Source organism: Streptomyces spinosus, from assembly GCF_020400655.1.
GTDB lineage: Bacteria > Actinomycetota > Actinomycetes > Streptomycetales > Streptomycetaceae > Streptomyces > Streptomyces argyrophylli.
This window is the reverse complement of record NZ_JAINRC010000024.1, coordinates 1-56013: the sequence shown is the minus strand read 5'-3', so window position 1 is coordinate 56013 and position 56013 is coordinate 1. Positions and strand designations below refer to the sequence as shown.

General features: G+C 73.1%; 56 protein-coding genes, 2 tRNA genes and 1 pseudogene (1 of these 59 only partly in view). 18 read left to right on the top strand and 41 right to left on the bottom strand.

All coding sequences use genetic code 11. From position 1 onward, the window contains the following. Positions 1-39 (bottom strand) — tRNA-Pro (locus LG395_RS35500) (it extends 35 nt beyond the left edge of the window). Between the two features lie 104 nt (positions 40-143). Here LG395_RS35500 and LG395_RS35495 point away from each other — a divergent pair. Next, positions 144-650 carry a DUF309 domain-containing protein gene (locus tag LG395_RS35495; RefSeq protein WP_171150764.1) on the top strand — a complete coding sequence of 169 codons (507 nt, stop codon included), beginning with the start codon at positions 144-146 and terminating at the stop codon, positions 648-650. 153 nt (positions 651-803) lie between these two features. After that, positions 804-1586: a precorrin-6A synthase (deacetylating) gene (gene cobF, locus LG395_RS35490; RefSeq protein ID WP_171150765.1), complete on the top strand. Its 783-nt coding sequence runs from the start codon at positions 804-806 to the stop codon at positions 1584-1586. A 180-nt stretch (positions 1587-1766) separates the two neighbouring features. Here the strand turns inward: cobF and LG395_RS35485 are convergent, their stop codons facing one another. Continuing rightward, positions 1767-2513, bottom strand: coding sequence for a cobalt-precorrin-6A reductase (locus LG395_RS35485; RefSeq protein ID WP_225812966.1), 747 nt, complete (start codon positions 2511-2513; stop codon positions 1767-1769). Positions 2514-2582: 69 nt separating this feature from the next. On the opposite strand from LG395_RS35485, the gene LG395_RS35480 reads away from it, so the two are divergent. Continuing rightward, positions 2583-3362 (top strand): HAD-IIA family hydrolase, encoded by a 780-nt coding sequence (locus LG395_RS35480; protein WP_225813070.1) that lies wholly within the window; start codon positions 2583-2585, stop codon positions 3360-3362. Between the two features lie 94 nt (positions 3363-3456). On the opposite strand, the gene LG395_RS35475 is transcribed toward LG395_RS35480, so the two are convergent. The 3 genes from LG395_RS35475 to LG395_RS35465 all read right to left on the bottom strand — a co-directional run bounded on the left by LG395_RS35475 (position 3457) and on the right by LG395_RS35465 (position 7126). Next, positions 3457-4230 (bottom strand): sulfite exporter TauE/SafE family protein, encoded by a 774-nt coding sequence (locus LG395_RS35475; protein ID WP_225812964.1) that lies wholly within the window; start codon positions 4228-4230, stop codon positions 3457-3459. 115 nt (positions 4231-4345) lie between these two features. Further along, entirely contained in the window at positions 4346-5857 is a 1512-nt protein-coding gene (locus LG395_RS35470) for a long-chain-fatty-acid--CoA ligase (RefSeq protein WP_225812962.1), read from the bottom strand. A gap of 81 nt (positions 5858-5938) precedes the next feature. After that, positions 5939-7126, bottom strand: coding sequence for a thiolase family protein (locus LG395_RS35465; protein ID WP_225812960.1), 1188 nt, complete (start codon positions 7124-7126; stop codon positions 5939-5941). A gap of 169 nt (positions 7127-7295) precedes the next feature. On the opposite strand from LG395_RS35465, the gene LG395_RS35460 reads away from it, so the two are divergent. The 5 genes from LG395_RS35460 to LG395_RS35440 all read left to right on the top strand — a co-directional run bounded on the left by LG395_RS35460 (position 7296) and on the right by LG395_RS35440 (position 10034). Then, the gene (locus LG395_RS35460; protein WP_171150775.1) at positions 7296-8105 is read left to right on the top strand and encodes an alpha/beta hydrolase; all 810 of its coding nucleotides are present in this window, start codon (positions 7296-7298) and stop codon (positions 8103-8105) included. A gap of 84 nt (positions 8106-8189) precedes the next feature. Next, positions 8190-8684, top strand: a complete 495-nt coding sequence (locus tag LG395_RS35455; protein ID WP_171150777.1) for a Dps family protein — start codon at positions 8190-8192, stop codon at positions 8682-8684. 29 nt (positions 8685-8713) lie between these two features. Continuing rightward, entirely contained in the window at positions 8714-9058 is a 345-nt protein-coding gene (locus tag LG395_RS35450; protein ID WP_171150778.1) for a DUF3140 domain-containing protein, read from the top strand. Positions 9059-9071: 13 nt separating this feature from the next. Further along, a complete protein-coding gene (locus tag LG395_RS35445; RefSeq protein WP_225812958.1) occupies positions 9072-9719 on the top strand; it encodes an endonuclease in 648 nt (215 codons plus the stop codon). Between the two features lie 51 nt (positions 9720-9770). Then, positions 9771-10034 (top strand): SAM-dependent methyltransferase, encoded by a 264-nt coding sequence (locus LG395_RS35440; RefSeq protein ID WP_225812956.1) that lies wholly within the window; start codon positions 9771-9773, stop codon positions 10032-10034. Here the strand turns inward: LG395_RS35440 and LG395_RS35435 are convergent. After that, on the bottom strand, positions 10024-10899 hold the full coding sequence (locus LG395_RS35435; RefSeq protein ID WP_171150782.1) for a Cof-type HAD-IIB family hydrolase: 876 nt from the start codon (positions 10897-10899) through the stop codon (positions 10024-10026). The genes LG395_RS35440 and LG395_RS35435 overlap by 11 nt on opposite strands. Positions 10900-11105: 206 nt before the next feature. On the opposite strand from LG395_RS35435, the gene LG395_RS35430 reads away from it, so the two are divergent. From LG395_RS35430 to LG395_RS35410, 5 genes are all read left to right on the top strand, one after another. Beyond that, positions 11106-11918: an SAM-dependent methyltransferase gene (locus LG395_RS35430; RefSeq protein WP_225812954.1), complete on the top strand. Its 813-nt coding sequence runs from the start codon at positions 11106-11108 to the stop codon at positions 11916-11918. A 40-nt stretch (positions 11919-11958) separates the two neighbouring features. Next, the gene (locus tag LG395_RS35425) at positions 11959-13362 is read left to right on the top strand and encodes a type I glutamate--ammonia ligase (RefSeq protein ID WP_225812951.1); all 1404 of its coding nucleotides are present in this window, start codon (positions 11959-11961) and stop codon (positions 13360-13362) included. A 2-nt stretch (positions 13363-13364) separates the two neighbouring features. Then, on the top strand, positions 13365-14540 hold the full coding sequence (locus LG395_RS35420; protein ID WP_225812949.1) for an amidohydrolase family protein: 1176 nt from the start codon (positions 13365-13367) through the stop codon (positions 14538-14540). Between the two features lie 16 nt (positions 14541-14556). Then, on the top strand, positions 14557-15084 hold the full coding sequence (locus LG395_RS35415; protein WP_171159531.1) for an NUDIX hydrolase family protein: 528 nt from the start codon (positions 14557-14559) through the stop codon (positions 15082-15084). 154 nt (positions 15085-15238) lie between these two features. Further along, a complete protein-coding gene (locus tag LG395_RS35410; RefSeq protein WP_225812947.1) occupies positions 15239-15967 on the top strand; it encodes a hypothetical protein in 729 nt (242 codons plus the stop codon). Between the two features lie 81 nt (positions 15968-16048). Here LG395_RS35410 and LG395_RS35405 read toward each other — a convergent pair. Continuing rightward, positions 16049-16122: transfer RNA gene (locus LG395_RS35405), tRNA-Pro, on the bottom strand. Positions 16123-16247: 125 nt separating this feature from the next. On the opposite strand from LG395_RS35405, the gene LG395_RS35400 reads away from it, so the two are divergent. Together LG395_RS35400 and LG395_RS35395 are read left to right on the top strand one after the other, a co-directional pair. After that, complete coding sequence (locus tag LG395_RS35400) at positions 16248-16955, top strand: thiamine pyrophosphate-binding protein (RefSeq protein ID WP_171150793.1); 708 nt, start codon at positions 16248-16250, stop codon at positions 16953-16955. 21 nt (positions 16956-16976) lie between these two features. Next, positions 16977-17900, top strand: coding sequence for a transketolase family protein (locus tag LG395_RS35395; protein WP_171150795.1), 924 nt, complete (start codon positions 16977-16979; stop codon positions 17898-17900). 112 nt (positions 17901-18012) lie between these two features. Here the strand turns inward: LG395_RS35395 and LG395_RS35390 are convergent, their stop codons facing one another. From LG395_RS35390 to LG395_RS35330, 13 genes are all read right to left on the bottom strand, one after another. After that, a complete protein-coding gene (locus LG395_RS35390; RefSeq protein ID WP_225812945.1) occupies positions 18013-19305 on the bottom strand; it encodes an MFS transporter in 1293 nt (430 codons plus the stop codon). A gap of 157 nt (positions 19306-19462) precedes the next feature. Next, a complete protein-coding gene (locus LG395_RS35385) occupies positions 19463-19822 on the bottom strand; it encodes an MmcQ/YjbR family DNA-binding protein (RefSeq protein WP_171150799.1) in 360 nt (119 codons plus the stop codon). A gap of 134 nt (positions 19823-19956) precedes the next feature. Then, a complete protein-coding gene (locus LG395_RS35380; protein ID WP_225812943.1) occupies positions 19957-20502 on the bottom strand; it encodes a GNAT family N-acetyltransferase in 546 nt (181 codons plus the stop codon). After that, on the bottom strand, positions 20499-21065 hold the full coding sequence (locus LG395_RS35375) for a helix-turn-helix domain-containing protein (protein WP_171150801.1): 567 nt from the start codon (positions 21063-21065) through the stop codon (positions 20499-20501). Before LG395_RS35375 ends, LG395_RS35380 begins: the two co-directional genes overlap by 4 nt. Before the next feature lie 46 nt (positions 21066-21111). Next, positions 21112-22014, bottom strand: a complete 903-nt coding sequence (locus tag LG395_RS35370) for a LysR family transcriptional regulator (protein WP_171150803.1) — start codon at positions 22012-22014, stop codon at positions 21112-21114. A gap of 30 nt (positions 22015-22044) precedes the next feature. Then, complete coding sequence (locus LG395_RS35365) at positions 22045-23238, bottom strand: glycine C-acetyltransferase (RefSeq protein ID WP_171150804.1); 1194 nt, start codon at positions 23236-23238, stop codon at positions 22045-22047. A gap of 44 nt (positions 23239-23282) precedes the next feature. Beyond that, positions 23283-24311, bottom strand: coding sequence for an L-threonine 3-dehydrogenase (gene tdh, locus LG395_RS35360; RefSeq protein ID WP_225812941.1), 1029 nt, complete (start codon positions 24309-24311; stop codon positions 23283-23285). Positions 24312-24509: 198 nt separating this feature from the next. Further along, on the bottom strand, positions 24510-25085 hold the full coding sequence (locus LG395_RS35355) for a GAF domain-containing protein (RefSeq protein ID WP_171150808.1): 576 nt from the start codon (positions 25083-25085) through the stop codon (positions 24510-24512). A 61-nt stretch (positions 25086-25146) separates the two neighbouring features. Further along, positions 25147-25746 (bottom strand): GTP-binding protein, encoded by a 600-nt coding sequence (locus LG395_RS35350; protein WP_171150810.1) that lies wholly within the window; start codon positions 25744-25746, stop codon positions 25147-25149. After that, positions 25724-26095, bottom strand: a complete 372-nt coding sequence (locus LG395_RS35345; RefSeq protein ID WP_030646844.1) for a DUF742 domain-containing protein — start codon at positions 26093-26095, stop codon at positions 25724-25726. Before LG395_RS35345 ends, LG395_RS35350 begins: the two co-directional genes overlap by 23 nt. A gap of 2 nt (positions 26096-26097) precedes the next feature. After that, positions 26098-26532, bottom strand: coding sequence for a roadblock/LC7 domain-containing protein (locus tag LG395_RS35340; protein ID WP_171150811.1), 435 nt, complete (start codon positions 26530-26532; stop codon positions 26098-26100). Positions 26533-26639: 107 nt separating this feature from the next. Further along, positions 26640-28961: an ATP-binding protein gene (locus LG395_RS35335; RefSeq protein WP_225812939.1), complete on the bottom strand. Its 2322-nt coding sequence runs from the start codon at positions 28959-28961 to the stop codon at positions 26640-26642. 566 nt (positions 28962-29527) lie between these two features. Further along, a complete protein-coding gene (locus LG395_RS35330; RefSeq protein ID WP_225812938.1) occupies positions 29528-30703 on the bottom strand; it encodes an MBL fold metallo-hydrolase in 1176 nt (391 codons plus the stop codon). A gap of 182 nt (positions 30704-30885) precedes the next feature. On the opposite strand from LG395_RS35330, the gene LG395_RS35325 reads away from it, so the two are divergent. Then, complete coding sequence (locus tag LG395_RS35325; protein WP_225812931.1) at positions 30886-32076, top strand: Glu/Leu/Phe/Val dehydrogenase dimerization domain-containing protein; 1191 nt, start codon at positions 30886-30888, stop codon at positions 32074-32076. A 56-nt stretch (positions 32077-32132) separates the two neighbouring features. Further along, positions 32133-32753, top strand: a complete 621-nt coding sequence (locus LG395_RS35320; RefSeq protein WP_225812930.1) for a TetR/AcrR family transcriptional regulator — start codon at positions 32133-32135, stop codon at positions 32751-32753. A gap of 522 nt (positions 32754-33275) precedes the next feature. Here the strand turns inward: LG395_RS35320 and LG395_RS35310 are convergent. From LG395_RS35310 to LG395_RS35300, 3 genes and pseudogenes are all read right to left on the bottom strand, one after another. After that, complete coding sequence (locus LG395_RS35310; RefSeq protein WP_171159533.1) at positions 33276-34061, bottom strand: SGNH/GDSL hydrolase family protein; 786 nt, start codon at positions 34059-34061, stop codon at positions 33276-33278. Positions 34062-34286: 225 nt separating this feature from the next. Then, positions 34287-34521: pseudogene (locus LG395_RS35305) on the bottom strand (M23 family metallopeptidase); the annotation flags it as partial. A gap of 24 nt (positions 34522-34545) precedes the next feature. Further along, positions 34546-36621: an alpha-galactosidase gene (locus tag LG395_RS35300; RefSeq protein WP_225813068.1), complete on the bottom strand. Its 2076-nt coding sequence runs from the start codon at positions 36619-36621 to the stop codon at positions 34546-34548. A 172-nt stretch (positions 36622-36793) separates the two neighbouring features. Between LG395_RS35300 and LG395_RS35295 the strand changes: the two genes are divergently transcribed. Next, positions 36794-37591: a tyrosine-protein phosphatase gene (locus tag LG395_RS35295; protein WP_225812929.1), complete on the top strand. Its 798-nt coding sequence runs from the start codon at positions 36794-36796 to the stop codon at positions 37589-37591. A 30-nt stretch (positions 37592-37621) separates the two neighbouring features. On the opposite strand, the gene LG395_RS35290 is transcribed toward LG395_RS35295, so the two are convergent. The 18 genes from LG395_RS35290 to LG395_RS35205 all read right to left on the bottom strand — a co-directional run. Next, positions 37622-37744 (bottom strand): DUF6126 family protein, encoded by a 123-nt coding sequence (locus tag LG395_RS35290; protein ID WP_037824369.1) that lies wholly within the window; start codon positions 37742-37744, stop codon positions 37622-37624. Continuing rightward, positions 37741-38370: a helix-turn-helix domain-containing protein gene (locus tag LG395_RS35285; RefSeq protein ID WP_225812928.1), complete on the bottom strand. Its 630-nt coding sequence runs from the start codon at positions 38368-38370 to the stop codon at positions 37741-37743. The genes LG395_RS35290 and LG395_RS35285 overlap by 4 nt, the downstream gene beginning before the upstream one ends. A gap of 90 nt (positions 38371-38460) precedes the next feature. Next, positions 38461-39846, bottom strand: coding sequence for an aspartate aminotransferase family protein (locus LG395_RS35280; RefSeq protein WP_225812926.1), 1386 nt, complete (start codon positions 39844-39846; stop codon positions 38461-38463). Then, positions 39843-41741, bottom strand: coding sequence for a 1-deoxy-D-xylulose-5-phosphate synthase (dxs, locus tag LG395_RS35275; protein WP_171150827.1), 1899 nt, complete (start codon positions 41739-41741; stop codon positions 39843-39845). Before dxs ends, LG395_RS35280 begins: the two co-directional genes overlap by 4 nt. Positions 41742-41772: 31 nt before the next feature. Next, the gene (gene ispG / locus LG395_RS35270) at positions 41773-42906 is read right to left on the bottom strand and encodes a flavodoxin-dependent (E)-4-hydroxy-3-methylbut-2-enyl-diphosphate synthase (protein ID WP_225812924.1); all 1134 of its coding nucleotides are present in this window, start codon (positions 42904-42906) and stop codon (positions 41773-41775) included. Positions 42907-42910: 4 nt separating this feature from the next. Continuing rightward, positions 42911-43933 (bottom strand): adenosyl-hopene transferase HpnH, encoded by a 1023-nt coding sequence (hpnH, locus tag LG395_RS35265; protein WP_014676208.1) that lies wholly within the window; start codon positions 43931-43933, stop codon positions 42911-42913. Positions 43934-43938: 5 nt separating this feature from the next. Beyond that, on the bottom strand, positions 43939-44580 hold the full coding sequence (locus tag LG395_RS35260) for a phosphorylase family protein (protein ID WP_171150831.1): 642 nt from the start codon (positions 44578-44580) through the stop codon (positions 43939-43941). 1 nt (position 44581) lies between these two features. Beyond that, positions 44582-46612 carry a squalene--hopene cyclase gene (gene shc, locus LG395_RS35255; RefSeq protein WP_225812922.1) on the bottom strand — a complete coding sequence of 677 codons (2031 nt, stop codon included), beginning with the start codon at positions 46610-46612 and terminating at the stop codon, positions 44582-44584. A gap of 119 nt (positions 46613-46731) precedes the next feature. Further along, on the bottom strand, positions 46732-47865 hold the full coding sequence (locus tag LG395_RS35250) for a polyprenyl synthetase family protein (RefSeq protein WP_171150835.1): 1134 nt from the start codon (positions 47863-47865) through the stop codon (positions 46732-46734). After that, positions 47865-49292, bottom strand: coding sequence for a hydroxysqualene dehydroxylase HpnE (gene hpnE, locus LG395_RS35245; RefSeq protein ID WP_171150836.1), 1428 nt, complete (start codon positions 49290-49292; stop codon positions 47865-47867). Before hpnE ends, LG395_RS35250 begins: the two co-directional genes overlap by 1 nt. After that, a complete protein-coding gene (locus LG395_RS41810) occupies positions 49289-49546 on the bottom strand; it encodes a DUF6380 family protein (RefSeq protein ID WP_372463509.1) in 258 nt (85 codons plus the stop codon). The genes hpnE and LG395_RS41810 overlap by 4 nt, the downstream gene beginning before the upstream one ends. Next, positions 49546-50508 (bottom strand): presqualene diphosphate synthase HpnD, encoded by a 963-nt coding sequence (gene hpnD / locus LG395_RS35235; protein WP_225812920.1) that lies wholly within the window; start codon positions 50506-50508, stop codon positions 49546-49548. Before hpnD ends, LG395_RS41810 begins: the two co-directional genes overlap by 1 nt. Next, entirely contained in the window at positions 50505-51401 is an 897-nt protein-coding gene (hpnC, locus tag LG395_RS35230) for a squalene synthase HpnC (protein ID WP_225812918.1), read from the bottom strand. Before hpnC ends, hpnD begins: the two co-directional genes overlap by 4 nt. Positions 51402-51762: 361 nt before the next feature. Beyond that, a complete protein-coding gene (locus LG395_RS35225; RefSeq protein WP_171150839.1) occupies positions 51763-52551 on the bottom strand; it encodes an ABC transporter ATP-binding protein in 789 nt (262 codons plus the stop codon). After that, positions 52544-53473, bottom strand: a complete 930-nt coding sequence (locus LG395_RS35220) for an ABC transporter permease (protein WP_171150840.1) — start codon at positions 53471-53473, stop codon at positions 52544-52546. The genes LG395_RS35225 and LG395_RS35220 overlap by 8 nt, the downstream gene beginning before the upstream one ends. 89 nt (positions 53474-53562) lie before the next feature. Then, complete coding sequence (locus LG395_RS35215; RefSeq protein ID WP_171159535.1) at positions 53563-54435, bottom strand: glycosyltransferase family 2 protein; 873 nt, start codon at positions 54433-54435, stop codon at positions 53563-53565. Positions 54436-54443: 8 nt separating this feature from the next. Further along, positions 54444-55223 carry a CDP-alcohol phosphatidyltransferase family protein gene (locus LG395_RS35210; protein ID WP_171150842.1) on the bottom strand — a complete coding sequence of 260 codons (780 nt, stop codon included), beginning with the start codon at positions 55221-55223 and terminating at the stop codon, positions 54444-54446. Continuing rightward, positions 55201-56013, bottom strand: an 813-nt coding sequence (locus LG395_RS35205) for an iron-containing alcohol dehydrogenase family protein (protein WP_225812914.1), incomplete at its 5' end; no start/stop codon positions are given. The genes LG395_RS35205 and LG395_RS35210, both read right to left, overlap by 23 nt.

The window sequence follows — 56013 nt, the reverse complement described above, 5'->3', positions numbered from 1 at the left end:
CCCCCAGTCAAGTGCGCTACCAAGCTGCGCCACGTCCCGTCGCACTCACGCGCGGTGCCCCGCGTGATCGTGCGGACAGCACTTTACCCCACGCCCGGCGGTGTGCCGAAGGAGACCTGGCGGTGCGGGGGACAATCGGCGGTATGACGAACGCGGGCACATCGGATGCCAGGGACCGGGACACGGCCGGGCGGGCGCGGAACGCGCGGCCCCGGGACGGGCTGGGGCGCCCGTTGCCGTACGGCGCCGAGGGCGTCCCACGGCAGCCGGAGGGGGTCCTGCGGACGCCGCAGGACACGGTCGCCGAGGCGCGGGCGCTGCTGGCCTCGGGGCGGCCGTTCCACGCGCACGAGGTGTTCGAGGACGCCTGGAAGTCGGGCCCGGAGGAGGAGCGCGCGCTGTGGCGGGGTCTCGCCCAGCTGGCGGTCGGCCTCACCCACGCGGCCCGCGGGAACACCGTCGGCGGGGCGCGGCTGCTGCGGCGGGGTGCCGGCGCGGTCGAGGAGTGGGCGGCCGGGCGCGGCGAGGACCGCCCGTACGGACTGGACCTCCCGGGCCTCACCCGCTGGGCGCGGGAGCTGGCGGGACGGGTCGAGGACGGCTCGGAGCCGATCGACGCGAGGGCCGAGGCACCGCGCCTGGGGCCGTGACCGCCGACGCCGCCTTCCGCGAGCCGCGGGCAGGCGGTCGGTCGCAGGCGATCGCCGCAGGCGGTCGGTCGCAGGCGATCGCCGCAGGCGGTCGGTCGCAGGCTGTGCGGAGCCGGTGGACGCATGGTCAGCGGCATGCGGCAGACTCGGGGCGTGCGAAAGATTCATGTCATCGGTATCGGCGCGGGCGACCCCGACCAGCTGACCCTCCAGGCGGTCAAGGCGCTGCGGAGCACGGACGTGTTCTTCCTGCTCGACAAGGGCGAGGTGAAGAGCGACCTCACCCAGCTCCGCCGGGACATGCTGGACGCCCATCTGCCCGAGGGGTCGTACCGGGTGGTGGAGGCCCGTGATCCGGAGCGGGACCGGGCCGCGGGCGGACCGGCCTACTCCCCCGCCGTCGGGGACTGGCGCAGCGCCCGCGCCGGGATCTACGAGCGGCTGATCGCCGAGGAACTGGACGAGTCGGGCACGGGCGCCTTCCTGGTCTGGGGTGATCCCGCGCTGTACGACAGCACGCTCGGCATCCTGGAGGAGGTGCTGGAGCGGGGCGCGGTGCGGTTCACCTACGACGTGGTGCCCGGCGTCAGCAGCGTCTCCGCACTGGTCGCCCGGCACCGCACGGGACTGAACCGGGTGGCCCGGCCGGTGCAGATCACCACCGGGCGGCGGCTGGCGGAGGGCTTCCCGGACGGCGTCGACGACGTGGTCGTGATGCTCGACGCGCACCAGGCCTTCCGGCGGTACGCCGAGGAGGACATGGACATCTACTGGGGCGCCTACATAGGCACACCCGACGAGATCCTCGTCTCCGGACCGATCGCCGAGGCCGGCCCGCGCATCGAGCGGCTGCGGGCCGAGGCACGGGAGCGCAAGGGCTGGATCATGGACACGTACCTGCTGCGCCGCCACCCGTCGCGGGACGGACGGGACTGACGCGCGGGGCGGCGGCCGGGGGCCGAGCAGCGGTGGACGCGCCGCGTACCCCGAGGTCCGGTCTGCCGTGCGTGTGGTCTCTCCCGTCCCCGCGCCGGCCGGTCCGCGGTCCTCGAACCGGCACGGCGGGAACCACGCGGGACCGCGCCCCCCTGGTGCCACACCGGCGGGCCGCCGTCGTCAGGCCTGGCTGAAGCCCAGCCGTTCCAGGACGTCCGCCACGTCCGGTACGGCGGTGACGCCGGCCGGGAGGGCGGGGCGGCGTACGACGACCACGGGCAGGCCCAGCTCGCGTGCCGCCGTGAGCTTCGCGGCCGTCGCCTCGCCGCCGCTGTCCTTGGTGACCAGGACGTCGATCCGGTGGGCGCGCAGGAGCCCGGTCTCCCCGGTGACCGTGAAGGGGCCCCGGGCCAGGACGACGGTGGTGTCCGGGGGCAGCGGGGGCTCGGGCGGGTCGACGGAGCGGACGAGGAAGCGCAGGCCGGTCAGGTGGGCGAAGGCCGCGAGGCCGAGGCGGCCGGTGGTGAGGAACACCCGGCGGCCCAGGCCCGGCAGGGCCTCGGCGGCCGCGGCCAGGGACGGGACGTCGTGCCAGCGGTCGCCGGGGGCCGGCCGCCAGCCGGGGCGGCGCAGGACGAGGGCGGGGACGCCCGTGGCCCGCGCCGCACGGGCCGCGTGGTCCGTGATCGACTCGGCGAAGGGGTGGGTGGCGTCCACCAGGGCGTCCACCCGGTGCGCGCGCAGCCAGTCGGCGAGGCCCTCGGGCCCGCCGAAGCCGCCGGTCCGCACCTCGCCGGGCAGCGCCCCGGGCCGCGCGACCCGGCCGGCGAGCGAGGTGGTGACCCGCACCCCGGGCCGGGCGGCGAGATCGGCGGCGAGGCGACGGGCCTCGGTGGTGCCGCCGAGGATCAGGACGTGCGCGGGCATGGGGGTGAGCGTACGAGGTCGTACGGGCCGGTGCGCCGTCCGGGTCGCTACCGTCGGGCCATGGAGTCCTTGGCGTCCGTGCGTGCCGTCCTGATCGACATCGACGGGGTCCTCACCGTGTCCTGGAAGCCGCTGCCCGGTGCGGTGGAGGCGCTGCACGCCGTCCGCGCGGCCGGGTTCGCCGTGGCGCTGGTGACGAACACGACCTCCCGGACCCGGGCGTCGATCGCCGCGACGCTGTCGGAGGCCGGCTTCGAGGTGGGCGCGGAGGACGTGCTGACCGCGCCCGCCGCCACCGCCGCCCATCTCGCCGAGCACCATCCGGGCGCCCGGTGCCTGCTGCTCAACAGCGGGGACGTCACCGCGGACCTGGGCGACGTCACGCTGGTCGAAGAGGGGGCCGACGTGGTCGTGGTCGGCGGCGCCGGGCCGGGGTTCGACTACGCGGCGCTCAACCGGGCGTTCGGCGAGTTGCAGCGGGGCGCGCGGCTGGTCGCCATGCACCGCAACCTGTACTGGCGCACCGACGCCGGGCTGCAGCTGGACTCGGGCGCGTTCCTGCCGGGGCTGGAGCGGGCGGCGCGCGTGGAGGCCGAGGTCACGGGCAAGCCGTCCCCGGCGTTCTTCGCGGCGGCGCTCGGTCGGCTGGGAGTGGACGCGGGGCGGGCGCTGATGGTCGGCGACGACATCGAGTCGGACGTGCTGGCGGCCCAGCGGGCCGGTCTGACCGGGGTGCTGGTGAGGACGGGCAAGTACCAGCCGGAGACGCACGAGAACGCGAGCGGCACCCCGGACCATGTGCTGGACTCCTTCGCGGACGTCCCGGCCCTGCTGCGCCCGGCAAGGTAGCGGCCGGCGAAGTGGCGGCAGGCCGCCGGGGCTAGGGCCTCTCGTTTGGATCATGCCGGGCTCGCGGGGTCTGGCCTGATCCAAACGGAAGACCCTAGCGGAGCAGCAGTTGCAGGCCGCCCACGACCGTCGCCGCGATCACGAGTTGTTCGAAGAGCCGCTGGTTGATGCGGTTCACAGCCCACTTGCCGAACAGCGCCCCCGGCACGACGAACACCACGAGCGCGGCGTCGAGGAGCAGCGAGCGGCCGTCGATCAGCCCGAGGCCCGCGCTGAACGGCACCTTCGAGACGTTCACGATGAGGAAGAAGAACGCGGAGGTGCCAAGGAACCCGAGCTTCCGGAACCCCGCCGACAGCAGGTACATCGACATCACCGGCCCCCCGGCGTTGGCGACCATCGTCGTGAACCCGCCGAGCACACCGTACGAGCGGGCCTTGACCCGGCCCGCCCGGGAGCCGACCTCGTCCGGGTCCTCCGGGGTGCCGGACGTCCGCCGGCGCCAGAGCGTCACCCCGGCCATCAGCAGCAGGATCGCGCCGATCGAGGTCCGTACGATCCCGTCGTCGGCCCACACCAGGAACAGCGTGCCGGCCACCACGCCCGCCGCCACGGCCGGGAACAGCCGCCACAGGGTGGGCCAGTGCGCGTGCCGCCGGTAGGTGAGGACGGCGAGCACGTCGCCGGCGATCAGGACGGGCAGCAGTACGCCGGTGGAGGCGCGGGCGGGCAGGACCGCCGCGAAGACCGCCAGGCTGACCGTGTTGGCCCCGCTGACGGCCGTCTTGGAGAAGCCGACGAGCAGGGCCGCGAGGGCGAGCGCCGCGAACCCCCAGCCGGATATGTGCCAGAGCGTCATCGTGTTCATGGAGGGACCGATGCTATGCGCACGCATGCACCGGGCGTAAGGAGCGTCCCCGCCCCCGCCCCCGCCCCCGCGACCGCGACCGGGACCGGGACCGGGACCGGGACCGGGAAAGACGCTAACGGCCTGTGTAGCGCGCCCGCAGTTCCCGCTTGAGCACCTTCATGCTCGGCCCGAGCGGCAGCGCGTCCGCGAGTTCCACCCGCCGCGGGTACTTGTGCCGGCCCAGGCGCTCCTTGGACCACTCGGTGAGCGCGGCGGCGTCCGGCGCGGTGCCGGGCGCGGGGACGACGACGGCGCACACCTCCTCGCCGTGCAGGTCGTCGGGCAGGCCGATGACGGCGGCCTGGGCGATCTCGGGGTGGCGCATCAGGACCTCCTCGACCTCCCGCGGGTAGACGTTGTAGCCGCCGCGGATGATGACGTCCTTCTTCCGGTCGACGATCCGCAGGAAGCCCTCGTCGTCCTTGGTGCCGAGGTCACCGGTGCGGAACCAGCCGTCCACCAGGGCCTCCGCGGTGGCCTCGGGGCGGCCGAGGTAGCCGGAGAAGACGTTGTGGCCGCGGATGACGACCTCGCCCACCTCACCCGGCGGCAGCAGCTCGATCCGGCCCTCCACCTCCGCGCGGGCGATCTCCACGTCGATGCCCCACAGCGGGTGGCCGATGGTGCCGGCCTTCGTGCCGAACACCGGCTGGTTGACGGTGGCGGTCGGTGAGGTCTCCGACAGCCCGTACCCCTCGTAGATCCTCGCGCCGAACGCGGCCTCGAACCGCTCCAGCACGGCCACCGGCAGCGAGGCCCCGCCGGATACGCACACGCGCAGCGCCGGGAGCCGCTCCGCGTCCGCGGCGGCCGCCGCCAGGGCGACGAACATGGTCGGCACGGCGTGGAAGGTGTTCACGCCCTCGCGCACCATCAGGTCGATGGCGCGGGCGGCGTCGAAGCGGGGCAGCAGCACCAGCGTGGCGCCGGCCCGCCAGGTGGAGTTGAGCGAGACCGTCTGGCCGAAGGCGTGGAACAGCGGCAGCGCGCCGAGGGCGATGTCGTCGGCGCGGATGTCGTTGGCGTCGAAGGCGTTGACGGTCGCGTTCATCACCAGGTTGAAGTGGCTGAGCACGGCGCCCTTGGGCACACCCGTCGTACCGCTGGTGTAGAAGATCACCGCGGGGTCGTCGGCGGCCCGGGGGACGTACGACGCGAGGGGCTCGGCGCCGGCCGCGAGCTTCTCGAACTCCGTGCCGAGGGTGACCGCCCGGACGCCCGTGGCGCGTGCCGCGGCCGTGCCGGTCTCCGCCTGGGCCGGGTGCACCAGCAGCAAGGTCGCCCCGCTGTCGCGCAGCACGTGCTCGACCTCGCCGGCGGAGAGCAGCAGGTGCACGGGGACGACGACCGCACCCGCCGCGGCGATCGCGTAGTACGCCACCGGGAACTCGGCGGTGTTGGGGGCCATGAGGGCGACCCGGTCGCCGGGCCGTACGCCGAGACCGGTCAGCGCGCCCGCCTGGGCCAGCGCGCGCTGCCACGCGTCGGCGAAGGAGAGCCGCAGATCGCCTTCGACGAGGGCGGTCTTGCCGGGGCGGCGCCGGGCGTTCTCGGCGAGGATGGCGGCGACGGACAGGGTGGCCATGGAGTACTGCTCCGTTTCCTTGCTGCGGCTCGTGTACCGGAGTACCGGATCCCCTCGCGGGGAGCCCCCGTTGCGGACGTTTCAGTGCCTCTCGACCAGCACCGTGCTCCCCTGCCCCACCCCGACGCACATCGTCGCGAGCCCCCGCCGCGCGCCCGTGCGGCGCATCCGGTGCAGCAGGGTGGTGAGGATGCGGGCGCCGGAGCAGCCGAGGGGGTGGCCGAGGGCGATGGCACCGCCGGAGGGGTTGACCAGATCGGGGTCGATGCCCAGCTGGTCGACGCACGCGAGTGCCTGCGCGGCGAACGCCTCGTTGAACTCGGCCTCCTGCACGTCGCCGATCTCCCAGCCGGCCCGGCCCAGGGCCTTGCGGGTGGCGGGGACCGGGCCGAGGCCCATCACGTCGGGGTGGACACCGGCGGAGGCGCCCGCGATGTAGCGTCCGAGGGACTGAAGGCCCAGCTCGTCCAGGGCCTCCTCGCTGACCAGCAGCAGGCCGGCCGCGCCGTCGTTCATCGGCGAGGCGTTCCCGGCGGTCACGGTGCCGTTCGGGCGGAAGACCGGCTTCAGCCGGGACAGCTTCTCCAGCGAGGTGTCCTCCCGGACGCACTCGTCCTGCTCGAACACGATCCCGTCGGGGCGCTCGACGGGCAGGAGCTCGGCGTCGAAGTGGCCGTCCTTGCGTGCGGCGGCGGCCAGCCGGTGGCTGCGCAGGGCGAACTCGTCCTGGCGCTCGCGGGAGACGCCGTACCGCGCGGCGACCTCCTCGGCGGTCTCGCCCATGGAGAGCAGGCCGTGCAGCTCCTTCATGGCGGGGTTGACCAGCCGCCAGCCGAGCCGGGTGTCGTGGGTCTCGATGCGCTGCGGCAGGGCCTCGTCGGGGCGGGGCAGGACGAAGGGGGCGCGGCTCATGGACTCGGAGCCGCCGGCGATCACGACGTCGGCCTCGCCGGCGGCGATGGTCCGGGCGGCGGTGGTGACCGCCTCGAGTCCGGAGGCGCACAGCCGGTTGACGGTGGCGCCGGGCACGGAGTCGGGCAGTCCGGCGAGCAGGGCGGCCATGCGGGCGACGTTGCGGTTGTCCTCGCCGGCCTGGTTGGCGGCGCCCCAGTAGACGTCGTCGATCCGGGCGGGGTCGAGCGCGGGCACGTCGGCCACCAGGCGGCGGATGACGGTCGCGGCCAGGTCGTCGGGGCGGACCGGCGAGAGGGCTCCGCGCAGCTTGCCGATGGGGGTGCGGCGGGCGGCCGCGAAGTGGACGGGACGCACGGCTATGACTCCTGACCTACGACGCTGTGGATCAGCACGGACCTCATGCCTGGCAGCTGCTCCGCCGCCCGGCAGCCCATTAATTAGCACTGCTAGTTTTGGACTATAGACCGCCGACCGCCCCACTGGGAAGATCCCCGGGACCGTCCCGGAGCCGCCTGGAGGAGAGATGCCCCACGTCCGCGAGCACGTTCTCGACGGCACGCACGGAACCCTCGCCGTACGTCAGTGGCCGCACCCGGCCCCCCGCTGCCTGGCACTGCTGGCGCACGGGTACGGCGAGCACGCCGGCCGGTACGGGGAACTCGCCGCCCGGCTCACCGGGCACGGCGCCGCCGTGTACGCGCCGGACCACGCGGGCCACGGCCGGTCGGCCGGGGAGCGGGTGCTGATCGAGGACTTCGAGGACGTGGTCACGGACGTGCACACGGTGGCGGACTCGGCCCGCGCCGCACACCCCGGCCTGCCGCTGGTCCTGGTGGGCCACTCCATGGGCGGACTGATCGCGGCCCGCTACGCCCAGCGGTACGGCGATGAGCTGAGCGCCCTGGTCCTGTCCGGCCCGGTGATCGGCGCCTGGGAACTGCCGGGGCGGCTGCTGGCCCTGGAGGAGATCCCGGACGTCCCGGTCAGCCCGTCCGCGCTCTCCCGGGACCCGGCCGTCGGCGCCGCGTACGCGGCCGATCCGCTGGTGTGGCACGGGCCCATGAAGCGGCCGACGCTGGAGGCGTTCGCCCGGACGCTCGACACCGTCGACCGGAGCGGTGACGTCCACGGGCTGCCGCTGCTGTGGCTGCACGGCGACGACGACCGGCTGGTGCCGCTGCCCGGGAGCCGCGCCGGGGTGGAGCGGCTGAGCGGCGGCCGGCACACCGGGCGGATCTTCCCGGGAGCGCGGCACGAGGTGTTCCACGAGACGTGCAAGGAGGAGGTCTTCGCGGAGCTGCTGGCCTTCCTGGACCGGGTACTACCCCGCTGATCTGCCGGTTTGCACCCCCGCCCAGCGGGCACCCGCCCTGTCGGACATGACCGTGGACAGCCGCTGAAAGGGGATGTACGGACCATGACCGTGGTCAAGAGCACGCTGCCCGAGGAGGCGCTCGGCGTCACCGGAACCGCCCTGCAGGAGACCCTGGTGGACCTGCTCGGGCTGTCGCTGATCGGCAAGCAGGCGCACTGGAACGTGGTGGGCCCGCGGTTCCGGTCGATCCACCTCCAGCTGGACGAGGTGGTCGCCGCGGCCCGCAGCCACTCGGACACGGTGGCCGAGCGTGCCGCCGCGCTGGGCGTGTCGCCGGACGGCCGGCCGGAGACCATCGCCGCGACCTTCGCACTGCCCGGTGCCAAGGACGGCTGGGTGCGCGACACCGAGGTCGTGGAGCTGATGGTGTCGGCGCTGGAGGCGGCCATCGGCCGGCTGCGCGAGCGGATCGAGGCGACCGAGAAGGCCGACCCGGTCACCCAGGACCTGCTGATCTCCGTCACCGCCGACCTCGAGAAGCAGCGCTGGATGTTCGAGGCCGAGAACCACCCGCGCGAAGACGCCGCCGACCAGTAGAACCGCTCCCGCACGGAAGGGGCAGAACCATGGCGGACGCCCTGGAGACCGAGGCGCTGTGGGAGGACTTCCACCGCGTGGTGAACATGACCTCGGCGGAACTCGCGGCCTGGCTGAAGGTCCGGGACGCCGACGAGGAGACGGAGCCGCTGCCGGAGGAGGCGGGCACGCCCACCGGCCAGCACGTCCTCGCCATCCTGCGCAAGCGCCGTACCGACCTCACTGATGACGACATCCGGGTCATGCACAAGGTCGTCGACACGGTCAGCGACCTGGTCGACCCGGAGAACGAACCCGAGCCGGAGAGCACGCCGGAGGACACCCGGCGCCGGCACCGGCTGATGACGCTGGGCCACGACCCGCTCAAGCCCTGACCGGAGCCGCGTCATGGACCGGGACGAACGGGTCGTGCGCGAGCTGGTCTCCGGGTACGGGCGGACGTACGCCGAGGAGGCGGGCATCCGCCTGAAGGACACCCCGCAGCCGCTGTACCGGCTGCTCGTGCTGTCCCTGCTGCTCAGCGCCCGGATCCGGGCCTCCGTCGCGGTGGCCGCCGCCCGCGCCCTGCACGAGGACCACCTGGACAGCCCCGGCCGGATGGCCGGGGCCGGCCGGCAGCAGCGGGTGGACGCGCTCGGCCGGGCCGGCTACCGGCGGTACGACGAGCGCACCGCGACCCAGCTCGGCGACGGCGCCGCGCTGCTGACCGAGCGCTGGGGCGGCGACCTGCGCCGGCTGCACCGGGAGGCGGGCGACGACACCGGCGAGTTGAGGCGGCTGCTCCAGGAGGAGCCGGGCATCGGGCCGGCCGGCGCCGACATCTTCCTGCGCGAGGCACAGCGGGTGTGGCCGGACATCGCGCCGTACCTGGACGGCAAGGCGCTGTCCGGGGCCGGACGGCTCGGCCTGCCGGAGGACCCGGAGAGGCTCGCCGAGCTGGCCGGGGACACCCAGCCGGCCGTCCTGGCCGCCGCGCTGGTCCGGGCGGCGCTCGACAAGGAAGTGGCCGAAGACTGTCTGCGCCGGGCCGCCTGACCGTGTCGGACCGCTCCCCGCGCGTCCCCGGAGTGACGCGCCCAGGACCTGGTGGACACCTTGGTCGGCGTGCCGGCGCCGGGGAGCTGCCCGGTGCTCCCGACCATGACCGCCGACTTTGAGTCGGAGAACGTCCGGCGGGTCATCGCAGCCGACGGGGTGACCCCGGTGGCGCGTTCACAGGCCGAGGTGGGCACCCCCTTCGAGGGACCGCGGCTGCCGGAGCCCGGGATCGTGCCGGGGGCCGGGTCTCGGCCCGAGGAGGCGCCCGACGGGCCGGTTTCCCTGTGCGGCGGGGTCGCGGTCAGGCCGTGACGCCGCCGTACGGCAGGTCCAGCACCCGGGCGACGGTCCGCAGGACCCCGTCGTCGTTGTTGGACGGGGCCAGGTGGCGGGCCCGCCGGATCACCTCGGGGTGGGCGCCCGCCATGGCGAACGACCACTCGGCGGCGTCGAGCATCTCCAGGTCGTTCAGGTAGTCCCCGAACACCATGGTCTGGGCGGGCGTGATGCCGAGCGCCCGCTGGAGGCCGCGCAGGGCGGTGCCCTTGTCGGCGGTGCGGTTCATCACGTCCACCCAGTGCTCGCCGGAGACGACGACCTGGTGGGTCGCGGTGAAGTCCGCGAGGGCCGGCGCGGTGGTGTCCTCGGCGGAGCCGAAGTCGAACAGCGCGACCTTGATCATCTCGTCGTCGACGGCGGTGACGTCCTCGACGATCCGGTGCTCGACGTAGTACTTGCGCACCTCCGCCAGAAACGCCTCGTCGGTCCGCTCGACGTACGCGGCCCGCTTGCCGCAGACGACCGCGCCGACGTCCGCGCCGTCCGCGACCAGCCGCCGCGCCCTGCGCGCGACCGCGGCGGCGACGGACCGGTCCAGCGGGTCGGAACTCAGCTCCACGCCGTCGCGGACCACGTAGGTGCCGTTCTCCGCGATGAACACCATGCCCTCGGCGACCTCCTCGAACTGCCTGAGGAGGGTGGCGTACTGGCGTCCGCTCGCCGGGCTGAACAGCACCCCGCGGCGGCGCAGTTCGGCGAGCATCGGCCACAGTCCATCCGGAATCCGCTTCGCGTCGTCCAGCAGCGTGCCGTCCATGTCGGTGACGATCAGACGGATGTCGGCGGGTCCGGCGGGCTGGTCGGAGGCGTCGAGGAGGGGCGTGGGCGTGGCGGGCATGTCCTGCTTCCGGTCGGGGCGGTGATACCGGTCCAGTGTTCCTCATCCGCCCCGACGCCCCGGAACCGCCTGGGGGCGGGCCCCGCGCGCACATCGCACCGCGAAGGTGCGGTGTCCGGAACCGCCCGCCGTGCCCGTTCCCGGGACAGCACGATCACCTGGGGGCACAATGACGGCGGAGAACCGCACGTGAGAAGGGCGGACAGGTGAGCGAGGTCGACTCCCCGGGGGCCGGATCGGCACGGCTGGACACCAGCGTGGCGCACAACGCGCGGGTGTGGAACTACTGGATCGGCGGCAAGGACCACTACGAGGTCGACCAGCGGGTGGGCGAGCGGATCGCCGGGATGTTCCCGGTGATCCGGGCGGTGGCGCGCGCCGACCGGGAGTTCCTGGGGCGGGCGGTGCGCTTCCTCGCCGCCGAGCGGGGCGTCCGGCAGTTCCTCGACATCGGCACCGGCCTGCCGACGGCCGACAACACGCACGAGATAGCCCAGCGGATCGCCCCCGAGTCCCGCATCGTGTACGTCGACAACGACCCGATCGTGCTCGTGCACGCCCGCTCGCTGCTCACCAGCTCCCCGGAGGGCGTCACGGACTACGTCGACGCCGACGCGCACGACCCGGACGGCATCGTGCGACGGGCCGCCGAGACCCTGGACCTGAACCGGCCGGTGGCGATCCTGATGCTGGGCATCCTCAACTTCGTCCTGGACACCGGCGAGGCCCGGGACATCGTGCGCCGGCTGATGGCGGCGGTGCCCGCCGGCAGCCACCTGGTACTCACCCATCCGACGGACGATCCCGACGTGGGCGGCGAGGGCAACGTGGCCGCCATGGAGTTCTGGAACGCCCACGCCACCCCGCCGATCACCGCCCGCGGCCGTGCCGAGATCGCCGGGTTCCTGACGGGTCTGGACCTGGTGGAGCCGGGCTTGGTGCCGTGCTCGCAGTGGCGCGCCGAGTCGGCGTCCGCCGCCCCGGTGCCGCAGCTCGGCGCCGTGGCCGTGAAACCCTGACCCCGGCCGCGCGCGGGCCGGGCCCCGCCGAGGAGGACGCATGACGACTTTCGCCGACCCCGTGCCCGGCGGCCGTCCCGGGGACCTGCGCCGGGTGGCCGGCCTCACCGCCGACCTGGCCGCCCAGGGCGTGCGCGGCATCGTGCTGGCGTACGTGGACACCGCGGGCGTCTGCCGGGTGAAGACGATCCCCACCGGACGGCTGGAGGCGGCCGTGTCCTGGGGCGTCGGCATGTCCCCGGTGTTCGACACCTTCCTCGCCCACGACTCGATCGTCACCACCGACGTGCTCGGCTCCCCCGACGGCGACCTCAGGCTCTACCCGGACCTGGACCGGCTGGTGGCGCTGGCCGGGCAGCCCGGCTGGGCGTGGGCGCCGGTGGACCGGATCACCCAGGAGGGTGACCGGCATCCCGGCTGCGCCAGGACCTTCCTGCGCCGGACCGTCACCGAGGCCGCCGAACGGCACGGCCTCGCCTTCAAGGCCGCGATCGAGATCGAGTGGTCCGTCGGGCTGGACTCGGCGCCCGCCGGGGAGTTCGTGCCGGCCGTCTCCGGCCCGGCGTACGGCGCCATCCGGCAGGTCGGGCTGAGCGACTACACCGCCGACCTGCTGGCCGCGTGTGCCGCGCAGGGCGTGGACGTCGACCAGCTGCACCCCGAGTACGCGCCCGGACAGTTCGAGATCTCGGTGGGTGCCCGGGACCCGGTCGCGGCGGCCGACCTCAGTGTGCTGGTCCGGCAGACGATCCGGGCGGTGGCCCTGCGGCACGGCCTGCGGGTGTCGTTCTCGCCCGCGGTGTCCGCCGAGGGCGTCGGCAACGGCGGCCACCTGCACCTGTCCTGCTGGCGCGACGGCGTGAACCTGCACGCCGGCGGCGACCGCCGGTACGGCATGACGGCCGAGGCGGAGTCCTTCGCGGCCGGGGTCCTCGCCCACCTCCCGGCCCTGACGGCGGTCACCGCCCCCAGCCCGGCCAGCTATCTGCGGCTGAAGCCGTCCCAGTGGGCCGGCGTCTTCACCGTCTGGGGCCGCGAGACCCGCGAGGCCGCCCTGCGGATGGTCACGGGCACGGCGGGCCGCCACGACCAGGACGCCAACATGGAGGTCAAGCCGGTCGACCTGGCCGCCAACCCCTATCTGGCCCTCGGCTGTGTGATCGCCGCCGGACTCGACGGCGTCACGGCGGCCCGTGCCCTGCCCGACGAGATCACCGGCGATCCGGCCCGCCACGGCCCCGAGGAGGCCGCGGCCCTGGGGGTACGGCGGCTGCCGCGGTCGCTGCCGGAGGCGGTGGCGGAGTTCCGCGCGGACCCGGTGCCGCGGGCCGCGCTGGGCCCGGTCCTCGCCGACGCGGTCATCGCCGTACGGCTCGGCGAGGCGGCGGCCGTCGAGGGGCTCGGCCCCGACCAGGTGGCGGCGGCCTACCGCTGGACGTACTGACCATGGCCGCCCCCGGACCGGTCCACGAGGCCCTCGCCGCGCTGCCGCTCGTCGACCACCACTGCCACGGCGCGGTCACGGCCGACCTGAGCGGCACGGAGTTCGCGTCCCTGATCACCGAGGGCGCGGCCTGGCCGGACGTCTCGCCCTTCGACAGCCCGGTCGGGCTGGCCGTGCGCCGCCACTGCGCGCCCCTGCTGGACCTGCCCCGGCACGCGCCGCCCGCCGACTACGTGGCCCGGCGCGCCCGGCTCGGCTGGCGGGAGGTCAACCGCCGCTTCCTGACGGCGGCCGGGGCCGGGGTGTTCTGCGTGGACACCGGCTACGCCCCGCACCCCCTCACCACGCCCGCCGAGCTGGCGGCGGCAGCCGGTGCCGCCGCCTGCGAGGTCGTACGGCTGGAGCAGATCGCGGAGTCGGTGGCGGCCCGGGGCGTGGAGGCCGGCGAGTACGCGGCCGTGTTCCGGCAGGCGGCCGAGGAGGCGGTACGACGGCCGGGCGTGGTCGCGGTGAAGTCCATCGCGGCCTACCGCACGGGGTTCGCCCTGGACCCGGAGCGCCCGGCCGCGGCCGAGGTGACACGGGCCGCCCGGCACTGGCTGGCGCGGGGCGGACGCCTCACGGACCCGGTCCTGGTCCGGCACCTGCTGTGGACCGCCGTCGAGCTGGGGCTGCCGCTGCAACTGCACACCGGCTTCGGCGACGCGGACGTACGGCTGCACCGCGCCGACCCCGCCCTGCTGACCGACTGGCTGCACCGGACCGCCGGCACGATCCCGGTGCTGCTGCTGCACTGCTGGCCTTACCACCGGCAGGCCGCCTATCTGGCCGCGGTGTTCGAGCAGGTGTACCTGGACGTGGGGCTCGCCCTGCACTACACCGGTCCGGCCCGCTGCCGGGCGGTGCTGGAGGAGGCACTGGAGATCACCCCGTTCCGCAAACTGCTGTACAGCTCCGACGCCTATGGTGTGGCCGAGTTCCACCACCTGGGCGCCCTGTGCTTCCGCCAGGGCCTCGCCGATCTGCTGCAAGAACGCGTCGACGCCGACGAGTTGAGCCTCGCCGACGCCCTGCGGATCGCGGCCTGGACGGGCCGTGACAACGCCCGCCGACTGTACGGACCGCCCGTATCCGAACCGGCCCGCGATTCCAGCGGGCGCCCCACCCGGAAAGTATGATCAAGCAATGTCTGACATGACCGAGACCACGCCCGGCTGGCTGACCACGGACGAGCTGGAGATGGCCAGGGCCCGGATGCCGATCCTGTACGTCGAGGCCGTTCCCGTGCGCGTGGACGACAGTGGTGAAGTCACCAGCATCGGGCTGCTGTTGCGCATCGGCCCGGACGGCACGGTCAGCCGGACCCTGGTCTCCGGCCGGGTGCTGCATCACGAGCGGGTCCGTGACGCGCTGCTGCGCCACCTGGAGAAGGACCTCGGCCCGGTCGCCCTGCCCCGCGTCCCCGCCTCGCTCCAGCCGTTCACGGTCGCGGAGTACTTCCCGACGGCGGGCGTCACGCCGTACCACGACCCGCGCCAGCACGCGGTGTCCCTGGCCTACATCGTGCCGGTGACCGGCGACTGCCGGCCCCGTCAGGACGCGCTGGACCTCGTCTGGTTCAGCCCTCAGGAGGCCGCCTCCCCGGCGGTGCAGAACGAGATGCCGGGCGGCCACGGGGTGCTGCTGAAGCAGGCCCTGGCGCATGTGGGGCTGGCTTTCTGACCCACCCGTCACCGGCGCCCCGGCCCTCGGCAAAAAGAGGAAGCGACTATTCCACAATTCCCGGGAAACCGGACTTCCACGGCGGCCGCCGCCAGCAGAATGAGCGGCCGCCCAGGAAATGCGGAAGGTTTCCCGGGAAGGGTTTTGCATGTCTGTGAGCCGCACGCTAGCCGTATCCGTGTTCTGCGTGGCCGCCGCCGCGGGCGCCGCGGGGTGTTCGGACGACACATCGTCGGACCAGCCGTTCAAGGGGCAGAGCGCGGACCAGGTGGCCGCCAAGGCGGTGACCGCCACCAGGAACGCCGCCTCGCTGCGCATGGCCGGCAAGGTCGCCGCGGACGGGCAGCCCCTGACGGTCGACTTCCACGTCGACACCCAGAAGAACTGCAAGGGCCGGATGGCCATGGAGCGGGGCTCGGCCGACGTCATCCACGCAGGCCAGGCGACCTACATCAAGGGCGACAAGGAGTTCTGGGCCGGCGCCGCCAAGGGCTCCGCCGGCGGCCGGAAGGAGGTCCAGGCGCTGAGCGGCCGTTGGGTGAAGGTGCCGGCCGGTGACGCCCGTACGACGGGACTGTGCGACAAGCAGGGATTCCTGGCCGACATGGACAGCGACAAATCCGAGCGCAAGGGAATGACGAAGGGCGACGTCACCACGGTCAACGGGCACGAGGCGATCGCCCTGAAGAAAAAGAAGGGCGGCGAAACCATCACCATGTACGTCGCCACGGAGGGAAAGCCGTACATTCTCAAGCTCCAGCAGTCCGGCGGCGAGAATCCCGGCACGGTCGTCTTCTCGGACTACGAGAAGCCGGTCAGGGCGGCAGCCCCGCCGGCGGGTCAGGTGATCGACGGCACCAAGGGCGGCAAGGCGGCCTCCTGATTGGTGGGAAGAACCGCTCGAACGTTTGAGGGCCGGTTCCGGAGACTTCCGGAACCGGCCCTCACCGGTGACTCTCACAAGTCGGGACGACAGGATTTGAACCTGCGACCCCTTGACCCCCAGTCAAGTGCGCTACCAAGCTGCGCCACGTCCCGGTGCCGTTTGACCTGGGGTTTCCCCGGCCGAACGCGCAGGGAAACAATACCGCACTCGGCTCGGTGGTCGCGCGCCCCTTTCCCGGTTTGACCTCAAGTCCGCTTGAGGTTGCACGATCATCGGCATGACGACCGCAACGGACCAGAGCCGTACGTACGGCTACGACGACCTGCCCCGGCTGATGGGGCTGATGACCGGTGACGAGAAGCACGGGCCGGCCGCCACGTCCACACTCGACGTGCTGTGGGTCCTCTACGACCGGGTGCTCCGGGTCGCTCCGCAGCGGCAGGACGACCCGGCCCGGGACCGCTTCCTGCTGAGCAAGGGGCACGGGCCCATGGCGTACTACGCCGTGCTGGCGGCCAAGGGGTTCGTGCCCGTCGAGTGGCTGCCCGGCTTCGGGTCCTACGACTCCCCGCTCGGGCACCACCCGGACCGCGTCCTGGTGCCGGGGGCCGAGATCGGCAGTGGCTCGCTCGGCCACGGGCTGCCCATCGCCGTGGGCACCGCCCTGGGTCTGCGGGCGCAGGGCCGGCCCGATCCGGCGGTCTGGGTGCTGATCGGGGACGCCGAGCTGGACGAGGGCAGCAACCACGAGGCGATCGCCTTCGCGGGGCCCGCCGGGCTCGACCGGCTGCACACCGTCGTGGTCGACAACTCCTCCGCGAGCCATGCGCTGCCCGGCGGGATCGCCGCCCGCTTCGAGGCGGCGGGCTGGTCCGCGGTGACCGTCGACGGGCGCGACCACGAGGCGCTGCACGCCGCGTTCACCGCCCCGCATCCCGGCCGGCCGCACGTCGTCGTGGCCCGCGTCGAGCCGAAGAACGTCTGACCCACCGGAAAGGTCTTCTCGATGGACACCATGCGTGACCGTTTCGCCCCCGTCGTCTCCCGGCTGCTGGACGAGGATCCCCGGGTCGCGGTCGTCCTGGCCGAGATCGGCCGGGACGGGTTCCGCGAGGCCGAACGCCGGCACCCCGACCGGGTGATCAACGTCGGCATCCGGGAACAGCTGCTGGTCGGCGCGGCTGCGGGGCTGGCGCTCACCGGGCTGCGGCCGATCGTGCACACCTTCGCCAGCTTCCTCGTGGAGCGGCCGTTCGAGCAGCTCAAGCTGGACCTGGGACACCAGAACACGGGCGCGGTGCTGGTGAGTGCCGCCGCCTCCTTCGACTGGCCGGCCGGCGGCTTCACCCACATGGCCCCGGGCGACGTGGCCCTCCTCGACACACTCGACGGCTGGACGGTCCACGTGCCCGGGCACCCGGACGAGGCCGAGACGCTGCTGCACCACGCGGTCGCGGCGGGCGACGACCGGGTCTACGTGCGGCTGTCGGTGCAGTCCAACCAGCGGGGGCGGGTCGTCGACGGCCGGCACTTCGTCACCGTCCGCGAGGGCCGTTCGGGCGTCGTCGTCGCGGTGGGCCCGATGCTGGACGCGGTCCTCACCGCGACGGAGGGCCTGGACGTGACCGTGCTGTACGCCACGACGGTACGACCGTTCGACGCGGCCGGGCTGCGCAGGGCGACGGAGGCGGCGGGCACGGACGTCGTGCTGGTCGAGCCGTACCTGGCCGGGACGTCGACGGCCGCGGTGAGCGAGGCACTGGCCGACGTCCCGCACCGGGTGCTCGGCCTCGGCGTCGCCCGCCGTGAGCTGCGCCGCTACGGCACGATCGAGGAACACGTGGCCGCGCACGGGCTGGACGGGGCGGGCCTGCGGGAACGGATCGGGCACTTCCTGGACGCGGCGCGGGTGACGGCGGGACGCGGGTGAACGCCGACGCGCGGGGCCGCGCACGGGGCCTGCCGGCAGGTCACTTCGGTGCACCGGGGACAGAGCCCCCGGGCTCCCCTCGTCCCGGCTCCGCCGCGTCCGGTCCACGTCCTCACGGCACGGCGGACGCCGTCGCGTCGGCCCGGGCCAGGTCGCGTACCGGTGGGACGGCCAGCAGGATGGCCGCCACCGCCAGGCTCACCACCGCCGCGGTCAGCAGGACGTGGCCGGCGCCGAGGGATGCGGCCGCCGGGCCCGCGAGGGCCTGGCCGACCGGCATCATGGCGAGGGAGCCCGCCACGTCGTAGGCGTGGATGCGGTTGAGGACGTCGGCCGGGACCTGGGTCTGTACGGTGGTCGCCCACATCACGCCCCAGAACGACATCCCGGCACCGGCGACCGCGGCCCCGGCCGCCATGGCCGGTACGCCGAGGCCCGCCCCGACGGTCGCGGGGAAGCCGAAGAAGGCGAACAGGGAGATCGCGCCCGCGCGGAGCATGCGGCGGGGGCGCAGCCGCAGCGCGAGCAGGCCACCGACCACCGTGCCCGCGCCGAGGGCCGAGTTGACCAGGCCGTACGCGCCGGGGCCGTGGTGCCTGACGACCTCGGTGGCCACCAGCGGCACGGTCGGGCCCCACACGGCGATCATGTAGAGGCACCAGACGGCGATCACGCTCCACAGCCAGGCGCGGGAGCGGAACTCCCGCCAGCCGTCGACGAGATCGGCGCGGAAGGCGCGCAGGGCGGAGCCGGTGGCCGCGCGGGCGGTGACGGGGAGCGGGCGCAGCCGGAGCAGCAGCAGGCACAGGGCGCTGAGCGCGTAGGTGGCGGCGTGCGCGGCGAAGACCCCGCCGGGCGAGGCGAGGCCCACCAGCACGCCGGCGACGGCGGGGCCGGCGAGCTGGGCGGCGGACTCGGCGATGCGGATGGCGCCGTTCGCGCCCTGGATGTCGGTGGCGAGGCGGGGCACGGTGCTGGCCACGCCGGGCTGGAAGACCGCGCCGGCCACGCCGTTGACGACGCCGATGGCGCAGATCTCCCACAGCACCACGTGTCCGGTGAAGAACAGGCCCGCGGCGGCGGACTGGGTGCCGAGCCGCACGAGGTCGGCGCCGATCATCAGCCTGCGGGTGCTGAACCGGTCGGCGACGACCCCGCCGAAGACGACGAGTCCCGCGAACGCGGCGGCCGTGGAGGCCATGGCGAGGCCGACCGCGCCCGCGCCGTACCCGTGTTCCAGCAGGCCGGCGGCGAGGGCGACGGGCAGCATGGTGTCGCCGAGCCGGGCGACGGCCCGGGCCACGAAGAAGAGCGCGAAGTCCCGTGACCACACCGCCGGGACACCGGCCGCCGCCTCGCGCACATTCCGGCCGGCGACGTCCCGCCGCGCGTCCGTTCCGGTCATCTCGAGCGCTCCCCTCCCCGACCCGGCCGTTCCCCTGCCCGTGCCGTGTCCGCGTCCGTGACGTCGGCGTCCGTGCCGCTTCCCGTCCGTGCCGCGGCCTCCGCCTGTCCGCCGAGGCGGGATCATGCCACCTCCCGGGAGGCGCCCGCCGGGCTTTTCAGCCCCCGGCCGGGAGCCCCAGCTCCGGATGCGCGTCCAGCAGCCGGGACGGGGCGGCCTGGCGCCAGGAGTCGGCCAGGATGGCCCGCAGCTCGTCCTCGTCCTCCAGGGCGGAGAGCCTCGCTCTCACCCAGGCGAACTGCGCCTCGTGACCGGCGATCCAGAACTTCTCCGGCTCGGCCAGGACCAGTTCGTCGCGTTCCTCCTTGGGGCAGCGCACGGCGAGGGACGTCTCGTCCTCGGGGAGGGTGGCGAACATCTTCCCGGCCACCCGGAACGTGGGCATGCTCCAGGCGGTCTTCTCCGTGGTGTCCGGCAGGGACAGGGCGATTCGGCGTACGTCGTGTGCATCCGGCATGCCACGCACGGTAGCTCCTGCCACTGACAGCCGGCCCTTCCGGCGGTCCCCCTCCCAGCGCCTCTCCCCCAGCGCCCCTGACTCACCGTCCCTCCTCCCAGCCGTCCTTCTGCCGGCCGTTCTTCCGCCGGCCGTCAGCGTCCGAGCCGCTTGTAATACAGGGTCGTCGGCCGCAACACGCCCGCCGGGCTCACCGCGTAGTCGGGGATGGTCCCGGCCTCCGTCCAGCCGGCCGAGCGGTACAGGCCCTCCGCGGGGCTGCCCGTCTCGGTGTCGAGATGGAGCAGAGTGCGGCCGTCGGCCGCGGCGGCCTGTTCGGCCGTGGTGAGGAGCCGGCGGCCGAGGCCCTGGCCCCGCGCCGAGCGGTGCACCATCAGCTTGACCAGTTCGGCGCGGTGCCGGCTGTTCGGCTTGTCGGGGCAGGCCAGGCCCACCGTGCCGGTCACCCGGTCCAGGGGGTCCAGGGCCGCCCACACGGCGAGCCGGCCCGCCGCCGCGGCCTGTGCCCGCTCCCGCCACCAGGCGACCGCCGCCGCGTGGCCGAGGGGCGCGAGGAAGCCGACGGAGGCGCCCGAGGCCACGGTGTCGGTCAGCAGCGCCGCCAAGTCGCCGGCGCGGTCGCGTACGCGGGTGCCGTCCCAGCGCTCCACCCTCGTCGCCGTGTCCCCGCGGGGCATCATGGCCGCACCACCGCCAGCACGTACCGTGCCTCGTCCGGACCGGCGCAGCGGAAGCGGGTCGCTCCGGTCACCCGCGTCCGCAGGCAGTCCCCCGCGCCGAGCCGGTGGACCTGCTCCCCGGCCGTCACCTCCAGCGCCCCCTCCAGCAGCCACAGGTGCTGTTCCAGGCCGGGCACGGGCGGGCGGTCGTAGGCGATGTCCGCGCCCGGGACGAGCCGGCCCTCGACCAGTTCCCCGCGCAGTCCGGTGTGCGGCGGGGACACGGACCTGCGGACGAAACCCGAGGCGCGGTCCTCCCACACCCGCTGCTCGGCGGCCCGGACCAGCGGCGCCGGTGCCGCCTCGACCTCGCTGAGCAGTTGGGACATGGTGCGGCCGTAGACGTGGCAGAGCCGGTTCAGCAGGGCGGCGGTGGGGCTGGTCTCCGCGTGTTCGGCGCGCCACAGGGTGGACCGGCTGACCCCGCTGCGCTCCGCCAGTTCGCCGAGCGACCAGCCGTGCTGGGCGCGCAGTTCGGCGAGCCGGGCGCCGATGAGGAGATCGACGGTGTCCTCGTTTCTCATTTCCGGGACGCTATCCCGCACATGAGACGGCGTTGTTACGCAAGCCTCACGCCTGCGCCGCCTCGCCCAGCGCCTCCAGCACCGGGCGGATCAGCGGGTGCCCCTCGGCGCCGCGGCGGACGGCGGCGAAGACCCGGCGGGTCGGGGCGACGCCGTCGACGGGGCGGACGACCACGCCGGACAGGTCCATGCCGCGCAGCGCCGAGCGCGGGACGAGGGCCACGCCCGCGTCGGCCGAGGCGAGGGCGACGACGGCCCGGAAGTCGTCGGAGGAGTGCTCCAGGCGGGGCTGGAAGCCTGCGCTCTCGCAGGCGAGGACGACCACGTCGTGGCACGGGTTGCCGGGGTACGGCCCGATCCACGTGTCCTTGGCCAGGTCGGCGAGGGGCACCTCGGGGACGTCCGCCAGACGGTGCCCGAGGGGTACGACGGCGTCGAACGGCTCGGCGTACAGCGGGACGTGGGTCAGACGGGGGTCGTCGGCGGACGGCGCGCCCCGGTACTCGACGGCGACCGCGACGTCGACCTGCCGGTCCAAAACCATGGGCAGGCTGGCGTCGCCCTCCGCGTCCTGCACCCGGATCCTTATGCCGGGCGCGTGCCGGGCGAGGCGGGCCACGGCCGGGGCCACGACCTGGGCGATGCCGGTCGCGAAGGCCGCCACGGTGACCGTGCCCGCCTCGCCCGAGCCGTAGGCGGCCAGCTCGGCCTCGGCACGCTCCAGCTGCGCGAGGACCGCGTTGGTGTGGCTGAGCAGGATCTCGCCCGCCGGGGTGAGCCGTACGCCCTTGGCGCCGCGCTCGACCAGCCGGTGGCCGGTCTCCTGCTCCAGGGCCGTCAGCTGCTGGGAGACGGCGGAGGGGGTGAGGTAGAGCGCGGCGGCCGCAGCGGTGACCGTGCGGTGGTCGGCCACCGCACGCAGGATGTGGAGCCGCCGTGCCTCGATCATGCCCCCATTATCCCAGGGCGTCCGCCCTGGTCAGGCCGCCAGCTCGGCGCGCGCCGCGACGAACGCGTCGACCGCGCGGTCGACGTCCTGCGTGGAGTGCGCGGCGGACAGCTGGACGCGGATGCGGGCCTGTCCCTGCGGGACGACCGGGTAGGAGAACCCGATCACGTAGACCCCGCGCTCCAGGAGCAGTTCGGCCATCCGGGCCGCCTTCGCCGCGTCCCCGATCATGACGGGGGCGATGGCGTGGTCGCCAGGGAGGATGTCGAAGCCCTCCTCGGTCATCCGGCGGCGGAACAGCGCGGTGTTCTCGGCGAGCCGCACGCGCAGGTCGTCGGCGGACTCCAGCAGGTCGAGGACCTTCAGGGAGGCGGCGGCGATCACCGGGGCGAGCGTGTTGGAGAAGAGGTAGGGGCGGGAGCGCTGGCGCAGCAGGGCGACGATCTCGGCGCGGGCGGCGACGTAACCGCCGGAGGCCCCGCCGAGGGCCTTGCCGAGGGTGCCGGTGATGATGTCGACGCGGTCCATGACGCCGTGCAGCTCGGGGGTGCCGCGGCCGGTCGGGCCGACGAAGCCGACGGCGTGCGAGTCGTCGACCATGACCATCGCGTCGTAGCGGTCGGCGAGGTCGCAGATCTCCGCGAGGGGCGCGACGTAGCCGTCCATGGAGAACACGCCGTCGGTGACGATCAGGCGGCGCCGGGCGTCGGACGCCTCCTTGAGCTTGGCCTCCAGGTCCGCGAGGTCGCGGTTGGCGTAACGGAAGCGGCGGGCCTTGGACAGGCGGATGCCGTCGATGATGGAGGCGTGGTTGAGGGCGTCGGAGATCACCGCGTCCTCCTCGCCGAGCAGGGTCTCGAAGACACCGCCGTTGGCGTCGAAGCAGGAGGAGTACAGGATGGTGTCCTCCTGGCCGAGGAACGCCGACAGCCGGGCCTCCAGCTCCTTGTGCACCTCCTGGGTGCCGCAGATGAAGCGGACGGAGGCCATGCCGTAGCCCCAGCGGTCCAGGGCGGCGTGGGCGGCGGCGATCACGTCGGGGTGGTCGGCGAGGCCGAGGTAGTTGTTGGCGCAGAAGTTGAGGACCTCGCCGGGGCGGCCGCCGGCGGTGACGTTCACGGTCGCGGACTGCGGGGTGCCGATGACGCGCTCGGGCTTGTGCAGGCCGGCGGCGCGGATCTCGTCGAGGGTGGCGCGCAGGTCGTCGCGGACGGTGTCGAACATGAGGGAGCTCCTGAATACCTGAAGGTGCTTGCGGGTGAAGGGGGTTACGCGGTCCAGTCCAGGATGACCTTGCCGCCCCTGCCGCTCGCGGCGTCGGCGAAGGCCGCCTCGAAGTCGCGGTAGTCGTACCGGCCGGTGATCACGGGGGCGAGGTCCAGGCCGCCCTCCAGCAGCACCGACATCGCGTACCAGGTCTCGAACATCTCGCGGCCGTAGATGCCCTTGATGGTGATCATCGAGGTGACGATGCGGGCCCAGTCGACCGGGAACTCCTCGGCGGGCAGGCCGAGCATGGCGATCCGGCCGCCGTGCGTCATGTTCGCGATCATGTCGCGCATGGCCTCGGGCCGGCCGGACATCTCCAGGCCGATGTCGAAGCCCTCGCGCAGCCCCAGTTCGCGCTGTCCGTCGGCGATGGTGGACCCGGCGACGTTCAGGGCGAGGCTCACCCCTATCTTGCGGGCGATCTCCAGGCGCTCCTCGCTGACGTCGGTGACGACGACGTTGCGGGCGCCCGCGTGCCGGGCCACGGCGGCGGCCATCAGGCCGATCGGGCCCGCGCCGGTGATCAGCACGTCCTCGCCGACCAGCGGGAAGGAGAGCGCGGTGTGCACGGCGTTGCCGAACGGGTCGAAGATCGCGGCGACGTCGAGGTCGACGGGGACGCGGTGCACCCAGACGTTGGAGGCGGGCAGGGCCACGTACTCGGCGAACGCCCCGTCGCGGCCGACGCCGAGGCCGACGGTGGCGCGGCACAGGTGCCGGCGGCCGGCCAGGCAGTTGCGGCACTTGCCGCACACCAGGTGGCCCTCGCCGCTGACCCGGTCGCCGATGCGGATGTCGGCCACGTCCCGCCCGGTCTCGACGACCTGCCCGACGAACTCGTGGCCCAGCACGAGCGGGGTCCGGATCGTCTGCCGGGCCCAGCCGTCCCAGGACCGGATGTGCAGGTCCGTGCCGCAGATACCGGTCCGCATGACCTTGATCAGGACGTCCCCGGGGCCGATGGCGGGCTCCGGGACGTCCGTCAGCCAGAGTCCCGGCTCCGCCTTCTCCTTGACCAGCGCCTTCAACGCTACGGCTCCTGTGGGTGAGGCCCGGCCCGCGGGCACGCCGAAGGAGCCGCACCGGGTCAGAGGGGTGGAATCACCCTGCAATCTGCCGTACGCGCGGGCCCGGGTCCATCGAGCTTTTCTTAACCGGCGCCTCAGCTTTCCTACACGCCCCCCCGGAAACGCCCGTCGCGCCGCCCCGCGCGGGGGTCCTCCGCGTCACAGAGGAAGTCCGTCCTCCCTACTCCGTTCGAGGCGTACGACGAGTTCGGCGGCGAGCGCCTTGATGGTCTCCAGGCCCGGCCTGCCCCAGGCGCGGGGCGCCGTGTCGGCCGCGCACACGGTGCCGAGCGCCATGCCGGAGCTGTCGATGAGGGGGGCGCCGAGGTAGGAGCGGATGCCGTAGCCGTCGACGACCGGGTTGCACGCGAACCGGGGGTAGTCGCCGACGTCCTCCAGGACCAGTGCCTTGCGGCGGACCACCACATGGGGGCAGAAACCGTGGTCGCGCGGCAGGACCCGGCCGATCCGGGCCCTGGTGCCGTCGTCCCGTACGACCGGGGAGGTGGCCGGGGCGCTCAGGCCCGCGAAGAACTGGTGCTCCTCGGCTATGAAGTTGACCATGGCGTAGAGCGCGCCGGTGAGCTGCGCGAGGTGGTCCGCGAACGCGTCGAGCGCGGGGTCGGGCCGGTCCGCCAGGCCGAGCCGGCGCAACCGGTGGACGCGGGCGGGCGCCTCCTTGTCCTCGGGGGTGAGCAGCAGACCCCGGACCGGCCGTGGCGGCTCGTAGCTCATGGCCGGGCTCCGTCGCTGTGGGCATACCTCATATGGGGGCTCCGTGGGCGGTAGGGCGGGATCACATGTGGGCGCCGTGGCTGGGCGCGGTCGCCGGGGCGTGGGCGAGGAGATGACGGACGAGGACGAGCAGGGTCTGGACGCCGGAGCTGGAGATCCGGGCGTCGCAGCGGACCACCGGGATGCGCGGGTCCAGGTCGATGGCGGCCCGCACCTCCTCGGGGTCGTAACGGTGGGAGCCGTCGAACTCGTTGAGGGCGACGATGAAGGCGAGCCCTCGTTCCTCGAAGAAGTCCACGGCGGCGAAGCAGTCCTGCAGGCGCCGGGTGTCGGCGAGGATCACCGCGCCGAGCGCGCCCTCGGACAGCTCGTCCCACATGAACCAGAACCGCTCCTGCCCCGGCGTGCCGAACAGGTACAGCACATGGCGCGGATCGAGGGTGATCCGGCCGAAGTCCATGGCGACCGTGGTCTCCATCTTGTTCTCGACGCCGTCGAGACTGTCCGTGCCGACGCTGACCGTGGTGAGCAGCTCCTCCGTGCTGAGCGGCGCGATCTCGCTGACCGCGCCCACGAAGGTGGTCTTGCCGACGCCGAACCCGCCCGCCACCAGGATCTTGAGCGCGGTCGGGAACGGGTCAGAGCTGTCGTCGTAGTCCATCGAGCACTGCCTCCAGCAGGGACCGGTCAGTGGGTGTGTGGTGGTACACGGGCGGCTTGGTGGTCAGCGCGCCGCAGTCGACCAGGTCGGAGAGCAGCACCTTGGTGACCACGGCGGGCAGTTTCAGCTGGGCGGCGACCTCGGCCACCGAGACGGGCGCGCGGCACAGGTCGAGCGCCTGCGCGTGCTCGGGGCCGAGGTAGCCGAGCGGGGTGACGCCGGTGGCCATCACCTGCGACATCAGGTCGAGGGCGATGCTGGGTTCGGTGCGGCCGTTGCTCACCGTGAACGGCCGCACGAGCCGTCCGGCCGCATCGTCCAGCCAGGGCCCGTCGCCGGCTGCGGCCACGCTCAGGGCCTCGTCGCCGTGGATTCGACGGTGTGCTGCCGGGGTGCGGTGACCAGGTAGGGGCGGACGCTCTTGACCAGCATCGCCATCTCGTAGCCGAGCACCGCGGCGTCGGCCTCGCGGCCCGCCAGCACGGCGAGGCAGGTGCCGGAGCCGGCGGTGGTGACGAACAGCAGGGTCGCGTCGAGTTCGACGACGACCTGGCGGACGTCCCCGCCGTCGCCGAAGCGGACGCCCGCGCTGCGGCCCAGGGAGTACAGACCCGAGGCCAGGGCCGCCATGTGGTCGGCGCTGTCGGCGTCCAGGCCGTGCACGGACTTCACCAGTCCGTCGCAGGACAGGAGCACCGCGCTGGAGGTGTGCGGTACGCGCTGCACGAGGCCGCTCAGCAGCCAGTCGAGGTCGGAGGCGTGGACGGTCGGCGCATCGCTCGCCATGGTGGATCGACTCCTTGGGGTACGAGGACCAGCGGGAGCGCTGGGGGTGGGGGTGGGGGTGGGGGCGGGGGCGGGGGTACGACGCGGGGGTGCGCAGGCGGAGGCGGTCAGCCGGCCGGTGCGCTCCCGCCGGTCCGGCCCCTGCCGCGGACGCCGTCGGCCGTGGGCGCGTGGGCGGGTGCCTGGGGTATGGGGGCCACGTGCTGCGGGGTGGGGTCCGGAGGGGTGGGGAGCTGCTCGGGGGTGGCGGGCTGGACTGTGTGCTCGGTGCCCATATGGCCCGGCCCCATGTGGTGCACGCGCGCGTGGCCCTCCGCTGAGTGGTCCGGGTCCATGTGGGCCGAACCCATGTGCCGCGACCCCATGTGGTCCGGATCGCCGTGCTCGGGCCGTTCGCGCGTCGGCTCGGCCGGAACCGGCGTGGACGCCGGAAGGTGCGCGCCTGTCCTGTGCTCAACGTCCATGTGGGTCGAGCCCGTGTGCCCGTACGCCGTGTCGTACGCCGTCCTCTGGTACGCCGTTCTCTCGGGCAACGGCTCGCGGAACCCCGGCTCCGGTTGCTCCGATTCCAGGCTCTGCTGGGCCTCGGCGAGTCCGACGCCGCGCTGGAAGGCGGCCATCAGACCGGGGTCGTGGCCGGCGACGGTGTCGCTCTCCGGGCGGGGCAGCGGGCCGCCGCGCAGCTGGGGCACGATGTGCTCCTGGGCGCGCCGGCGGGGCAGCCGGGGCTTGTCCATGGTGCCGCGGACCGGGCCGACGCGCGGGGTGGGCAGGACGCCCGTGTGCGCCTCCACCGCCGCCCGGTCCTCGGCGCTGATGCCGGGCACGGCCTCGGCGGGTGTGGGCCGCGCCTCCTGGGCACCGCGCACGGGCAGCGGAGCCGGAGCACTTCCGTGCCGCCCGGGCCCGCCGCTGTCGGTTCCCCGCCGCTCCGGGCCGCGCTGGGCGTGCCTGCGCCGCCCGGTCGCCGCGGTCTGCCCGCCGCTCGTCCCGGCCCCGGCCCCGGCCGCCTCGCCGGCCCGGCCCTCGCCGCCCTGCGTGGAGCCGCGCCCGCCTTGGGCGGCGCGCCCCGCTTCAGGACCGTTCCCCGCACCTGGCGCGGGCGCGGGTGTCATCGCCGGAACCCCGTGGGGCGCCCCGGCCTCCCCCGACCGCTGAGGCTGCTGCGGCTGCTGCGGCTGCTGCGCTACGACGGTCCCGGCGTCCGCGCCCGGCACGCCCGGCGCGTTGCCCAGCAGGGCCTGCGGCACGACGAGGACGGCCTGCACCCCGCCGTAGATGTTGGTCTGCAGCCGCACGTGGATGCTGTGCCGGCGGGCGAGCTGGGAGACGACGTAGAGCCCGATGCGGCCGTCGGCCAGCAGGCTGGCGACGTTGACCTGGTCGGGGTCGGCGAGCACGGCGTTCATCCGCTCCTGCTCGGCGACGGGCATGCCCAGGCCGCGGTCCTCGACCTCCACGGCGAGCCCGGAGGTGACGAGGTTGGCGCGGAGCAGCACCTGGGTGTGCGGGGCGGAGAACACCGTGGCGTTCTCGACGAGTTCGGCGAGCAGGTGGATGACGTCGGCGACGGCGTGGCCGCGCAGTTCGCCGTCGATGGGCGGCACCAGCCTGACGCGGGAGTACTGCTCGACCTCGGCGATGGCGGAGCGGAGGACCTCGGTCATGCTGACGGGGTTGCTCCACTGCCGCCGGGAGACCGCGCCGCCGAGCACGGCGAGGTTCTCGGCGTGCCGGCGGATGCGGGTGGCCAGGTGGTCGACGTGGAAGAGCCCCTTGAGCAGATCGGGGTCCTCGATCTCGTTCTCCAGGTCGTCCAGGATGGAGATCTCCCGGTGCACCAGGGACTGGAGCCGCCGCGCCAGGTTGACGAACACCTCCAGCTTCTGCTGGCTGCCTGTCTGGCTGGAGAGCTGGGCGGCCCGTACGACGGCGGTGACGGCGCCGTCGTACGCGCGCGCCAGATCGGCGGCGAGCAGCTCGAAGTCGTCGGCGTCGGCGGGCGGCCGGCGGCGCGGGGCGTGCCGCGGCGGGGTCTCGCCCTGCCGCAGCGCGTCTACCAGGGCATGCAGGTCGGCCTCACCGCGCGCGGCGGTGCGGCGCAGCGCGTCGACGCGGTCGGCGACCGAGCGGGCCGCGCGGTCGGCGGCCACGGCGGCGATCAGGATGCCGGCGACCGCGACGGTGACCGATCCGGCGAGCACGGCCCACAGCAGGGGGCCGGTGCGCGCGCCGGCGCAGCGGACGCTGAAGAGCACCGCGGCGGTGGCGCTCAGCGCGACCGCGAGGGGCGGCAGGACGGCGAGCCGCATCAACTGGGGCCGTATGTGCGTCTCGGGCAGTGCGGGAGCGGGTCGGGCGACCGGTCGCCCGTGCCGGCCGCCCTCGCGGCGATCGGCGCGGGCGGCCGGTGCTCGGAGGTGAGACATCTGCGTCCTCGTACTGATCCGTCGGGCCTGTGTCCTCGTGCGGTGCGCCGTGCGGGCATGCGTCGATGCGGGCATGCGTCATCGCTGCCGGCCGGCGGGGCCGGTGCACCCGGCCGCGCGTCGCCCGGCGGACACTCACAGTAGTTGCCTGAGCATCATGTGCGGTGGGCAGTTGACAAAGTCACCCGCGCAGCGTCCCGCTCTGGTATGAGGCGTCGTACGAAGGTCCGACGGCCACTGCCCGATGCCGGGCGGAATCGCGTCACAACCGATCCGGCCTGGTCACAAGCGGTCGGGAACGGAACGGTCGGCCGATCACCCCCACCTGTCGCGCTCTCCCCCGCGCGGCGCACGCGCTGGTTGGGCTCGCTCCCGGCGCCGCCCGCGCGGTGGCCTCCGGGGCCCCTCCGCCGAGGACCAGTCCACCCCGATCATTACTCAGTGTGTTTGCTCTGGCCACGCCTGGGTCAGGGGTCTGGCGGCACACCGGTGCACGCCGTGCACGCGAGACCTGCCCGGTGAGCTGGAGCCGGGGCGCGGGGGGGCCGCCCCCTCGCCCCGGTCGGTCAGGCGCCGGCGTCGCGCGTGGGGGGCTCCGCGACGAACGCGCCGACCGAGCGCCAGGTGCGCCGTACGTCCCCCGACGCGCTCCGCCACCACGCCTCGGCCGGCAGCTTGCCGGCCGCCTCGAACGGCTCGCCCGGCCGGGGCAGGGCCACCGCCTGGCCGGCCTCCTCGGCGGCCTCCTTGGTCCACTCCCCCGGCTCGGCCCAGGGGTGCGGGGCGAGGTTGAAGGTGCCCCAGTGGATCGGCAGCAGGACGCCGTGGGGCGCGCCGCCCTGGAGGTCGAGGTGGGCGCGCAGGCCCTCCTGCGGGGTCATGTGGATGTCGGGCCAGAACTCGCTGTAAGCGCCGATCTGGATCATCGTGGCGTCGAACGGGCCGTGCGCGGCACCGATGTCCTTGAAGCCGTCGAAGTAGCCGGTGTCGCCGCTGTGGTAGATCCGGTGCTCCTCGCCGGCGACGGCCCAGGACGCCCAGAGGGTGTGCTGGGTGTTGCGCAGGCCACGGCCGCAGAAGTGGCGGGCCGGGGTGGCGGTGAGGGTGAGGCCGCCGACGCGGGTGGACTCGTGCCAGTCCAGTTCGCGCAGCCGGTCCGGGCGGACGCCCCAGTGTTCGAGGTGGGCGCCCACGCCGAGCGGCACGGCGAACAGGGTGTCCGTGCCGGCCAGCGCCTTGATGGTGGGCAGGTCCAGGTGGTCGTAGTGGTCGTGCGAGATGACGACGACGTCGACCGGGCCGAGCGCGGCCAGCGGCAGCGGCACCGGATGGAGCCGCTTGGGCCCGGCGAAGGGGAACGGGGAGCAGCGCTCGCCCCAGACGGGATCGAACAGGACGCGGTGACCGTCGATCTCGGCGAGCACGCTGGAGTGGCCCATCCAGGTCAGCCGCAGTCCGGTGGCGGGCGGCTTGGCCAGGTCGGCGAAGGTGGTGGGATGCACCGGGACGGTGCCCTTGGGGGCGCGCAGCGGCCGGGTGTCCCGGTCCAGGAACACCTTCGCGAGGTCCAGCGAGGACCCGGTGGGCCGGGTGCGGGCGGGGCCGCCGGGGTTCTGGAAGACGCCGCCCTCGAAATGCGGCGAGCGGCGGATGCGTGCCATGCGCTCACCCCCCGGGTCCGCTCCGAACGCAGCGGGCCGCAGCGCGCGGAGCCCGGAGCTCGCGGAACGCAGACCGGTCACGGTACCTCCCGGTGGAGTGGGTGAGGTCCCCCATTATGGTCGGCCCCGCGGCCGGCGAGCGCCGCAAGGGGTGCGTCCGCCCGCCGCCGCCCGTCCCTTGCGCGCGTTGACAGGGTCCGGACCGGCTCCGGATACTGACTCGCCGTTCAGGTGATCACCTCATCGCGCCCCGAGGAAGCCCCATGACCACCCCCGTCACCGCCCCTTCGCTGTCGCTCGTGTGGACCGATCACGTCACCGGCCGCCAGGGCTTCCTGGTCGTGGACCGGCTGGTGCGGGGCGTGGCGAGCGGCGGGCTGCGGATGCGGCCCGGCTGCACGCTGGAGGAGGTGACCGGACTCGCCCGCGGCATGACGATGAAGGAGGCCCTGCACTACAGCCCCGGGAGCCGCTACATCCCGCTCGGCGGCGCCAAGGGCGGCATCGACTGCGACCCCCGGGACCCGGAGGCGTACGGGCTCCTCGTCCGCTATCTGCGCGCCGTGCGGCCGTACGTGGAGAGCTGCTGGACCACCGGCGAGGACCTGGGTCTCTCCCAGGACCTGGTGGACCGCGCGGCGGCCGAGGCGGGCCTGGTCTCCTCGATCCAGGCCGTCTATCCGCTGCTGGACGACGAGGCCGCGGCCCGCGAGCGGCTCGCCGACGCCTTCGCGGTGGAGGTGGACGGCATCGGCCTGGACGAGCTGGTGGGCGGCTGCGGGGTCGCCGAGTCGGTGCTGACGGCCCTGGACCGGGCCGCGGTGCCGTACCCGGGCACCCGGGTCGCCGTGCAGGGTCTCGGCACGATGGGCGGGGCCACCGCGCGCTTCCTCGCGCGCGCGGGCCTGAGCGTCGTGGCCGTCGCCGACATCAAGGGCACCATCGCCAACCCGGCGGGGCTCGACGTCGAGGCGCTGCTGGCGGCGCGGGACGGCTACGGCACCGTGGACCGCGGCGCGCTGCGCCCCGGCGACAGTGAACTGCCCGGCGACGCCTGGCTGTCCGCGGAGGCGGAGGTGCTGGTGCCGGCCGCCGTGTCGTACGCCGTCGACCCGGCGAACCAGAAGCGGATCCGGGCGCGTTGGATCGTCGAGGCCGCCAACATGCCCGTCGTGCCCGAGGCGGAGGCGCTGCTGACCGCGCGCGGGGTCACGGTGCTGCCGGACGTGGTGGTGAACTCCGCGACGAACGCCTGGTGGTGGTGGACCCTGTTCGGCGACATCGGCGCCGACGCCGACGAGGCGTTCGCCCACGTCCGGCGCTCGATGCGCGCCCTGACCGGCCGGGTGCTGGACCGCGCGCGGGCCGACGGTACGACCCCGCGCGTGGCCGCGCACGCCCTGGTGACGGACCGGTTGCCGGTGATCGTGGAACGGTTCGGCCGGTACCGGTGACGGGCCTGCCGCGCTGCGGCTTCGGCGGCACCGGGGTCAACGACTAGGGTGACGGCGTGGCGAGAGTGCGGTTGAGCGTGGCCGAGCGGCGGGAGGAGCTGCTGCGGGCAGCCATCGGGCAGATCGAGGCGCGGGGCGTGGCGGCGGTCAGGATCGCCGACGTGGCCGCGGCCCTCGGGGTGAGCAACGCGCTGGTGCTGTACCACTTCTCCACGAAGGAGAAGCTGGTCGCCGCCGCGTTCACCTACGCCGCGGAGGACGACCTCGCGCGCCTGCGCAGGCTGCTGGACCGGCGGACCACCGCGCTGCGCCGGCTGCGGTCGGCGGTGCGCTGGTACGCGCCGACCGGACAGGCCAAGGGCTGGCGGCTGTGGATCGAGGGCTGGGCGGTGTCCCTGCGCGAGCCCGCACTGCGGCAGGTCACCCGGGAGCTGGACGAGCAGTGGAAGGCGGCGATCGCCGGTGTCATCGCCGAGGGCGTGGCGGCCGGTGAGTTCGCGTGCGCGGACCCGGCCGGCACGGCACTGCGGCTGACCGCGCTGCTGGACGGGCTGGCGGTACAGCTCACGTCGTACCCGGGCGCGGTGCCGCGGTCCCGGGCGCAGGAGTGGGTGGACGACGCCCTCGCTCGCGAACTGGGCCTGGAACGCGAGGCGTTGTTCGACAGGCGGCGCTGACGCGCGGACCTCCGCGGAGCCGCGGGCGCGACCGGACCGCGCACCGCGGACCTGACGGCACCAGGCGCGGGACGTTCGAGGCGCATCCGTCCGTCGCGGCACCGTTCCCCCGGGGCCGGGCCGGCGCGGACGGAGGGCGCCGGCGGCCGCGACCGGCCGGCCTTCGGGACGAGGACGCCGTCGACGGCGGTGCGCGGTCGGGGGGGTACCGGGCCGGCCCGGCACGAGGTTCCGGCACGAGATCGAGGTTGGGGGCCGGCCGATCGGGCCCGGGCCTGCGGAACTGCGCCGTCGGTGAGTCCCGTCCGCGCTGCCGGACGCGGTCGTCCGGCCGCCGCGCCTGCCCGCCGGGCCCCGCGACCGGGCCGTACCGGCCCCGGCGGCCCAACGGCGGATCCCGTGGCGCCTGATCACCGGCGACGGCGTGCCGGCTGGGCCCGGCCGACGGCGGGCGCACGCCTGCGGAGCGAGGAGGGCCCGCTGTCGGTGGTGCCGGTGCGGGCCGTCGGCGGGCCGGCCGGGTCAGGCCACCGCGGCGATCCGCATCCTGATGGCGTCCGGTGACAGCGTGCCCTTGGCGGTCACGTGGTCGCCCGAGGACTCACCGCGCAGCCGGCGGCCGATCCAGGGGACGAGGTACTCCCGGGCCCACTGGACGTCGTCGCGGCGGATCTCCAGCGTGCCCCGGGGCGGCAGCGGCGGCCACGGCTGCTCCGGGTCGGCCGGGACGTCCAGGCCGAGGACCTGTCCCGCGCGCAGCGCCACCCGCGTGTGCCCCTCGGGCGAGAGGTGCAGCCGGTCGCTGTCCCAGGCCCTGCGGTCCTGGACGGACTTGAGGGACCACAGGTCGAGGACGGGGCATCCGTACCGGTCGGCGATGGCGCGGACGTGCCCGTTGTAGGTGGCGATCTTGCCGCGGAGGTGCTTGAGGACGGGGACGCCACGGGTGTCGAAGCCGGTCGTCACCATCACCGTGCCGGCGGCCTCCGTCAGTCGGGCCAGGGCGCGTTCGAAGCGCTCGGCCACCTCGTCGGGGTCGGTGCCGGGGCGGATGATGTCGTTGCCTCCCGCGCAGAAGGAGATCAGGTCCGGGGCCAGGCCGACGGCCTGCGGCACCTGGTCGGCCACGATCTGGTCCAGCAGCTTTCCGCGCACGGCGAGGTTGGTGTACTGGAAGTCGCCCTCGGGACGTCGGTCGGCGAGGAGGACCGCGAACCGGTCGGCCCAGCCCACGAACGCCCCGTCGGGGCCGGGGTCGCCGACGCCCTCGGTGAAGCTGTCCCCCACCGCCACGTACGACCCGATCACTGATCTGCTGTCATTCTTCGAATCGTCTGCCACGTCGGACCATGATTCACCTTCGGATGTGACCTACGCGACCGTAAGCCGGACTTGACGAACGGTGAGATGAGCCACTCTTAAAGAGTTCGCAAAGCCAGGAATAGAAGCTGCACCGTACACCGAAGCCGGACCCGGGGATCGTGGGTCCGGCCTTCGGCAGCCCGCGGGCCGGGCGGTGGCGGGGGGCGGGCGTCAGCCGACGGGGACGCCGTGCGAGCGGGGGCAGGCGGCCGGGTCGACGCCGGAGCCGTAGTCCGGGGTGGTGCGGATCTCGAAGTGCAGGTGCGGGCCGGTCACGTTGCCGGTGGCCCCGGACAGGCACGGTCTGCCCGGCCGGGGCGGAGAGCCGGGAGAGGTGGCCGTACTGGGCACGGCGTCCGGCGCGCGGCAGCGGCCGTACGACGCACGGTCGCGGATATGACCCTCCTCGCGCGCCATGTCCCCAAAAGGGTCAGATGCGGCGCAGCCGGATGACCGTCGCATCCAGGTCACCCTTGAGCCCGGTGCGCAGTCCGTGGTGCAGCAGGACGGCACCTCGGTGCACTTCGCCGGTTTCGCGGCATTCGTACGACGCCGTCGGGTCGAGCCCGCGCAGCCGCACCGCCGGCACCGGTTCGCCGTAGCTCTGCGCCTGCAGCCAGGCCAGGACGACGGTCTGAGCCCCGCGGACGTACTGCACGGCGCTCAGGCCTCCCGCGGGGGGCCGCAGCCGGTACAGCTCCCCGTGCTGCACGACCGGGCGGATCTCCTTGTACAGCTCCACCCACCGCCGGGCCTCGGCCAGTTCCTCCGCGCTCCACTCCGTCAGGTCGCCGCCGACCCCGAGCACGCCCGCCATGGCACTGACGAACCGGAAACGCAGCGAGCTGGCGCGTCCGTTGAGCTGGGTGTTCGGGCTGTCGGTGACCCAGGCCGCCATCACGCGCGCGGGGTGGATCTGCGTGAAGCCGTGCTGGATGGCGAGCCGGTCCAGCGGGTCGGTGTTGTCGGAGGTCCACACCTGGTCGGTGCGGCCGAGCACGCCGAGGTCGATCCGGCCGCCGCCGCCCGAGCAGGACTCGAAGGCGACCTGGGGGTGCGCGGCGCGCAACCGGTCCAGCAGGGCGTACAGGCCGCGGACGTGGTCCACCCACAGGCGCTGCGGGTACGGCTCCCCGGGCCAGCCGGCATCGGTGAAGCAGCGGTTGAAGTCCCACTTCACGTAGTCGACGGGGGCGCTGGACAGCAGGGTGTCCAACTGCTCCCACAGGTACTCCTGCACGTCCTCGCGCGCGAGGTTGAGCACGAGCTGGTTGCGCAGTTCCGTCCGCTTCCGTCCCGGTTGGTACTGCACCCAGTCCGGGTGGGCCCGGTACAGGTCGCTGTCCGGGTTGACCATCTCGGGCTCGACCCAGATGCCGAACCGCATGCCGAGCCCGTGCACCTGGTCGGCGAGCGGCTTGAGGCCGTGCGGGAAGCGGTCGGGGTTGGGGGTCCAGTCGCCGAGGCCGGCGCGGTCGCTGGTGCGGGCGCCGAACCAGCCGTCGTCGACGACGAACAGCTCGATCCCGATCTCGGCGGCCCGGCGGGCGAGCGCGAGCTGCTGCTCCTCGGAGATGTCGAAGAAGGTGGCCTCCCAGGAGTTGAACAGCACGGGCCGGTCCTGCTCGGCGTCCGGGATGACGTGCGCCCGCTGGTAGGCGTGCCAGGCCCGGCTCGCGCCGCCGAAGCCGCCGTCGCTCCACAGCCCCGCGAAGACCGGGGTGGTGTACGACTCCCCGGGCACGAGGAGCAGCAGACCCGAGTCGTCGTAACCGGCGCCGCCGGTGATCTGCACGCGCGCGTCCGGGAGCTGGGCGACCGCTATGCGCCAGGAACCTGACCAGCCGAGCGCGCAGCCGTAGACCTCGCCGCGCTCCTCGGTGGCGTCGGTGTCGAGGGCCATCCAGGGCAGGTGCTGGTGGCCGGTGTGGCCGCGGCGGCTGCCGATGACCTTCTCACCGTAGGTGAGGGGCGCGGTGGTGAGCCGGGACTCAGCGGCCCAGCGGCCGTGCAGCTGGGACAGCCGCCAGCCCTCGCGGTCGGGCAGGGTCCAGGTGGCCGCGTCGGCCCGCAGCAGCTCCACGCGCGCGTGAGTGCCGTTCTCGACGGTCACCCAGCGCTCCACGACGTCACCGCGCATCCGGTAGTGCAGGGTGATCGCCACGCCGTCGTCGTCGAAGCGCAGCAGCAGTGCGTCGTCCTCGGTGGTGCCGGACGACACGAAGCGCCACTCCGTGCCGCGCCGCTCCTCCGTGCGGACGGACAGGGCGGGGCGCACGAAGCGGGGGCCGCCCTCGACGGGGTACTCCTCGCGGCCGTCGAGCGGGGACTCGAAGGGCCAGTAACCGGGCAGCGGGCTCACCGCGAGCGCCTCGGCGTCGGCGAGGGCGATCCGTGGCCCCCAGTGCAGATGCAGCAGCTCGTCCGCGTCGGTGAGATGCAGGGCATAGCTGCTGCTGGGGCCCGACAGGAGCCACGTACGACCGTTTTCGGCGATGTCCACCATCGAGACCTCACAGGTGCCAACAGATCCGCTCAAGTGCCAACATCATCAAGGGCCGCGGACCCCTCTGACAATGCCTGTGGACAACTCATTGCCCGAGGAAATCGATGCCGTATGGTCGACGGAGCGCCCGCCGACGAGCCGCGACGGCGGGGACCGACCGGGAGGAGCCCCCGTGACGCAGCAGGTCCCTTCGACCGAGCCGGAGCTGGCCGGAGTGCGCAATTTCCGTGACGTGGGCGGGCTGCCGACCACGGACGGCCGGCGGGTGCGGTACGGCGTGCTGTTCCGCAGCGGGCACCTGGCACACGCGACGCAGGAGGACGCGGCCTTCCTCGCCTCCCTGGGCCTGCACACGATCTTCGACTTCCGCAACGCGGCCGACCAGAGGCTGGAGGGCCCGGACGTCGAGCTGCCCGGCGTGCGGAACGTGAACCTGCCGCTGAGCGACCCGGCGGACGGCGCCGAGTTCTGGCAGATGGTCCGCGACGGCGATCTCGACCAGCTGCGCGCGATCCTGGACGACGGCAAGGGCGCGACCCGGATGATCGCCTCCTACCGGAAGATCGTCACGGAGCGCACCGCCGAGCACGCGCGCGTGCTGCACGCGCTGGCCGACGACAGCGTGCCCGCGCTGATGCACTGCGCGGCCGGCAAGGACCGCGCGGGCATCTCCGTGGCGGTCACGCTCCTCGCGCTCGGGGTGGAACGGGACGCGATCGTCGCCGACTACCTGGAGTCGGGCGCCGCGCACCGCCGCTACCGGGTCCGGCGCAGCGGCAGCGCGCACACGGCCTACACCCCCGAGGTGATGGAGCTCCTCGACCCGCTCTTCGACGCCCGCGCCGAGTACCTTCAGGCGGCGTTCGCGAGCATCGAGGAGACCTGGGGCGACGTCGACGCCTACCTGGCCGAGGGCCTGGGGCTCACGCCCGCCGCCCGTGAGCGCCTGCGCGCCCGCCTGCTGGACTGACGGGAGGACGCCGGCCCGCCGCTCGCGCCCCTACCCCTTGCCGCCCAGCGCGAACAGCAGGTAGAGGAACGCGGCCAGCACGTGCCCGAGGGCGATGTAGATGATCAGCCGGATCCACAGGGATCGGGGGAACTTCTCCTCGAAGTTGCTCATGGCAGCTCTCCGGTCAGCGGGCCCAGGCACAGTGTGGCCGTGGGGCTCTGCAGCAGGGTGTGGACGAACAGCAGCTCCACGCCGTCATGGTCCTCGGCGGCGAGGCGGTGCGGGGTGAGCGAGTCGAAGTGCGCGCTGTCACCGGGCCCCAGCAGGTGCGCGGTGTCGCCGAGACGCAGACGCAGGCGCCCCTTGAGGACGTAGAGCCACTCCTCGCCGGGGTGCACGCGCACGATGTCGCCCTGCGAGCCGTACGGCACCCGCACGCGCAGGGCCTGCATGCCGCGGCCGGGGGCCCCGGCCTGGACGTACGTCCACCCGCCCGCGCGGGTCGGCTCCATGTCGGCGGCCCGCACGATCGCGTCCCGGTCGGCGACCGTCTCACCGAGGAGCTCGGAGACCGTCGTACCGTAGACACGGGCGAGCGCGAGCAGCATCGGCAGCGACGGCTGGCGCTGCCCGGTCTCCAGCCGGGACAGGTGGGCCGCGGAGAGCCCGGCGGCGCGGGCCGCGGCCTCCAGTGTGAGGCCTGCCCGCCGGCGCAGGGCGCGCAGCTGCGGCGCGACGGCGGGCAGGCCGTCCTCCGGAGCCGGGCCCGTCGCCGGCGCGGCGTCTGAGGCGTTCATGCCTCCATTCAGCACCAGTCTTGCCTGAGAGGCAATTTTCTTGCCTCTCAGGCAAAAGGCGGAGGGCGACCGCGCCGGCCGGCACCACCGTCAGCGGTTGGCCACCGCCTGCTTGATCAAGGTCTTGCCGAAGTCCCACATCAGGCCGCCGCCGCTGTGCGCGTCGTCCATGACCGCGGTGAAGGCGTCCACGAACCGCTCCACGTCGGCCTCGTCCACCACCAGCGGCGGAATGAGCTTGATCACCTCCAGGTGGTCACCGGAGACCTGCGTGAGGATGCGGTGCTTCTGCAGCAGCGGTACGACGACCATCTGGGCGAACAGCCCCTTGCGGGCCGCCTGGAGCATGGCCCAGCGGCTGCGCAGCTTCAGCGAGGACGGCTTGCCGAACTCGATGCCGATCATCAGGCCCCGGCCCCGGACGTCGGCGAGCAGCTCGTAGGTGTCGACCAGGGCGGTGAGCCTGGACTTCAGCAGCTCGCCCGTCCGGCGCACGCCGGCGACGATCTGCTCGTTCTCCATGACCGAGAGCACGGCGAGCCCGCACGCCATCGCCTGGGCGTTGGAGCCGAAGCTCGCCGAGTGCACCAGCACCCGGTCCATGGACGAGTAGACCTTCTTGAAGATCCACTCCTTGCCGAGGGTGGCGCCGACGGGCACGTAGCCGCCGGAGAGGGCCTTGGCGACGCACACCAGGTCGGGCTCGACGCCGTCCTCGTGCTGGTACGCGTAGAAGTCACCGGTGCGGCCGAGGCCCGTCTGCACCTCGTCGGCGATGAGCAGCGCCTTGTGCCGGTGCAGCAGCTCCTGCGCGGCCCGCAGATAGCCCGGTGGCGCCTCGTGGACGCCCTTGCCCTGGATCGGCTCCACGATCAGCGCGGCGACGTCGCCCTTCGCCAGCTCCCGCGCCAGGGCGTCGAGGTCGCCGAGCGGTACGGCGGTGTCGGGCAGCAGCGGGGCGAAGCCGTCGCGGAAGCCGCGCTCGCCGTTGACCGAGAGGGAACCGGTGGTCAGGCCGTGGAAGGCGTGGTCGCAGTAGAGGACGCGCGGCTTGCCGGTGGCGTACCGGGCGAACTTCAGGGCCGTCTCGACCGCCTCGGTGCCGCTGTTGCCGAAGAACACGCGGTCCAGGTGCGGGCTGTGGGCCAGCAGCCGTTCGGCGAGCAGGCCGGGCAGCGGCTGGCAGTCGAAGCGGGTGAGGTCGGCGAGGTCCAGGTCCAGGACGTCGTGCAGCGCCTTGCGGACGACCGGGTGGTGGCGGCCGAGGCCCATCACGCCGAACCCGGCGAGCATGTCCAGGTAGTCGTTGCCGTCCGCGTCGAAGAAGTGCGCTCCCTCGGCACGCTCGTAGACCTTGTCGAAGCCGATGGTGTGCAGCATGCGCGGCAGCTGCGGATTGAGGTGCTTCGCGTGCAGCTCGTAGCGCTCGGCTCCGCGCTCGGCGAGCAGGGCGCCGAGGTCGAACTCGGTGGTCATTCACTCTCCTTGACTGCGCCGTCGACGTCCCTGACGGCCAGGCTCGCGCTGATCCGCCCGGCGATCTCGACGGGCGTGAGACCGATGTCGGCCAGCACCTCGCCGCGCTTGGCGTGCGCGAGGAACTGCTCCGGGATGCCGAACCGCCGTACCGGCACGTCCACGTCGGCGTCGCCCAGGGCCAGCGCCACCGCCGAACCGACGCCCGCCGCCCGGCTGTTGTCCTCGACGACGGCCACCAGGCGGTGCCCGGCGGCGAGATGCGGCAGCGCGGGGTCGACGGGCTTGACCCAGCGCGGGTCCACCACCGTGCAGCCGATGCCGCGGGCTTCGAGCAGCTCGGCCGCCTGGAGGCACACGGAGGCCATCACGCCGACGGCCACCAGCAGCACCTCGGGCTCCTCGGCGCGGTGCAGGACGTCCATGCCGCCGACGCGGTCGAGCGCCGGGAGGGACGGGCCGACGGACTCCTTCGGGAAGCGGACCAGGGTGGGCGCGTCGTCCACGGCGACCGCCTCGCGCAGCTGGGCGCGCAGCTGGTCGGCGTCGCGCGGGGCGGCGATCCTCAGTCCCGGGACGACCTGGAGGACGGACATGTCCCACATGCCGTTGTGGGAGGGCCCGTCGACGCCGGTGACACCGGCCCGGTCCAGGACGAAGGTGACCCCGCAGCGGTGCAGGGCGACGTCCATCAGCAGCTGGTCGAAGGCCCGGTTGAGGAAGGTGGCGTAGACGGCGACGACCGGGTGCAGCCCGCCGGTGGCGAGGCCGGCCGCGGAGACGGCCGCGTGCTGCTCGGCGATGCCCACGTCCCACACCCGGTCCGGGAAGCGCTCGGCGAACTTCCCGAGGCCGACCGGGTGCAGCATGGCCGCGGTGATCGCCACGACGTCCTCGCGCTCCTCGCCGATGCGCACGATCTCCTCGCCGAACACCGAGGTCCAGGAGGGGCCGCCCGCCGGGTTGAGCGGTGCGCAGGTGAGCGGGTCCATGACGCCGACGGTGTGGAAGTGGTCCTCCTCGTGGGCGAGGGCGGGCTCGTAGCCGCGGCCCTTCACGGTGAGGCAGTGGACCAGGACCGGTCCGTGGAAGCGTTTCGCGCGGCGCAGCGCGGACTCGACGGCGCCGATGTCGTGGCCGTCGATCGGGCCCAGGTACTTAAGGCCCAGGTCCTCGAACATGCCCTGCGGGGCGAAGGCGTCCTTGAAGCCCTTCTTCGCGCCGTGCAGGGACTCGTACAGCGTGGAGCCGACGACCGGGGTGCGCTGGAGCATGTCCTTGCCCCAGGCGAGGACCTTCTCGTAGCCGTCGGTGGTGCGCAGCGTGGCCAGGTGGTTGGCGAGGCCGCCGATGGTGGGGGCGTACGACCGCTCGTTGTCGTTGACGACGATGATCAGCGGCCGGTCCTTGGCCGCGGCGATGTTGTTGAGCGCTTCCCAGGCCATGCCGCCGGTCAGCGCGCCGTCGCCGATGACCGCGACCACGTGCCCCTTCTCCCCCAGCACCTGGTTGGCCTTGGCGAGCCCGTCGGCCCAGCCGAGCGCGGTGGAGGCGTGGCTGTTCTCGATGACGTCGTGCTCGGACTCCTCGCGCGAGGGGTAGCCGGACAGTCCGCCCTTGCCGCGCAGCTTGGAGAAGTCCTGACGACCGGTCAGGAGCTTGTGCACGTAGCTCTGGTGGCCGGTGTCCCACAGGATGCGGTCGACCGGTGACTCGAAGACCCGGTGGAGCGCGATGGACAGTTCCACGACGCCCAGGTTGGGGCCGAGGTGACCACCGGTCCTCGACACCGCGTGCACCAGGAACTCACGTATTTCCTCGGACAGTTCACCGAGTTCCGCCTCGGACAGCGCCTTCAGGTCGCGTGGTCCCCGGATCTTCTCCAGAATCGTCACGCTCGGGCCCCCTCTCGGTCCGTGCCTTGCCTCAACTCGTTCGGTCTGCGGGGCTCGTCCGCTCGGCGAGCTTCATGGCCTCCTCGATGAGGGTCTCCACGATCCTGGACTCGGGGACGGTCTTGACGACCTCGCCCTTGACGAAGATCTGGCCCTTTCCGTTGCCCGAGGCAACTCCGAGGTCGGCCTCGCGGGCCTCGCCCGGACCGTTGACCACACACCCCATCACCGCGACCCTGAGCGGCACTTCCATGCCGTCCAGCCCGGCGGTGACCTCCTCGGCGAGCTTGTACACGTCCACCTGGGCCCGGCCGCAGGACGGACAGGAGACGATCTCCAGCTGCCGCTGGCGCAGCCCCAGCGCCTGAAGGATCTGGATGCCGACCTTGACCTCCTCGGCGGGCGGCGCGCTCAGCGACACCCGGATGGTGTCCCCGATGCCCCGGGAGAGCAACGCCCCGAAGGCCACCGCCGACTTGATCGTGCCCTGGAAGGCGGGACCGGCCTCCGTGACGCCCAGGTGCAGCGGGTAGTCGCACTCCTCGGCGAGCTGCCGGTACGCCTCGATCATCACGACCGGGTCGTTGTGCTTGACGGAGATCTTGAGGTCGCGGAAGCCGTGCTCCTCGAAGAGCGACGCCTCCCACAGCGCCGACTCGACCAGGGCCTCCGGGGTCGCCCTGCCGTACTTCCGCAGCAGCCTGCGGTCCAGCGAACCGGCGTTGACACCGATCCGGATCGGCGTGCCGTGGTCCTTGGCGGCCCGCGCGATCTCCTTGACCTTGTCGTCGAACTGCTTGATGTTGCCGGGGTTCACGCGCACCGCCGCACAGCCGGCCTCGATGGCGGCGAACACGTACTTCGGCTGGAAGTGGATGTCCGCGATCACCGGGATCTGCGACTTGCGGGCGATGGTCGCGAGGGCGTCCGCGTCGTCCTGCGTGGGGCAGGCGACGCGGACGATCTGGCACCCGGACGCGGTGAGTTCCGCTATCTGCCGCAGGGTGGCGCCGATGTCCGACGTGCGGGTCGTCGTCATGGACTGCACCGACACCGGGGCCCCGCCCCCGACCGCCACCGGCCCGACGTGGATCTGCCGCGACTGCCGTCGCGGCGCGACCGGACGGGCCGGTACCCCGGGAACGCCCAAGGGAACGGCGGTCATCGCCTCACTCCCGGTTCCCGGAGACGGTCTCGCGCATCGCCCGCAGGGACTCCTTCAGCGAGCCCATGGTGGCGAGGACGGCGGTCGGCTCGTAGCCGCAGTGCGCCATGCAGTTGTCGCAGCGCGGGTCCTTGCCGCGGCCGTACTTGTCCCAGTCGGTCTTCTCGATGAGTTCGCGGTACGTCGGCACGTACCCGTCGCTCATCAGGTAGCAGGGGCGCTGCCAGCCGAAGAGCGAGTAGTTGGGGATCGCCCACGCGGTGCACGGGAAGTCGACCTTGCCCTCCAGGAAGTCCAGGAAGAGCGGGGAGTGGTTGAGCCGCCACTTCTTGCGGTTGCCGCCCGCGAAGGCCTTCCGGAACAGCTCGCGGGTCTGCTCGACACCGAGGAAGTGGTCCTGGTCGGGGGCCTTCTCGTAGGCGTAGGCGGGCGAGATCATCATCTCGTCGACCTTGAGGTCGTCGTTGAGGAAGTTCAGCACCTCGATGATGGTCTGCGGGGTGTCGGTGTTGAAGAAGGTGGAGTTGGTGGTCACCCGGAAGCCGCGCCGCTTGGCCTCCTTGATGGCCTCCACCGCCTCGTCGAAGACGCCTTCCTTGGCGACGGACTCGTCGTGCCGCTCCCGCAGCCCGTCGATGTGCACGGCGAAGGCGAAGTAGGGCGAGGGCGTGAACTTGTCCATCTTCTTGCGCAGCAGCATCGCGTTGGTGCACAGGAAGACGTACTTCCGCTTCGCCACCAACTGCCGCACGATCTCGTCGATCTGAGGATGCATCAACGGTTCGCCACCGGCGATGGACACCATCGGCGCACCGGACTCCAGCACCGCGCCCACGGCCTGGGCGACCGGCATGCGCTGCTTGAGCACACCGGCCGGGTGCTGGATCTTGCCGCAGCCCTCGCACTTCAGATTGCAGGCGAACAGCGGTTCCAGCTCCACGATGAGCGGGAACTTGTCCCGCTTGCGGAGCTTCTGTTCAGCCAGGTATGTCGCGACCTTGATGGACTGGCGCAACGGCATGGCCATCTGGCTCACCTCCGGGGGAGCAGCAAAGAACGGTGCCATTCGAAAAATGAGGGAAGGATGGAACGAAGAACGCGGAAGGCCGATATGCCGCCGCGCACCGTGCCGATCCGGACGAGTTCGTGTTCCGGGGCGTCCACGACCACCCGGACGGCCGCGACCGGGCGCTCGCCCGTGCGGACCGCCGTGCGGAGTGTGGCCGCCGACTCCATGTCGACCGCGATCGCGCCGGTGGCCAGCAGATCGTACCGCTCGGGCCCCCGTACGACGTGGTCGGAGCCGGTGAGCGGGCCGGTGTGGACCGTGCGTCCGGGCAGCAGGCGCACGAGTTCCTTGACCAGCAGGTCGGTGCCCACGCACGGGACTTTCCCGCGCGCGTCCCGGGTCTCCTCGGCGACGACCAGGTCGCCGGGGTGCATGCCGGGCGCGAGCCCGGCACAGAAACCGGTGGCCAGCACGGCGGTGCCGGCCGCCGCCGGGCCGGCGAGGTGCCGGCCGACGGAGCGTTCCGCCGCCTTCGGGCCCATGCCCGTGCGGACGACGGTGTACGGCCCGTCCGCCCCGCTGCTGTCACCGGTGCGCAGGGCGAGGTGCTCGATGCCGAGCGCGCAGGCGATCAGCAGCGGGGCCGGGGCGGGCTGGCCGGTCAAGTCAGCTCCCCGTCGCCCGTGACGCGGCCGCCTTGGTCCTGGCGAGCAGCTTGCGCTCGAAGGGGTCGCCGTGCAGGTAGCGGCCGAGCGCGGTGAGCGGGAACACCTGGCGGTACAGGTGGTAGTTGATGGAGAAGTCCCAGGGGAAGCCGGTGCCGGTGAAGTACGGCTCGTCCCAGGTGCCGTCCTCGCGCTGGGTCTCGGCCAGCCACTGGATGCCGCGCTCGACCGCCTTGGAGTCCTTCTCCCCCGCCGCGAGCAGCGCCATCAGCGCCCACGCGGTCTGCGAGGCGGTGGACGCGCCCCGGCCGCTCCACTCCTTGACGTACTTGTAGGAGCGCAGGTCCTCGCCCCAGCCGCCGTCGTCGTTCTGGACGCTCTCCAGCCAGACCACGGCCCGCCGGATCGCCGGGTGCGAGCCGGGCAGTCCGGCCGCGGTCAGCGCGGGCACCACCGAGCCCGTGCCGTAGATGTAGTTGACGCCCCAGCGGCCGAACCACGAGCCGTTGGGCTCCTGTTCGGCGAGCAGCCAGTCGATGCCGCGCCGGGTGCGCGGGTCGTGGGCGAGTCCCTCGGCGGCGAGCATCTCCACGACGTGCGCGGTGACGTCCGCGGACGGCGGGTCGATGACCTCACCGAAGTCGCAGAACGGCAGCCGGTTGGGGAACGGGCTGGTGTTGTCGACGTCGAAGGCGCCCCAGGCGCCGTTCTTCGACTGCATGCCGAGGTTCCAGCGCACGGCCCGCCCGATCGCCTTGTCGACGCGCTCGGGGTCGTGGTGCCGGACCCGGCGCAGCGCGAGGGCGACCTCGGCGGTGTCGTCGATGTCCGGGTAGTTGTCGTTGTGGAACTCGAACGCCCAGCCGCCCGGCGGCAGTCCGGGACGCTTCACGGACCAGTCGCCGGGGCGGACGATCTCCTCACCGAGCATCCAGTCGGCCGCCTTGACCAGTTGCGGGTGGTCGACGGGCAGACCGGCGTCCACGAGGGCGATCGTGGCGAGGCAGGTGTCCCAGACCGGGGACTGGCAGGCCTCGATCATGCGGGCACCGTCCTCGCGCCAGACGGCGAAACGGTCCAGCGAGGCGAGGCCCTCACGCATCACGGGGTGCTGGAGGTCGTAGCCGAGCAGGTGCAGGGCGATGACCGAGTACACGGCCGGGGGCTGGATGCCGCCCCAGCAGCCGTCGTTCTCCTGCCGCTCGATGATCCAGCGGGCCGCCGCGTTCATCGCCGCCTTGCGCAGCCTGCGCGGGGCGACCTTGCGGAACTGGTGCAGCGCCTTGTCGATGCGCTGGAAGGCGCCGTCCCAGCTGGCCAGCGGGGCCAGGGGGCGGGGCGGGTTGGGCCGAGCCGGGTCGGTGTGCAGTTCGTCCAGCGCGAAGGGCGCGGGGCGCACCGGGCGCTTGGCCGAGACGATGGTGAGCGGGACGATGGTCTGCCGGGCCCAGCATCCGAAGTCGTAGATGTTGAGCGGCATCCAGGTGGGGAACCAGATCAGCTCCGGGGGCAGCTCGGGCAGGTCCTCCCACTTCCACCAGCCGAACAGGGCGAGCCAGATCCGGGTGAACACGCGGGAGGCGGCGATGCCACCGCGTTCGCGGACCCAGGCGGACGCCTTCGCCATGTGCGGGGCGTCGGGCGCGTCACCGGCCAGACGCAGGGCGACGTACGCCTCGATGGTGGTGGACAGTTCGCCGGGGCCGCCGTAGAAGGTGGCCCAGGTGCCGTCCTCACGCTGCTCGCCGCGGATGAACTTCGCGGCGGCCCGCGTGGTCTCCTCGTCCTGGATGCCCAGGAACTGCCGGAGCAGCAGGTCTTCGGCGTCCATGGTGACGTTGGTCTCCAGGTCGCCCTTCCACCAGCCCTCCGAGTCCTGCCGGGAGAGCAGGAAGTCGGTGGCGCGTCGTGCGGCGCGCGCGGCGGCTTCCTGTACCCCGGCCGCCTCGGGAGTGGTGAGGGTGGTGTCGCTGGCCGCGGCAGCCCGGGACGGCAAGGTCGCCCCGGTGCTTCCGTCGGTCGTCGCTGTCATGGCTTCCCCTTCGTGCAGTCGTGCGAGTCGTGCTGCTGTGGGTCCGCCGTCGGCCGGTCTCCTTCGCGGTGGGCAGGGACCGGCCGGCGACTACGCGAGGCTCATCAGGCCAATGGTGATCATCTCTTCCGTACGACGACGAAGTCCGCGAGCGCCGTGAAGGAGTCCCGTACCCGGTCGGGCATGTCGACGGCGTCGAGGGCTTCGATGGCGATGGTGTGCTGACGGCGTGCCTCCGCCGCCGTCCACTCGCGGCCGCCGGCCTCCTCGATGAGGGCGGCGCGGGCCGCGAACTCCTCCTCGGAGAAGTTCTCGAAGTCGCTGCTCTTGGCGTCGGCGGCGAGGATGTCGCCGAGCTGCTCGGAGGCGGGGCCGCCGGCCGCGAGCGCGGCCACCACGGGCAGGGACTTCTTGCGCTGGCGCAGGTCGCTCCAGGTCTGCTTGCCGGTGGCCTCCGGGTCGCCCCAGATGCCGAGCAGGTCGTCCACGGCCTGGAAGGCGAGGCCGAGGTGGTAGCCGTACCGTTCCAGCGCGTCGGCGGTGGCGTCGTCCGCGCCGCCGAGGACCGCGCCGATGGAGCAGGCGCAGGCGAGCAGGGCGCCGGTCTTGTTGCCCTCCATCTCCAGGCACTCCTCGACGCTGACCCGGTCGCGGTGCTCGTAGGAGATGTCCTGGGCCTGACCGTCGATCAGGGCGCGGGTGGCCGTGGTCAGCCGGCGGGCGGCGCGGCCGGCCTCGACCGTGCCGAGTTCCAGCAGGACCTCGCCCGCGAGGGCGAACAGGGCGTCGCCGACCAGGATGGCCTGGGCGGGGCCGTGCACCTTCCAGACGGTGTCCCGGTGCCGGCGCTGCTCGTCGCCGTCCATGAGGTCGTCGTGCAGCAGGGAGAAGTTGTGCACGAGTTCGACGGCGACCGCGCCCGGGACGCCCGCCTCGGGTGCGGCGCCGGTGACCTCGGCGGAGAGCACGGCGAGCGCGGGGCGGACGGCCTTGCCGCCGTCGCCGTCGGCGGGGTTGCCGGCTGCGTCGATCCAGCCGAAGTGGTAGGCGGCGACGGTGTCCATGGGAGGCGCCAGGCGGTCGACGGCCGTGCGCAGCACCGGTGTGGCCAGGGTCCGGCCGCGCTCCAGCAGCGCGGTGACGTCCACCGCGGCCCGTGGAGCGGGCGTCGAGGCCGGGGGCACAGTGGGCACAGTCTCTCCTCTTGTTGCGGTACCGGGGGTGCGGGGGCCGGCCGCCTGCCGACGGGACATCAGGCCGCCTCCTCGAACGCGAAGAGGTGGCGCGGGCGGGGCCGGCCCAGGGCGCCGAGCGCGGCGTCGGCCGCGCTCACTCCACTGCGGACCGCACTCTCCATGGTCGCGGGCCACCCGGTGGCGGTCCACGCTCCGGCCAGGTACAGGCCGGGGGCATTGGTGCGGGCGCCGGGCCGCAGCCGCCCGACGCCGGGGGTGGGGGCGAACGTCGCCGTGCGCTCCCGGGTCACGAAGAAGTCCAGCACCTCGGCCGCGCGCGTACCCGGGATCAGCCGTTCCAGCTCGGGCAGGTAGCGCTCGCGGAGTCCGGCGACCGGGGTGTCGATGTCGTCCTGCGCGGCCGACTGGGACAGCGCCAGGTACTGTCCCGTGCGCAGCCCGGAGGCGTGGGTCCGGTCGAACACCCACTGCACGGGCGTGCCGAGGGCGGCGAAGAAGGGCCGCGCGAGCACCTCGCGGTCGTACACCACGTGGATGTTGAGGATCGGCGCGGTGCCGATCTCGAGCAGCCGCTCGGGTGCGTCGAGGGCGCCGGGCGGCAGCAGGTCGTGGGCCTCGCGCTGGGGTACGGCGAGGACGACCGCGTCGGTTTCGATGTTCTCGCCGGGAACCTGAACGCTCCACGTCCCGTTCTCGTTGAGGGAGACGGAGGTGACGCGTGTACGGACCTCGGTACGCACGCCCGCGGAGTCGAGCGCCTTGCGGGCCAGCCGGTCGTGCAGTTCGCCCAGCGGGACGTGGGCCCAGCCGATGTCGGCCGCGCCCGGGTCGGAGAGCAGACCGGTCTTGAACACCATCGCGGCGAGCCCCAGCGAGGCGTCGCCCGCGACCGCGTTGAGGGTGGCGACCCCGACCAGGTCCCACAGGGCCTCGACGGCGCGCGCCGACTGACCGTGCGCGGCCAGCCAGCTGCCGAAGTCCTGGGTGTCCAGGGCCGGATCGGCGAGGTCGAGTCCCTTCAGCGCGAGCGCGGCACGCCCGACGGCCGCGCGCTCGGCGAGCGAGAGGTGCGGATAGGCGGCCAGGCTGCGCCCCAGGTGGAGGGGGACGGGCAGCGGGTCGCGCCGCAGCCTGCCGAGCCGCCGCCCCTCGGGCTTGGCGACGTCGACGACGGGCACGTCCAGACGGTCCTGCAGCGGTGCCAGCGCCGCGCCCTCGATCCGTTCGAGGAACCAGCGGTAGGCGGTGCAGCAGCGCAGGTACACGTGCTGGCCGTTGTCGACGGTCAGTTCGCCGCGCTGGAAGGAGAAGGCGAGGCCGCCCAGCCGGGGCCTGCCTTCGAGCAGGGTGACCCGGACACCCGCGTCGGCGAGGGCGAGCGCCGCGGTGGTCCCGGCGAGGCCGCCGCCGACCACGACCGCGCTGCGGCCCGCCGTGCCCGACGTGCCGGGCCGCGCCGGTGCGGGGGGTGCGCCGTCACTCATCGTGCGTCCTTCCGTGCGTGCGCTCCGCGGGCGGGGCCGTTGAGGGCCGCCTTTCGGCTGCGGCTACGTCGTGGCCGGTCGTGCCCACGCGGCGGCAGCCGCATGCCGGACACAGCCGCGCGCCCCTTCGGGGCGCGCGCCTGATGGATGAACGGTGCACGCCCGGCCGTCGCAGTCAGGGACGCCACGCCGAGGAGGAGGGTTGCCTGTCGCATGCCGTCCGGTTCGGCCGGCTCTGCCGCGGTGCGCTGCATCAGGCGCGCCTCCGGACGGAGCGCCGGGAGACATGGCGGGTCACGTGCCGGGTGTCGAGCCCGGACAGGCCGCGCACGGCGACGTAGGCCTTCTCGTGTCCGGGCAGCGAGACCCGGCCGCGCAGGACGGCCTCCGGGTCGCGCTCGATGCGGTCCAGCAGCCGGCGGTAGATGCCGGCCATCGCGGCCACGCACGCGCCGCTGCGGCGGTCGAGCATGGGCAGCAGCCGGTAGCCCTCGGCGAACAGGGCACGGGCGCGCCGCACTTCGAAGTGCACGAGGCCCGCGAAGTCGGAGCCCTCCGGCGGGGTCGGCCCGTCGAACCCGGCCGAGCAGCCGAACTTGGCCAGGTCGTCGGCGGGCAGGTAGGTACGGCCGCCGGCCGCGTCCTCGCGGACGTCGCGCAGGATGTTGGTGAGCTGCAGGGCGAGGCCCAGCGTGTCGGCGTACTCGGACGCGCGCTCGGCGCCGCGCGCGCCCTGTTCGGTGCCGAACACGCCGAGCGAGAGGCGGCCGATGGCACCGGCGACACAGCGGCAGTAGACCTTGAGGTCGTCCCAGGTCTCGTAGGTCTCCCCGCGCACGTCCATCTGGACGCCGTCGATCAGCTCGTCCAGGCCGCCGAGCGGGATCGGGAAGGCGCGCGCGGCGTGACTGAGGGCGACGGCCACCGGGTCGGTGTCGTCCTCCTCGACCTCGCCCTCGCGGATCCGGGTGAGCAGCGCCCGGGTGTCCTCCAGCCGCGCCAGCTTGACCTCGCCGGCCAGCTCACCGTCGCCGATGTCGTCCACGCGCCGGGAGAACGCGTACAGCGCCGACATGGCGCGGCGCTTGGCCGTCGGCAGCAGCCGGATGCCGTAGGCGAAGTTACGGGCCTGCTGCCCGGTGACGACCTCGCAGTAGCTGTAGGCGGCGAGTACCGGTGCGGACACGTGCGGCGGAGAATCCACGGTCCGGATCACCCCTCTCCTCGCAGGATCACGCCCGCCTCGCGCAGCAACTGGACCTTGCCGGGTCGGGGCGGGCCGGGAAGTACGTCGTATTCGGCGGCGGCGATCGCCCTGATCGCCGCCCTTCCTCCCGCCACGAACCCTGCGAGCAGCAGCTTGAGCCTGCCGTGGACGCTACCCACCAGGGGGGCGCCTTCATTCAGCAGATCGCGGGCGCGTTGTGCTTCGTATGCAACCAGGGCGCGCACCGATGCGCCCGTGATTTTCGCGGCGAGGTCCGCTTCCTGGACATGGAAACGCTTCATGTCCTCGGCGGGCAGATAGATGCGGTCGCGGCCGAGGTCCTCGGCGACGTCCTGGAGGTGCTCGACGATCTGGAGCGCCGTGCAGATGGCGTCGGACAGCCGGATCCGCTCGGGGGTGGAGGTGCCGGTGACGGCGAGGACGAGGCGGCCGACCGGATTGGCGGAGAGTTCGCAGTAGGCGAGGAGGTCGTCGTAGGTCTCGTAGCGGGTGACGAGCTGGTCCTGGCGGTTGGCGGCGATCAGCCCGAGGAACGGTTCCGGGGTGAGGCCGTGGCGGCGGACCGTGGGCTGCAGGCGGCGCAGCAGCGGGTGGCGCGGGGTGCCGTCGAAGACGCGGCGCAGGTCGGCCTCGAAGGCGTCGAGGAGGACCAGGCGGTCGGCGGCCTCGGCGGGCGACACGCCGAGCAGCCGGGCGTCGGCGCCGCCGGGGGCGAGGTCGCCGTCGCCGATGTCGTCCACCAGACGGGCGAATCCGTAGACGGCCATGAGGTCGGCGCGCCAGGCCCGGGGCAGGAAGAAGGGGGCCACCGGGAAGTTCTCGCTCGCGGCCTTGTCCAGGGTGGCGCGTTCCAGGTCGGGCGCCTCGGCGGTGGCCGTCATCGGGCGCTGCCCGGGGCGTGGACGGCACATGCTCCGCTGAGCAGGGGAGTTTCCGTAGCCATTGCCGTCACATCTCCCGTTCTACACTGCCGATCCGATACACACTATTTCGGACACGCCGCCCCGCTCCGCGCAGGCGTGCCCACCGCAGGAGGGCGCGCATTATCGCCCCACTTGCCGGTTTCCGACGCCGGTACAGCTTACGTTGTACAACGCGGCGCGGCGCGGCAGGGTGTCCTGCACATCACAACAACACACCGATTGCCTTCAAGATTCCTAACAGCAGACGGAGTTGACGTTTCCTTTGCAGACGGAAGGGCCCCGCCCGGACGCGTCCCGGCGGGGCCCTGGCCGAAACGGGTCACTTGCCCGTGAACTTCTCGTACTCCTTGAGGACCTCTTCGGTCGGGCCGTCCATGCGCAGCTCACCGCGCTCCAGCCACAGCACCCGGTTGCAGGTGTCACGGATGGACTTGTTGTTGTGGCTGACCAGGAACACCGTGCCGGCCTCCTTGCGCAGTTCCCGGATGCGCTCCTCGGAGCGCTTCTGGAACTTGCGGTCGCCGGTGGCCAGCGCCTCGTCGATCATGAGGACGTCGTGGTCCTTGGCGGCGGCGATGGAGAAGCGCAGGCGCGCCGCCATGCCGGAGGAGTACGTGCGCATCGGCAGGGTGATGAAGTCGCCCTTCTCGTTGATCCCCGAGAAGTCGACGATGTCCTGGTAGCGCTCCTTGATCTGCTCCCGGGACATGCCCATGGCGAGCCCGCCCAGGATGACGTTCCGCTCGCCCGTGAGGTCGTTCATCAGGGCCGCGTTCACGCCCAGCAGGGACGGCTGGCCGTCGGTGTAGACCTTGCCCTTCTCCGCGGGCAGCAGACCGGCGATGGCCCGCAGCAGCGTCGACTTGCCGGAGCCGTTGGAACCGATCAGGCCGATGGCCTCGCCGCGGTAGGCGACGAAGGACACACCGCGCACCGCGTGCACCTTGCGCACCCCGCGCGCCGCGTCGTCGGAGCGGCGCCTGAGGATCCTGCTCAGGGCCGCGGTGGCGCTGCCCTTGCCGGTCTTGGCGCCGTTGACCCGGTAGACGATGTGCAGGTCGTCCGCGATGACCGTCGGACGGCGGTCCCCGGTGTTCTGTTCAGCCACGGCCGTACCGCTCCTCCGCCTTCCAGAAGTACACGAAGCCGCCCACGGCGAAGAGCACGGCCCAGCCGCCGGCCACCGCCCACACGTGGTCGGGCAGGTTCTCGGAACCGTAGCCGTCGATCAGGGCGAAGCGCATCAGGTCCATGTAGATGGCGGCCGGGTTCCACTGCAGCACCGTCGCGATCCAGCGCGGCTTGTCGTCCAGCATGATCGGGATGGAGAACATCACGCCGGAGGCGTACATCCACGTCCGCATCACGAACGGCATGAGCTGGGCCAGGTCCGGGGTCTTGGCGCCCGCACGGGCCATGATCAGGGCGAGCCCGGTGTTGAAGAGGAACTGCAGGGCGAGGACCGGCACGATCAGCAGCCAGGACATGTCCGGATAGCTGCCGAAGCCGATCGCCACCAGGAACAGCACGATCATCGAGAACAGCAGCTGCTGGAGCTGCTGGAGCGAGAAGGAGACGGGCAGCGACGCGCGCGGGAAGTGCAGGGCGCGCACCAGGCCGAGGTTGCCGGAGATCGCGCGGACGCCCGACATCACCGAACTCTGCGTGAAGGTGAACACGAACACGCCGGTGACCAGGAACGGGATGTACACGTCCCGGGACATGCCGCGGCTGGCGTGCAGGATCAGCCCGAAGATGAAGAAGTACACGGCCGCGTTCAGCAGCGGCGTGGCCACCTGCCAGAGCTGGCCGAGCTTGGCCTGGCTGTACTGCGCGGTCAGCTTCGCCTGGGAGAAGGCGAGGATGAAGTGGCGGCGCCCCCAGAGCTGACGGACGTACTCCACGAGCGAGGGCCGGGCGCCGCTCACGGCGAGCCCGTACTTGGCGGCGAGCTGGGCCGCCGTCAGCCCCTCGTCGGGCGGCGCGGCCTCGGTCACGGCGACCGTGCCGTCGTGCGTGGTCTCACTCACAGGTGGATACTTTCGTCTTCGGATTCGCGTGCGGGTTCGTCGTCCCGTGCGCCCGTCCGCGGGCGCCCGGGCCCCCAGGGACGAGCTTGTCAGATGACCGGCGGACGGCCCAGCCGGGTGAGTCGCCACACCGTACGCCAGCGCATCGGCCGGCGGGGACCGCAGGGCGTGGTCCAGCCTTCCCGGAAGCCGCCGAACCATGCCTTCAGGGCCGGCCGCGAGGGGCGGCGGAGCAGCGTGAGCAGCAGCCAGACGCCGAGGTAGACCGGGACCAGCAGGGCCGGGAGGTTGCGTCGGGCGAGCCAGACGCGGTTGCGGGCGACCATGCGGTGGTAGACCGCGTGCCGCGACGGCGCGGTCGTGGGGTGGTACAGCACCATGTCGGACCGGTAGTCGATCATCCAGCCCGCGTCGAGGGCCCGCCATGCCAGGTCGGTTTCCTCGTGCGCGTAGAAGAACGCCTCCGGCAGCCCGCCGACCTCCGCGAAGACGCGGGTGCGGACGGCGTTGGCGCCGCCGAGGAAGGTGGTGACCCGGGAGGAGCGCATCGGGTCGGAGGCGCGCAGCCGGGGCACGTGCCGGCGCTGGGTCTCGCCGGTGCCGGGGTCGGCGATGCGGAAGCTGATGATGCCCAGTTCCGGGTCGGCCGCGAAGGCCTCGCGGCACAGCTCGGCGGTGTCGTGGCGGGCGAGCAGGCCGTCGTCGTCGAGGAAGAGCAGTATGTCGACATCACGACCGCCGGGCCCGAAGGCCTCTATGCCGACGTTGCGCCCGCCGGGGATGCCGAGGTTCTCGGGCAGCTCGACGGTCCGCACACCCTCGGGCACGTCCGGGACGGGTGAGCCGTTGCCGACGACGACCACCTGGACCGGGTCGCCGTCCTGCTTGGCGACGGAGTCCAGCAGGGCCCGCAGCTCCTCGGGCCGGTTGCCCATGGTGATGATGACGGCGCCGACCTTCATGGGCGCGCTCACTTCAGCCTGCTGGAGGCGAGGATGGACACCAGGTGCAGCAGCGTCTGGAGCAGGGCGATGCCGGCGAGGACGGCCGTACCGAGGCGGGTGAAGAACAGGTCGCCGCGGGCCTGGTCGGCGATCGCGAGGACGACGATGAGCAGCGACGCCTCGATGCCGAGGATCAGCCGGTGGAACTTCAGCGCCGAGGCGGCCCGGCGGGCCAGCGCCATGCCGGAGGAGCGCGGCTCCGAGGCGGCCTCCTGCACCGGGGGCCTGCCGGTCTGGTGCCGGGCCACGCCGACCAGGTCGGTCTCGGCCTTGATCAGGATGGCGCCGAGCGCGGCGAGGGTGCCGAGGAAGGCCCACAGCCAGTCGATCCGGCCGGTGCCCCACAGGTCGGCGGCGCGCAGGCCGAGGCCGACCAGGACGGCCGCGTCGGTGAGGTAGGCGCCGACGCGGTCGAGGTAGACCCCGCCGAGCGAGTACTGCTTCCTCCAGCGGGCGATCTCGCCGTCGACGCAGTCCAGCAGCAGGTAGAGCTGGGTGGCGACCACGCCGAGCACGGCTCCCGCGATCCCCGGCACCAGCAGGGCCGGGGCCGCGAGCACACCGCAGACGGTCATCAGGTACGTGAGCTGGTTGGGCGTGACCCTGGTGTTCACCAGGTAGCGGTCGACGCGCAGGGACACCTCACGCATGTAGAGGCGTCCCGCCCAGTGCTCACCGCTGCGCCGGTCCTTCACCCCCGCGGGGTGGACGACCGGACGGAGTTCAGCTACCGATGGCCTTGACATAGTCGGCGTAGATGTCCTTGATCTGGTTCGTCTTGAGCTGGAGGTGTTCGAGGATCGTGTAGCGGCCGGGCCGGGTCTCGGGCGCGAACTCCACCGCGCGGACGAACTCGTCCACCGTGAAACCGAGCTCCTCCGGCAGCACCGGGAGCCCGTGGCGGCGCAGCACCTCGGCCATGTACGCCGACTCCTCGTGGGCGCCGCGCAGGTACATCGCGAAGGCGGCACCGAGGCCGCACTGCTCGCCGTGGGCCGCGGCGCGCTTGGGGTAGAGCAGGTCGAAGGCGTGGTTGATCTCGTGGCAGGAGCCCGAGGCGGGCCGGGAGTCACCGGAGATGGACATGGCGACACCGGTGAGGACCAGCGCCTCGGCGAGCACCTGGAGGAACGTGTTGTCCCCGATGCCGCCGGGGTGCCGGAGCACCGCCTCACCGGCCTGCCGGGCCATGGCGGCGGCCAGGCCGTCGATCTGCTCGCCGTTGATCCGGTTGGCCAGCTCCCAGTCCGCGACCGCGTTGATGTTGGAGATGGCGTCACCGATGCCGGCGCGCACGAAGCGGGCCGGGGCCTCACGGATCACGTCCAGGTCGATGACGGCCGCGATCGGGTTGGGGACGCCGTAGGAGCCGCGGCCCGCGTCGTTGTCGAGGGTGGCGACCGGTGAGCACAGGCCGTCGTGCGCGAGGTTCGTCGGTACGGCGACCAGGGGCAGGCCGACGCGCGCCGCGGCGAACTTGGCGCAGTCGATGATCTTGCCGCCGCCGAGGCCGACGACCGCGTCGTAGTGGTCGGC

Excerpts from the sequence above, each read along its gene's own strand:
- LG395_RS35355 (WP_171150808.1), bottom strand. The coding sequence starts at position 25,085 with ATGAGCTACGAGCCGCCACGGCCGGTCCGGGGTCTGCTGCTCACCCCC.
- LG395_RS35385 (WP_171150799.1), bottom strand. The coding sequence starts at position 19,822 with ATGCCGGATGCACACGACGTACGCCGAATCGCCCTGTCCCTGCCGGAC.
- LG395_RS35280 (WP_225812926.1), bottom strand. The coding sequence starts at position 39,846 with ATGACCACCGAGTTCGACCTCGGCGCCCTGCTCGCCGAGCGCGGAGCC.
- LG395_RS35390 (WP_225812945.1), bottom strand. The coding sequence starts at position 19,305 with ATGACCGGAACGGACGCGCGGCGGGACGTCGCCGGCCGGAATGTGCGC.
- LG395_RS35415 (WP_171159531.1), top strand. The coding sequence starts at position 14,557 with ATGACCGAGACCACGCCCGGCTGGCTGACCACGGACGAGCTGGAGATG.
- LG395_RS35470 (WP_225812962.1), bottom strand. The coding sequence starts at position 5,857 with ATGGCCACCCTGTCCGTCGCCGCCATCCTCGCCGAGAACGCCCGGCGC.
- LG395_RS35400 (WP_171150793.1), top strand. The coding sequence starts at position 16,248 with ATGACGACCGCAACGGACCAGAGCCGTACGTACGGCTACGACGACCTG.
- LG395_RS35370 (WP_171150803.1), bottom strand. The coding sequence starts at position 22,014 with ATGATCGAGGCACGGCGGCTCCACATCCTGCGTGCGGTGGCCGACCAC.
- LG395_RS35455 (WP_171150777.1), top strand. The coding sequence starts at position 8,190 with ATGACCGTGGTCAAGAGCACGCTGCCCGAGGAGGCGCTCGGCGTCACC.
- ispG (WP_225812924.1), bottom strand. The coding sequence starts at position 42,906 with ATGACCGCCGTTCCCTTGGGCGTTCCCGGGGTACCGGCCCGTCCGGTC.
- LG395_RS35450 (WP_171150778.1), top strand. The coding sequence starts at position 8,714 with ATGGCGGACGCCCTGGAGACCGAGGCGCTGTGGGAGGACTTCCACCGC.
- LG395_RS35285 (WP_225812928.1), bottom strand. The coding sequence starts at position 38,370 with ATGAACGCCTCAGACGCCGCGCCGGCGACGGGCCCGGCTCCGGAGGAC.
- LG395_RS35375 (WP_171150801.1), bottom strand. The coding sequence starts at position 21,065 with ATGAGAAACGAGGACACCGTCGATCTCCTCATCGGCGCCCGGCTCGCC.
- LG395_RS35365 (WP_171150804.1), bottom strand. The coding sequence starts at position 23,238 with ATGTTCGACACCGTCCGCGACGACCTGCGCGCCACCCTCGACGAGATC.
- LG395_RS35420 (WP_225812949.1), top strand. The coding sequence starts at position 13,365 with ATGGCCGCCCCCGGACCGGTCCACGAGGCCCTCGCCGCGCTGCCGCTC.
- LG395_RS35290 (WP_037824369.1), bottom strand. The coding sequence starts at position 37,744 with ATGAGCAACTTCGAGGAGAAGTTCCCCCGATCCCTGTGGATCCGGCTG.
- shc (WP_225812922.1), bottom strand. The coding sequence starts at position 46,612 with ATGACAGCGACGACCGACGGAAGCACCGGGGCGACCTTGCCGTCCCGG.
- hpnE (WP_171150836.1), bottom strand. The coding sequence starts at position 49,292 with ATGAGTGACGGCGCACCCCCCGCACCGGCGCGGCCCGGCACGTCGGGC.
- LG395_RS41810 (WP_372463509.1), bottom strand. The coding sequence starts at position 49,546 with ATGCAGCGCACCGCGGCAGAGCCGGCCGAACCGGACGGCATGCGACAG.
- LG395_RS35395 (WP_171150795.1), top strand. The coding sequence starts at position 16,977 with ATGGACACCATGCGTGACCGTTTCGCCCCCGTCGTCTCCCGGCTGCTG.
- hpnH (WP_014676208.1), bottom strand. The coding sequence starts at position 43,933 with ATGGCCATGCCGTTGCGCCAGTCCATCAAGGTCGCGACATACCTGGCT.
- LG395_RS35435 (WP_171150782.1), bottom strand. The coding sequence starts at position 10,899 with ATGCCCGCCACGCCCACGCCCCTCCTCGACGCCTCCGACCAGCCCGCC.
- LG395_RS35445 (WP_225812958.1), top strand. The coding sequence starts at position 9,072 with ATGGACCGGGACGAACGGGTCGTGCGCGAGCTGGTCTCCGGGTACGGG.
- hpnC (WP_225812918.1), bottom strand. The coding sequence starts at position 51,401 with ATGACGGCCACCGCCGAGGCGCCCGACCTGGAACGCGCCACCCTGGAC.
- LG395_RS35495 (WP_171150764.1), top strand. The coding sequence starts at position 144 with ATGACGAACGCGGGCACATCGGATGCCAGGGACCGGGACACGGCCGGG.
- LG395_RS35350 (WP_171150810.1), bottom strand. The coding sequence starts at position 25,746 with ATGGACTACGACGACAGCTCTGACCCGTTCCCGACCGCGCTCAAGATC.
- LG395_RS35340 (WP_171150811.1), bottom strand. The coding sequence starts at position 26,532 with ATGGCGAGCGATGCGCCGACCGTCCACGCCTCCGACCTCGACTGGCTG.
- LG395_RS35485 (WP_225812966.1), bottom strand. The coding sequence starts at position 2,513 with ATGCCCGCGCACGTCCTGATCCTCGGCGGCACCACCGAGGCCCGTCGC.
- LG395_RS35475 (WP_225812964.1), bottom strand. The coding sequence starts at position 4,230 with ATGAACACGATGACGCTCTGGCACATATCCGGCTGGGGGTTCGCGGCG.
- LG395_RS35210 (WP_171150842.1), bottom strand. The coding sequence starts at position 55,223 with ATGTCAAGGCCATCGGTAGCTGAACTCCGTCCGGTCGTCCACCCCGCG.
- LG395_RS35460 (WP_171150775.1), top strand. The coding sequence starts at position 7,296 with ATGCCCCACGTCCGCGAGCACGTTCTCGACGGCACGCACGGAACCCTC.
- LG395_RS35325 (WP_225812931.1), top strand. The coding sequence starts at position 30,886 with ATGACCACCCCCGTCACCGCCCCTTCGCTGTCGCTCGTGTGGACCGAT.
- LG395_RS35250 (WP_171150835.1), bottom strand. The coding sequence starts at position 47,865 with ATGTCCCGTCGGCAGGCGGCCGGCCCCCGCACCCCCGGTACCGCAACA.
- LG395_RS35425 (WP_225812951.1), top strand. The coding sequence starts at position 11,959 with ATGACGACTTTCGCCGACCCCGTGCCCGGCGGCCGTCCCGGGGACCTG.
- LG395_RS35380 (WP_225812943.1), bottom strand. The coding sequence starts at position 20,502 with ATGATGCCCCGCGGGGACACGGCGACGAGGGTGGAGCGCTGGGACGGC.
- LG395_RS35335 (WP_225812939.1), bottom strand. The coding sequence starts at position 28,961 with ATGTCTCACCTCCGAGCACCGGCCGCCCGCGCCGATCGCCGCGAGGGC.
- LG395_RS35300 (WP_225813068.1), bottom strand. The coding sequence starts at position 36,621 with ATGGTGGACATCGCCGAAAACGGTCGTACGTGGCTCCTGTCGGGCCCC.
- LG395_RS35215 (WP_171159535.1), bottom strand. The coding sequence starts at position 54,435 with ATGAAGGTCGGCGCCGTCATCATCACCATGGGCAACCGGCCCGAGGAG.